The organism is Acinetobacter sp. HA (genome assembly GCF_000264725.1).
GTDB lineage: Bacteria > Pseudomonadota > Gammaproteobacteria > Pseudomonadales > Moraxellaceae > Acinetobacter > Acinetobacter schindleri.
In genome coordinates this window covers 57,672-115,342 of the sequence record NZ_AJXD01000039.1, presented here as the reverse complement: position 1 = coordinate 115,342, position 57,671 = coordinate 57,672, and the positions used below count along the sequence as shown (strand labels likewise).

The window sequence follows — 57,671 nt, the reverse complement described above, 5'->3', positions numbered from 1 at the left end:
TCCTCTACTGAAATACCGCGAGCAGCATAAGCATCGTCTGAATTATATGCCGTGGCTATACTGGTCACTCAAGCCTAAAAACCGGGGCTGGGCAGAACAGTGGCAGCGCGAATATCAGGACTATCTGCGTGAAATGGAAACAGTCGAGATTGGTGAGAACTGCTTTATTTCACCACTGGCCCATATCTTCGCTGAACCGGGCCGAAAAATCGTGATTGGTGATCATAGCTTTATCGCAGCGGACTGTACCTTGCATGGGCCACTAGAAATTGGCAATGAAGTCGCGATTAATCACCACTGTATTCTGGATGGTGGACGGGTAGGAATTAAGTTACATGATCAGGTGCGTATGGCGGCCTATTGTCACCTGTACGCTTTTGATCATGGGATGGAGCTGGAACAGCCCATTTATAAACAGCCGGTGCGTTCCAAAGGGATTGAAATTGGCCGTGATGTCTGGCTGGGTGCTCATGTCGGCATTAAAGACGGAGTGAAAATTGCGGATCAGGCCATTGTTGGTATGAACAGTATGGTGACCAAAGATTTGGATGAACGCATGATCGTTGCAGGTAACCCGGCCAAACTGATTCGCTACCGGGATTAATACGTGATTAGAGTTTCAGACGATACAAGGATGGTTCTGGTAGTTCAAAAATGTATAAGCCACTAGAACGTCACATAAAAAATAACATAATTCAAATCCTGTGCTACAGAATTCGCTGCACATTTGCCGAAGGCTATGCTAACTTAAAAATATCTAAGAACTTTTATTATAATGAGAGAGGCTAAACATGAAACGTGTCATTGCCTGCATTGATTCTTCTCCATGCATTAATGCCCTCGCAGAAGCGGCTGCATGGATTGCCAAGCAGACCCATCGCGAACTGGTGTTATTGCAAGTTTTGGATTATTACCCTGCAAGTTATCATTTGGGGGAAATTAGTGGTGTGATTGGTTTTGAAAGCAATGCCATGCTATTAAAAGAACTGGCTGAACTTGAACAGAAACAGAGTGAACTGGCTTTAGACTATAGCAATAATCTGCTGCGGCATATTTCTGACCAGATCAAAGAAAAACACAATATCAACACCATCCATATTCAGGAAAAAGGGGATTTCCTGGAACAAAGTTTTCAGTTACTCAGACCTGATGATATTGTCGTCATTGGACGTTTGGGTGAGCGCTCGGCTGAGAAAAACAAGCCGATGGGCACCAATGTGGAAAACTTTATCCGTGGTGCCAATTGTACGGTAATGACAGTGGGTGAAAACTTTAAACCGCCAACACGCTTTATCTTTGCCTATGAATATTCACCAACCTGTATCCAGATGATGAAACGTATTGCAGAAAGTGATTTACTGAAACTGCTACAGTGTCATTTGCTGTATGTCGGAGATCATGCTGAAATCCTGAATGAACCGTTAAATTATCTGAAAGAAGCTGGACTGGATGTTGTTCCTGAATACCGCTATGGTGATGTGGCAGAGAACATTCTGTCTTATCAGCAGGAGCAGGGAATTCAGCTGATTGTGCTGGGTGCATTCAGTCACAGCAAAATCCACCAGTTTTTCCTGGGTAGTATCGCGACCACCATCTTCCGCAATTCCAAAGTACCGCTTCTGGTTGCCAAGTAAAGGAAAATATTGGAAAAAGCGTTATAAAGTTAAAATAACAATTCCACGAAATTAAAAAGCTTGAAGTTGGAAATTGTTACAGTTTGATTTAAAAATAATCAGAGTTATCCTCATATATTGTGGATAACTCTGTGGTTACATTCCATAAGTTATTGTTATATATTTAAAATACTTTATTGGGTGTTTTTTGCTCTCAGACTGTTATTTGACAATAGCCAGTGCAAAACCGTCATGACCTTTGCTGCCCACGGTCTGTAGAGCGGTACTGGAAAGTAGGCGCGGGTGATTCTGCATTGCTTCAAACATGCTGCGAATACCTTCAATACTTGGCTTATTATTGTCCAAATCAATAATTGCCCCAGCACGAATAACATTGTCTAAAAAGATTACTGTACCTGAACGAGATAGTTTCAGGCTGAGCTCCAGATATTCAGGATAGCTCTGTTTATCCGCATCAATAAAGATAAAATCGAACGGTTCTGTATCTTCTGGTAGGGCTTTTAGAATATCTGCGGCACGGCCACATTTAAGTTCGACTGTCTGTTTGAGGTTGGCACGCTCGATATTTTCCTGACCCATCGCGGCATGCGTATCACGACCTTCAATAGTCAGGATATAACCATCTTCAGGCAGGGCACGTGCCAGCCACATGGTGCTATATGCAGCAAAAGTTCCGAGTTCAAGTACACGCTTGCAGCCATTCATCTGAATCAGCATCTGTAACAGCATGCCCTGATTGGCAGCTACCGCCAGATGATCAGGAAATCCATGCGCAGCTGTATTTTCAAGAGTCTGTTTCAGAATAGGATCATCTGGGATTAAATGTGAATCAATATAATTGTCGAGATCTGTCCACATTTGTTGCATAGCTTGAGCACCTTTGTTGCGATGCAGGCATTTTAAACCTTTCGCAGTGGAGCGCAATTTATTGTTTTATATTTGCTTTGAAAATGAACAATACAGAACGATTTACAGATTCTGTATTGTAGGTGGAATGACTTAGTAATTACACATTGAAGATCTACGGCTTAAATCCGGGCCCCAGGTGCGGTAACCTTGGGTATCAATATGGATCTGACCTGAAGCATATAGACCTAAGCCCATATTCAGGCTTTGACCATGCTGTATCCAGAACTGGCAAAGTTTGAACTTGGTATTCTCAATATAGGCATAATCTTCAGGCTGCGGAAATTCCGGGCCAATACGGAAATCAATCGCAGAGTTATACAAGTGACGTGAAGAGTTAGCACCACCAGCACATTTATTGAGTGGCAGATCACGATAAACTGAGGTTACTTCGAAATCATTGAGGACATTGGCTGCAACCAGATATTTAAATACACGTAACGTTGGCAACTGATTGCTCCACAGCTCACGGCTTGGCACCATATACTGCGGTCCACCACAACGCGACCAGTCACGTGCAGTACGCATCAATTCAAAACTTGGAATGATATTGCCTACCGAATTACGTTCTAAAAATACTTCATACTCGCGTACACGAGAGAGGTTATTTGCTACGGCTGCCCAGTTGGTATAGGCAAAAGGAATACTCTTAGGCAGCACCTTACGGTCAACCTTAACCTGTTCCTGAGGAATGTAAATCCGTTTTCCATCTGGCAAGGTCATTGGTTTCTTTGTCGCAGTGGTACAGCCCACCATGACAAAAGGGATCATGCTGAGACCCAATAATCCCTTGTAAAAATGCTTCATTATTAGAAATCAGGTATTTATAAAATAGCGCTATTTTAGTCCACTTTTGCGAAGGAATTCAGGATAAATTGCAATGAAATGTGTGCATCAGGTACAAAAAAAGACCAGACTATGCTGATCTTTTTTGGAGGTTTGAAAATTACTTTTCAAGATATTGCAGTTTATCTGCCTTACCGTTCCATTCTTCACGGTCAGCTGGCTGATCACCAATTTGGGTGATATTCGGCCATTTTTGAGACAGCTCAGCATTCAATTCGATGAATACCTCCTGACCCTCAGGTAACTCATCTTCAGAGAAAATTGCATTTGCAGGACATTCTGGTTCACATAACGCGCAGTCGATACATTCGTCCGGGTTAATTACAAGGAAGTTCGGACCTTCATAGAAACAATCTACAGGGCAAACTTCAACACAGTCTTGATATTTACATTTAATACAATTTTCAGTGACAACGAAGGTCATGGCGACAGCTACCTAAAAAATATGGTTCTAATAACTAATGTGTATTTTAGGCAAAAACCGCAGCAACTAACAATTCCTTTTATTGATATTTGTTATATATAGGGCTGTTATTTTTGCAAAAAAACCGATACAGATATCAAATTCAGAGATTATAGCTACCTAAAACAAAACCGCCTCATACTGAATGAAGCGGTTGAAGAGTTTAGCCTGGTAGTTTCAGTAGATCTTTCAGTGCATAAAGCTGCTGTAAGGCTTCACGCGGACTGAGGCTGTCGACATCAATGTCTTCCAGCAGTTCAAGTGCAGCTGATGGTTTTTCCACCTCAATAATCCGCTCAACGACTGTTTCGACCTGTTCAATCGCAAACAGATCAGGTTGTGGACTTTGAGGCTTGGTGTGATGCTGCTTTTCCAGAATACGCAGTCGGTTTTGTGCTTCCCGGATTACGCTTGCTGGAATACCGGCAAGTTTGGCGACCTGTAGGCCATGACTCTGGCTGGCTGGACCTTGTTGCACTTTATGCAGCAAAATCAGGTTACCATTCACTTCACGGGCAGTCACATGATAGTTATCAATACCTGATTCGCTGGCCAGTTCAGTTAACTCAAAATAATGCGTAGCAAACAGACATAAACATTGAATACGTCGGGTGAGATCAAGTACGCATGCCCAAGCTAGGGACAGACCATCATAAGTGCTGGTACCACGACCGACTTCATCCATCAGCACGAGTGATTGACTAGTCGCATGATGCAGAATCTGTGAAGTTTCGGTCATTTCTACCATGAAGGTGGATTTACCTGTAGACAGGTCATCTGCCGAACCGATCCGAGTAAAAATGCGGTCAATTGGCCCCAAGGTTACAGCCTGCGCCGGAACATAGCTACCACAATAGGCCAGCAGGGCAATCAGTGCAGTCTGACGCATAAAGGTAGATTTACCGCCCATGTTTGGACCGGTGATAATGGCCATCCGGTGCTGATAATCGAGTTGTGTATCATTTGGAGTGAAGGCAGTTTTGCTTAAAGCTTCCACAACAGGATGACGGCCTGCCTGGATTTTCAAGCCAATTTCCGGACTATATTTCGGGCGTGACCAGTTGCGTAGGCGTGCCTGATGCGCAAAGTTACACAGCAGGTCGATCTGTGCGATGGCACTGCTCATCATTTGCAGGTTGCCAATGTCCTTACGCAATTCATCCAGCAGCATTTCAAAGAGCAATTTTTCACGTGCCAGTGCACGGGATTCGCTGGAAAGGACTTTATCTTCAAAGGCTTTCAGCTCTGGCGTAATGTAACGTTCAGCATTTTTTAAGGTCTGGCGACGAATATAATGTTCTGGTGCCTGTTCAGCCTGTGCACGGGTCAATTCAATATAGTAGCCACTGACACGGTTATAGCCGATTTTCAGGGTTGGAATGCCACTCTGCTCACGTTCCTTGATTTCCAGATCAATCAGGAATTGCCCGGCATGATCGCGAATTTTGCGTAACTCATCCAGTTCTGCATCGAAACCTTCGGCAATAACATTCCCATCACGTAACAGAACTGGTGGATTTTCCACAATGGCTGACATCAAACGTTCATGCAGACCATGGAAATCACCAAGTTCTTCATTCAGTTGAATGAGTAATTTGGACTGCTGCTGGCTGACCATCGGTTGTAGTGCATGACGCAGGAACGGGATCTGAGCACAGGCCTGACGCAGCTGAACCAGATCCCGTGGACGTGCACTGCCCAATGCAATACGGCTTAATACACGTTCAATATCACTGATTTCTTTTAAGACCAGACGTATTGGCGATTCATGAAAGCCGTCTAATAATACCTGAGTAGCATCCAGACGTTCATCCAGAATGGCAGTATCGCGTAAAGGCTGCATCAGGGTGCGACTCAGCAGGCGGCCACCCATTGCTGTCTGACAATCATTGATTAACTGGAATAGCGAAGTACCATGTTCAAATAAGGGTTCAATCAGCTCTAAATTGCGACGAGTAACCGGATCTAGCGCAATAAAGTCTGAACTTTGTTCTAGCTGAATGCTACGAATATGCGGCAGTGCAGTTTTCTGGGTTTCTTTGGCATAGTGAATCAATGCAGCCGCTGCGGCTTTGGCGAGTGGCAGATGATCAATCCCAAAACCTGCCAGTGTACTTACAGCAAACTGGTCACATAAAGTCTTTTGGGCATTGTTCAGGTTAAAGTCGACATTTGGGCGTTTGCTGACCGGCACATCCAGTTGGTGTTTCAAATGTTCAACCAGATCCTGCTCTTGCAGATTTTCGTCCACGACAATTTCGCTTGGCATCAGACGTGCCAGTTCAATTGCCAGTTGGTTCAGGTCATAATCAATTTGTTGAACTTTGAAGATACCGGCGCTTAAATCCAGTAGAGCGATACCAATTTTATTTTGCTGAATGCATAGTGCAACCAGATTAGAAGTTTGATGTGCACCAAGCAGGGCATCATCGGTTAATGTGCCCGGAGTAATAATCCGAACCACACCACGTTCAACCGGACCTTTACCTGTGACCTCTCCAATCTGCTCGCAGATTACTACCGTTTCGCCTTTTTTTACCAGACGGGCCAAATATCCTTCTGCCGCATGGAAAGGCACACCTGCCATTGGAATCGGCTGACCATTGGCCTTACCGCGATGGGTTAGGGTAATGCCAAGAATTTTGGCTGCTTTATGGGCATCTTCAAAGAACAGTTCGTAGAAATCACCCATGCGATAGAACATCAATGAATGCGGATGCTGCATCTTCACAGACATATATTGCTGCATCATAGGTGTTAGGGTGGAAAGATCAGCCATGAGTTCTGAACTGGTCATTAAGAAGAAATCCTTTAAAAAATAATGGGCAGACTGGTTAAGGCTGATGAGCTGAAGGCAATATAGTCGCTATTCATTTACCAAAGCAGAAACCATCAAAACAGTCATGCAAAATGTGTATTGAGCTAAGTCTAGCAAAATTAATTTTTAGAAAGAAATGGATTCGATGACTTCTGTCGAGTCTGATGAAAGATTGCCGGTTTTAAACACGAAAAATATGGATCGGAGTCAGGTCTAAATCATATATATATTGTTTTTAGACTGACGAGGAGCGATCTTAAAACGATTACGACCCTCTGCTTTTGCAGCATATAGCGCCTCATCAGCTTGAGCAATAAAATCAGCCAGGCGATCATTTTCTTGAGGCTTGATACTGGCACAGCCAATACTCACCGTGACATGACCCGAGACCTGACTGGCAGGATGAAACAGCTGCAAAGCATTGATGCGTTGGATCAGCTCCTGGGCAATTTTCTGTATTTCTAATTCATCGATATAAGGATAAACCAGTAAAAATTCTTCTCCACCATAACGTGCTGCCAGTTCCATACTGCGGGAAGAAATGCCTTGTAACTGTTGGGCTACCAATTGTAGACATGCATCACCGGCAATGTGTCCAAAATGGTCGTTATAGTTTTTAAAATAATCGATATCCACCATCATAATACTCAAAGGCGCTTGATGTCGTAGTGCGTGGCGCCATTGTGTGTCCAGATATTCTGTCAGATAACGTCGATTGGCCAGGCCAGTGAGCGCATCAAGTTGGGTCAGCCGTTCCAGTTCTTGTGCCTGTTGGGTCAGTTCCTCTTTATGCAGTTCGATAATACAATTTTGCAAATAGTTCTCACGATGCTGACGGTCAATCGCATAGGCAATAATCATCCCAAGGAGACTGCTAAACGTATAGGTACGATGTAAGAAGGTCCAGTCAATATCGTAGTTGAGAGAAACCGTGACCAGATAACCAATCAGTCCACCGCCCCAACCCGCAATGAGTGCTGAATAAAAGCGCATACCGACAAAGCTATAGTTAATGACGACTACATACATCATGGCCACGTGCAGCAGGGCGTCACATTATCAATATCCTGGCCAATCACGGGAATAATCACAAAAGAAATCGCGACCGCACTGGTCGCACCTAACGTGGTATACAGGTCAAAAAAACGATTAAACGGCTTGCTAAACGACATTAACCAAACTGCGATGGTAATTACCCCAACCCAGGCATACAGAGAAAGCCAATGAATTAGTTTTTCATCGATTGAAATGGTCTGAAAAATTCCGTAACTGAGCACAAAATACAGAACCAGAATAATGCTGCCCCGAAAACGAAATTCATAAGCAGCTTCGTCACGGTATTGCTGGCGATAGATTGGCTCGAGTTCTTTTCTGAAATACACATAGTTCAGTCCATGTGCAATCAGCTCATTTACTTTTTCATGGCTAATCTGTTTAGAGCCAGCTAATTTCATAAGGTACCATTACTAAGCAAATAAAGTCGTTTAACTACTGATGCTGTAGATTGTATCGAATGGTTAAACTATTGATAGCACAGATAAAGTATCCTGCTCAAGAAATATCCTTTTATATATAAAAAAATTATATTTCATATAAATCATAAAAAAGTAATTTGATTACCTAACTATCTTTATCATCTCTTAGAAGTGCTTATCAATTTACATGCTCTTAAATTAAGTAACTTTAGATTTATAGCTATTTCGCAAGAGAGAAAATAAAAAACCGAGTTTTAACTTCGGTTTTTTATACTTATTTCAGTACTTTTTGCGGCTGATATAAACCGAGTTCAGTCAGGTGCAACCTCAAGATACGACGTAACTCGAGTACAGCTTCAGGCGTTTCCTGAATCGAGTGGCCACCCTTAATGACTTTGCTAGATACAGCACCTTCCAAGTAAGCACTTTCGTATGAAACGATATCATCGCTCATGAGCTTGGTATCTTGCGTATCTACGGTATTGCCGATAATAGAATGAAATTTGATATTTTTAGAAGGCTGAATATCCTTAGTTAATGCAGTAAATTTCGAATTTTCACTCAGATCGCTTGGACCATTCTGAATCAGGTCATGTCCCAGTTCTTTGACAAAGTCCTTTAATCCGATTTCGGCTTGTAAGGTATCGGCAAAGGCACCCAAAAATGCGCCTGGTATGCGGATAATTTTACGGGCCAGTTTAGTATGCCAGCGATCGGCATATTCCGTCCCACGATGCGGTGTCGCTAAGAAAATGGCCCGGGTGAAATTCGGAATAGGTTGCATTTGCAGGCGTGCTTTAAAGAGCGGGTTATCCTTAAATTGTGCAATGCGGGTATTTTGTACCAGCTTGAATGCATCTTGAGTAATATCAGCCTGACTGACCATTAAACGGGCAATCACGCCTCCCATACTATGTCCGACCAGTACCGCATCTTTTTTGGCTGGTGCATTGTTCGCAACCCGGGCAAAGCCTTGCTGAACCAGGGCATTAATTTGAAAACGGCTTTCCAGAATCGGCATATTGGTAGAATAAAATACCTGCCAGACCTGGAAATTTTCCCTTAATACCGGATCACCCATAATGTCGTTGGTCAGACGAATCCAGGCTTCAGGACTACTGGCTAGGCCATGGATCAGGACAATCACTTTTTTCTTCGGATTGTAGGGTTCAAGCATATAAAGATGCGGCATGATCAGGTTGTCATCCCGGTCAATCAGCACCAGATAGGCAGCACGTCCTAAGTTATTTTCAGCCAGCCATAGGCCATAGGGTGCCGAGAAATTTGCAGCCAGCGCATATTGTTTACCTGCAACAGTTACTTTTTCATGTTTGTAAGGATCATGCAGTTTGAGCTGGAATTCCGGACCGTTAATAATCTGATCAATACTGGTCGCAGATTTAGGAACTGCGGTAATAGTAGTGGCCAGATAACGCGCCGAATGAATATTCGGATTGCTGCCTTCTGCATATTTGAAATTCAGTGGATCGACAATATATTTTTTATTTGGTGTGATACGTTTTTCTTCGGGAAGGACCACTACAAATTCCGAACCAAAACCGTCTCGACGGGTAATTGAACGTAGACCAGAGAAATTCATGTTATAGGTCGACATGAGCTTCTCAAAAGGCTGGTCTTTGATTTCAGGATAGTTTTCAAAATCTACTGTGTAAATGCTGTTGCCGACCTGAATCTTGCGGCTGCCTTCTTTGGCCTGATGACGCTCGGAATAAACATGGATCAAATGCGAGATCGCCAGGTTATAAAAGTCACGAATCTGTACCTGACGGTTGTCAAAGATACGATCTTGTGGAGCACGCTGGGTTTTGAACAGATAGGCATAGCTATAACGAATACTTTGGTCCAGCATCGCCAGCTGCTGATCTTGGCATTTCTGGATATTCTGTTTTTGTAGCTGCTTTTTTTCTTCAGATTGGGTCTTGGTCAGAACGCTGCTTTTGCATTCTGAACCTTTACCCAATTGCAGCGATTTGGCCAGATATAACTCACTGGCAGTAGACAGAAGCTGTTCGTCCAGAATCTGCGGGATCTCCTTGAGCGCCTCTACGCATTCCTGGGGTTGTTCAGTACAGATGCGTGCTTCACGCCCAGTCATGGACAGAACATCCAGGCTGGCTTCACTCAGTTTATCTCTGGTTAAAATGCTGTCACGTTCATTACTGATGGTGACATTGAAGGCTTGTTCTTTCACACTGACCACCTGACAGCCGGTCAGAACTGTGGTGAATAAGAGTGAACAGAGGACGAATGCTTTATTCATTTTATAGTGCATATGAAATCTGAATGCTCAGTTAAATATTGAAATAATGTTTTGTATTTTACTTATTTTTATCAGAAAAAAGACTGCCGAAGCAGTCTATTTTGTAACTCAGATCACGACCATTTTCACTTTAATTTTTGGGTGTCAGCACTTGCCATACATTCCAGCGACCTTGCTTTTCAATTTCCTGAATCAGCTGGTCTGCTACTTGTGCTTCTTGTGGGTATTTCACCTTGTAATTTTTCAGCACCTGAACTGCATTCTTTTTATTTCCATGGCAATGTAGTTGTTTGCCGCAGATAAGTAGGCTTCCTGAACACCAGCTTTCATAGCTTTTTCCAGATATGGAATTGCTTCACGCTGACCGCCACCCTCAGACAGACCAAAACCGAACCAGAAGTTGGCTTCAGCATCATCCTGGTTCAATTTCAGAATACGCTGTGCATAAGCCAATGATTTAGTAGTATAGACTGAACCTAGGTCCAGGTTACGCGCCATAACGCTGGCTTTAAATGCACGCATTAAAATATCGAAAGAGGCATTATTGTTGGCAGCTAAAGTATCGAGTTCCTGAGTGACACGTTTCAGTTTCAGTTCAAAGCCTCTACGTTCCTGACGGTCGCTGAAACGTGGTGGATAGTGTCGTGCCTTACCTTCAACTAATTGCAAGAAATCATCAATCTCAGTGATATCAATTTCATTCGGCCCAGCTAAAGTCGCATAACGCATAGAACGCGTATTGCTGTTTACTGTTGGAATGATCAGACGATTCACATCAAGGGTAATTTTTTCTGATGGGTTATCAGCACGGTTCACCACCATTTTGGTGACAGGCGCAGCAGCAGCTTTCTGTAAGTGCACTTCAAATGGAGGTGGTTCGTTATAATTGAATGGATTTAATGCATAAAAGGGTGGGGTCAGTTCCGGCTCAGCGAACACCATTGCATTTTTAGGTGTGTCTTGCTTTGAAGATGGAGTTGAACATGCGGTCAATGCCAGCGCTGCGAAGCAGGCAAGTGCCAAAGGCTTAAATGTCATGGTATACATCCATTTATGTTATTTTGAAAAATTGTGAGATTGCATGTTCGTCAGTCTAAGAAAACTGTAACGAACATGCAAGTTACGGCGTGTTACCGTTTTTGATCAGGCCTTAGACTGAGAAGTCTGTGCTTCGCACTCACGGCGAGCTTCTTCCAGAATCTTTAGATCTTCCTTGCTGAGCGGATGTTCATTCAGCTGGTTTTTCTTGAAAGTAGGGTCAAGCATAGATAAACGGTTACAAAGCATATTCATGCGTTTTTCATTTTGCTGAATACGGTCAAGTAGAACCCGCATACCTTCAATAATCGGATCAGACTGATCTTGTGTCGTTGCATATGGCTGGAAACCAATACTTTCTGCATAATCGCGACGACGTGCTTCAGCTTCATCTTTCGGCTGATCTTTGGTAATAAACCGCGCAGGGTTACCGACCGCTGTGGTATTGGCCGGTACGGCTTTGGTTACAACAGCATTGGAACCGACCTTGGCATTTTTACCAACTGTAAACGGACCGAGAATTTTTGCGCCGGCACCCACAACCACACCATCTTCCAGGGTTGGATGACGTTTGCCTTTATTCCAGGTCGTACCACCCAAGGTCACACCGTGATAAAGAGTAACATCATCACCAATTTCAGCTGTCTCACCAATCACCACACCCATACCATGGTCAATAAAGAAACGGCGGCCAATCTTGGCACCCGGATGGATTTCAATTCCTGTAGCAAAACGGCTGAATGAGGATAAAGCACGTGCTGTGCCTTTACAGTCTTTGTTCCACAGTTCATGTGCCACACGATGCATCATCAGCGCATGAATACCAGGATATGTGGTCAAGACTTCCAGGGTGTTGCGTGCAGCAGGATCGCGCGCGAAGACAGCCTGTATATCCTCTTTGAGCTGTTTAAACATTAGATTTGATCCTTGTCCTGTTGGGTAGTGTGTGAAGATTTCTTCCAGGTGCCATTATTCAAGGCCTGAACCCGGCTGAAAATACCACGGAGTAAATGATATTCCATACGATCTAATTGTATACGTCCAAATAGGCGACGCAAGCGTAAAGGTAGCAATCGTGGATTTTTAGGATCCATAAACTCAATTTCTGCCAGCATTTTTTCTAAATGTGGATAGAACTGTTCCATCTGTTCATGATTCACCAGCGGTTCATCCCATTCCATTTCAATGCCATCAATGACCTGCATGGTGGCTTTAGCATCACGTGGATGTTCTACCTGATCCAATGCAGCCATACGCAGTTCATAGCAGATGACCTGAATTGCTTGTGCGACATTGAGTACGCCGTAGTCGGTATTCACTGGAATAGTGAGGTGATAATTTGCCATTGCCAGTTCTTCATTGGTCAGGCCACGGTCTTCACGACCAAACAGAATCGCAATTTCCTGTTGCTCTTGCACGACCGCAGACAGCGCTTTTTCAGCCGCAGGACGCACATCCAGAAGAGGCCAGGGAATGGTACGGCTGCGTGCGCTGGTACCGAATACAATCTGGCAGTCTTTAATGGCATCTTCAAGGGTTTCGACAATCTCGATCTGCTCGATCAGATCAGTTGCACCCGCAGCCAGCGCGTCGATATCCGGATGCGGATAGGTTTTTGGTGCCACCAGAACCAGCTTGGACAAGCCCATGGTTTTCATGGCACGTAAGGCACTGCCGATATTGGCAGGTAAAGTGGTATTGACCATGACAATACGCACATGGGAGAGATGTGCTGAAACAGCAGCATTGTCAATTTGACTCATGATGATTCCAATATAAATATTTTAAAGGTCAGAATTTATGAATATTGCGGCTGAGACTCGGCTTCATATTGCGCCAGGGCATCATCCATACTCATATCTGCAGGGGGAGGCGGCACTTCAACCGGCTTGGCCTCTTCATAAGATACCGCACGGGCAGCTTTAGATTTAACCTGATATTCAATATGCAAGGCAGCTTTACCAAAGTAGTCCCGTAATTTGACCAGCAGCTCATCCAGCGGAGCAACTTTCCAGTTCAGGCCCAGATGCAGCTCAGTCGTTGCATAGTCATAATCCAGATAAAGAATGACTGGAATATGCGTACTCATATCCACATTGGTATATGGCATGAGAATCTGTTGCAGATCACGGCTGAGGGTTTTACTGTAATGTTCCGCTTGCAGAGTAATCTTGATGCTATTGGCTCGTTTCTGGCGGATTTCGTTCAGGCTAAAGGCTTTAGTCAGACGACCCATTGGACGGTCAAAACCTTCGCGCTCATAAATTTCGCCTTCAATTACCACCACTTGATCCACCTGAACGATGTCTTTAAAGCGGTTAAAACGTTCATGATTGGTGGATACTTCAATCCGTGCCGTACCATCATCCAGCGTCACCATCATCCGGTTCGGGAAGTTGGCTACATCCACTACCAGACCTGCAAATACTGTCGTCACACCACGGCGGGTTGGGGTCAGTTCATTGATCTGACACGGTACAAAAGCTTTCAGCTCATTACGGTAAACATCAATCGGGTGACCAGTCAGATATAGACCAAGCGTATCTTTTTCGCCTTTAAGGCGGACTTCATCGGACCACGGTTTGACTGGCTTAGAAGGTTTGCGTTGAACTTCTTCAACTTCACCAAACAGATCCATAATACCAGTTTCACGGTTTTGGCGAGCCTGATCCGCAGCCTGTACCGCTTCAGGGAGTTGTGCCATCAGGTCAGCACGCTCGATGCCCAAGCAATCCAAAGCACCGGCACGAATCAAGGCTTCCAAAGTCCGTTTATTGATTTTTTTCAGGTCAATACGATGGCAGAAGTCAAACAGGTCTTTATAGGGACCTTCTTTCTGACGGGATTCAATTACCGACTGCATAGCCGCTTCACCAACGCCTTTAATCGCTCCTAGGCCATAGACAATGGTTTTTTCATCAGTAGCATGGAACTGGTAGATCGACATATTGACGGATGGTGGTAATACTTCCAGATTATTCTTGCGGCAGTCATCAATCAGGAATACCACGTTATCTGTATTCTGCATTTCCGAAGACATCACCGCTGCCAGGAACTCAGCCGGATAATGGGCTTTCAGCCACGCCGTCTGGTAAGCAACAAGAGCATAAGCTGCCGCATGCGATTTGTTAAAACCATAGCCGGCAAACTTTTCCATATAGTCGAAGATATGGTTAGCCGTGGCTTCATCAATATCTTTTTTCGCAGCACCTTCAATGAAGATTTTACGCTGCTTGACCATTTCCTCAGGCTTTTTCTTACCCATGGCACGACGCAGCAAGTCCGCGCCACCGAGGGTATAGCCGGCACAGAACTGTGCAGCCTGCATTACCTGTTCCTGATAGACCATAATCCCGTAAGTTGGCTCTAATACGCCTTCAAGCAGGGGATGCAGATATTCAAACTCACCGCCGTGCATACGATGGATAAAGTCAGGAATCAGGTCCATTGGACCCGGACGGTACAACGATACGAAAGCGATAATCTCTTCAAATTTGCTTGGGCGAGCTTCTTTCAGCATCTTTTTCATGCCCACGGATTCAAACTGGAACACTGCCGTGGTATTGGCTTCAGCAAAGACCAGATAGGCATCTTTGTCATCTAGCGGGATATAAGCGATATCCAGCGGTTTATCACTTTGGATACGCTTATTGATATTCTTAACCGCATCTTCAATAACCGTCAGGTTACGCAGCCCCAGGAAGTCGAACTTCACCAGGCCGGCTGCTTCGACATCGTCCTTATCGAACTGGGCAACACGCGCAGTACCATCAGCATCACACATCACAGCTGAGTAGTCAGTCAGCTTGGTTGGTGCAATTACTACACCACCGGCATGTTTACCGGTATTCCGGGTAATACCTTCAAGCTTGAGCGCCATTTCCCAGATTTCAGAAGCATCGTCATAATCCGGATTGGAGGGATTGGTAACGACGTCTTTCAGTTGTGGCTCGGCTTCCAGAGACTCTTCCAGGCTTAAACCCAAAGGCTTGGTGGGAATCAGTTTGGAAATGCGATCAGCCAGACCATAGGATTTACCGAGGACACGTGCCACGTCACGAATTGCCCCTTTGGCCGCCATGGTACCGAAGGTCGCAATCTGGGAAACTGCTTCTCGGCCATAAGTACGCGCTACATAATCAATTACGCGGTCACGACCAGCGATACAGAAATCGACGTCAAAGTCAGGCATCGAAACACGTTCCGGGTTTAAGAAACGTTCGAATAGCAGGTCATAACGCAGTGGATCAAGGTCAGTAATTTTTAAACTGTAGGCTACAAGAGAACCGGCACCTGAACCACGGCCCGGACCTACCGGCACACCATTCCCTTTGGACCACTGAATGAAGTCCATTACGATCAGGAAGTAACCCGGGAAGCCCATGTCCAGAATAATCTTGATTTCAAAGGCCAGACGTTCATCATAAGGCTGACGGATTTCCGGCCAGTCCTCACCACGTTGTTCAGGGGGATACAGAAAATCTAGGCGTTCTTCCAGACCGACTTCACATAAATGGGTAAAATAACTGCCTATGGTATGACCTTCCGGAATCGGATAGTCTGGCAGGTCATTAAAGCCTAAACGCAAGGTGACATTGCAGCGTCTTGCGATATGAAACGTATTTTCAATCGCGGTTGGAATATCCGAGAAAAGCTCTGACATTTCTGCTGAACTTTTAAAATACTGTTCAGGACTATAGGTTTTAGGACGGCGATTATCACCAAGTACATAACCATCGGCGATACAGACACGTGCTTCGTGTGCTTCAAAGTCTTCACGTGCAAGAAAGTGCACGTCATTATGTGCGACTACACCGATATTATATTTTTTGGCGAGTTTGACCGCCTCTTCAATGAAAAGGTCTTCATTAGGACGACTGGTACGAGTAAGCGCTAAATATACGCGATTACCAAATTTCTCTACCCATTCTTGTAGTAAAGGTTCAGCCTTATCGGGATTTGAAGTAATCAGCATTTTGCCGACATCAGATTGCATACCCAGCAATACGATCATGTCATCGTGCTGCTTTAAAATCCAATCTTTTTGTACACAAGGAATATCCAGTTGTTGGCCGCTAATAAAACCTTCAGAGACCAGTTCGGTCAGGTTGCGCCAGCCTTTATTGGTCATGGAAAGCAGGGTGACACGATGCTCGGCATCATTCAGGCGAATTTCAGAACCGAGAATTGGCTTGATGCCTTTATCTAGGCATTTTTTATAGAATTTGACCGCAGCATGGAGATTAGATAAATCGGTTAGCGCGAGTGCTGGCATCTCGTCATTTGCGGCAGCTTTGACCAGGTCCGGTATCCGTACGATGGATTCAGTAATCGAAAATTCTGTATGAATACCAAGATGAACAAAGTGCATAAATGAGTCCCTGCAAAAACCACTCGATAGTTTAGCACGGGATTTATTGTTTCAGTTTGAAATTGAGGGGAAATGCTGAACTTTTAGATTGTAATTGAGAATTGACTTAAGGCTATGTTCATCACTGTATTGGGATAGAACTATTCTCCCTAAATTGAATTTGTATTAGGCGACATGGATGTTGCCGTTGGCTTGTGATACAGGGAAGTATCATCAAGCCAACAGAAGGTTTTTTACCTTGCATAGGAGTGCTATTCATCTTTCAAAAGTAAAAGAAAAATTTCAAGTGTCAGTAAGCTTATTCCTGAAGTTATTTGAAAATTAGAACTTCATTATTTTTACTTTAATTTAAATTTTGAGTAGTTATGTCTTACTAGTGACGGGCCAAAAGTAACAAAACCCCTTTGTTGATCTGATGGCACTTCCTGATCAAGCTTTAAGCATTGCTTTAAAGCTTGTGTAAGACAGATCAACGGCAGCATCCATGTGTTCGCTTCGATGTTTAAGATGCAGATATTTTATGGGTAGAAAATAAAACCCTCAAAAAGAGGGCTTTAGTTATTCGGAGAATCAACTTAACGAAGCCGTGATAACCAGTCACCCACACTCTGTACAATCTGTACCAGAATCAATAATACAATGACAGTCATGATCACCACTGAGGTATCAAAACGCTGATAACCATAAGAAATCGCCAGATCACCAATACCGCCAGCACCGACAGCACCTGCCATCGCGGTAGCTCCAATCAGACTGATGGTGGCAGTCGTAAGATTCAGAATCAGCGAACTACGCGCTTCCGGCAGAATAAACTTGAAAATAATTTGCATTGGTGTTGCACCCATGGCTTGGGCAGATTCGATAATGCCTTCATTTACTTCAAGCAGAGAGGTTTCCACCAAGCGGCCGATATAAGGCCCCACATAAATGGTCAAAGGCACAATCGCTGCCCAAGTACCAATTGATGTTCCAACCAGAAATTTAGTCAGTGGAATAACAGCAATCAGCAAGATAATAAATGGCAGGGAACGCAGTGCATTTACAATCGGATTTAGACCATGATAAATCACACGGTTTGGCAAAATTCCATTTGGACGAGTAACTAATAGAGTAATCGCCTGAATAAAACCCCAGATACAACCAAACAGCATCGCGAAGAACACCATATGGAAAGTTTCTTGCAGTGCAGTCACGAACTGGTCCATCGACAGCGAGCTTTTCCAGAAAGGCGCAGTGATCGTAGTAAGCCACTGTACAATTAAGTCTCTCATTCCTGTACTCCTGCCTGATCTACCTGTACGCCGTTATCTCGGAGATATTGTATTGCAGCTGTAATTTGCGCGGGATCACCGAGAAGCTGGATAAACATCTGTCCAATCACCGAACCATTAATTTCAGTCATATTGGCAAACAGGATATTCAAACTGATATCAAACTGTTTGATAACGCCCTGAATCACAGTTTCCTGCGCTGAGCTACCCAGGAACTTTAAACAATAAATACTGTGATGATTCTGATTTTCCAGATTCGTCAGAATATTTACGGGCAGGTTTTGCTGGAGCACCGTCTGGATAAAGTTTTTCGTGGTCGGATGCTGAGGCTGACTGAAAATCTGTAAGGTAGAGCCAGTTTCAATCACGTCACCTTTTTCCATCACGGCAACATAATCACACACAGTTTCAATTACATCCATTTCATGGGTGACCATCACAATCGTAATGCCTTGTTCTTCGTTAATTTTTTTAAGTAGCTGTAGAACAGATTTGGTGGTTTGTGGATCAAGTGCAGAAGTCGCTTCATCACAGAGTAAAATTTTTGGATGATTGGCAAGGGCACGGGCAATACCGACACGCTGCTTTTGACCGCCAGACAATTCATCTGGAAACGCATGGCGTTTATGTTTCAGGTCAATAAAGTCTAATAATTCTTCGAGGCGCTTTTCCCGTTCTGCCTTGCTCCAGCCGAGGAGTTTCATTGGCATTTCGATATTGGCCGCCACAGTTTTAGCTTGCATTAAATTGAAATGCTGAAAAATCATGCCGATGCTGGCACGTTCTTGACGCAATGCTTTGGCATCGAGTGCGGTAAAGTCTGTTCCGTTAATGATAATCCGGCCTGAGCTTGGGCGCTCAAGCAGGTTGATCAGACGGATGAGGGTGCTTTTACCGGCACCACTATAACCGATGATGCCAAAAATACTGCCGGTTGGAATCTGAAGATTAATCTGATTCAAGGCATGCAAGGTTTGACCCTTAAGCTCATACTGTTTTGAAATATCTTTAAATTCAATCATAGTGTCAAAAACTGCATCACGGATAAAAAAACAGGCAAGAAATCGTCCTTGCCTGTTCTAAAAGTCTATTATAGTACTATTTTGATTCAGTTAAATACGTCACAGGTTTGTTTACCGCAACCTTTGTACCGCCAAAGTGTTCATCAACATAGGCTTTCACAGCAGGAGTATGATACAACTGGCCAACTTTTTGAAGTACAGGATCATTTTGACGATCGGCTGCAACGGCTAAAACGTTCACGTTCATTTTAGTGCTTTGATCGATGGCCTCATAGTAGATCGCATCTTTCAATACGTTCAGACCACCTTCCATTGCCAGGGTATTACCTAAAACAATCGCATCGACTTCGTCTTTCACACGTACCGCTGTTGCCATTTGAATCGGCTTGATCACGATCTGTTTCGCATTTTCAGTGATGTCAGCAGGCGTACCTTTAACCAGATCAAAGTTTGGTTTAAGTTTTACCAGACCCGCAGATTGCAATAATAACAGTGCACGTGATTCATTTGCGCCGTCATTTGGAATGGCAATCGTAGCGCCAGTTTTAAAGTTTTCTACTTTTTTTACTTTGCTTGAGTAAATCCCCATTGGCTCAAGATAAGTCGTAGAAAGTGGAGCAATCTTTTGTGTATTAGCGTCGTTATAAGCCACCATATAGGCATAAGACTGGAATGCGTTAACATCAATTTCTTTATTGGCAACAGCAGTGTTCATCGACACATAGTCAGTGAAGTTTTTTACATCCAGCTTAATGCCAGCTTGCTCAGTTTCAGGTAAAGTGGCAATGTAGCGCCAGATATCAGCATCTGAACCTGTAGAAGCCATAGTCACTGTTTGCAGTTCACCTGAATCTTTGTTTTGTGCTGCATCCGTTGCAGGGGCTTCTTGTTTTCCGCATGCAGTTAAAGTCAATACAGATGCACTGAGTAAAACGCCAAGTAGCTTTTTCATAAAGATATCCTAATTCTCGTGTTGCCTAAAGTATATGCATTTTAAGGTCATGTTAAAGTGGAGTTTTATTACACTTTCATCTGACTCTAGATCGATGTCGCATGTGGCTCCGGCAGGGAAAATGCAAATGTACTGCAATAGTTCACGTTAGTTTGATCGGTTTAGAGTTCACCAAACGCTATATACTTTTTCTATTTGGAGAAAGTAAATAGAGATTATTTAAAGATATAGTCGTAAATGATGCTCTGGATCGGCGCAATCATACCAATCATTGTTTATTCAATATAGTGAATAAACAATGATTGCTTATCTGATTAAGTGAATAGCTAATTCATAAAAATATTAGTAATTACAATATATTATTTTTACTTTAAATAAGTTGAATATTCATTTCGATGAAAAGATGATCTTTATAATATTTTTGCCGATATTAAGCATAAAAATGCATATAGATAAATATAAGAAAAATATCTGATTTTTGGAAAATTAAGAAAACTCTATCTTAACGACATAAATCTTTCCTTCATGTCAATCAAGCGAGGCAGAATCTGATCTTGGTTTTCTTAGTTCATGATACTGCAAGCATGTTTTAACAGAAGGGGATATGCAGATAATCCGAACGCTGTTTTTCATAGAGTACGTGTCTACACAAGATATGATCGGAAGATACAAGCGGATGGTCAAATTCTCCTACTTTTTCTAAGCCAATATTTTGCATGACACGTTCTGATGGTGTGTTGATGCGAGCAGTAAAAGAAATGACTTTCTCTAGACGCAGGGTTCTAAAGGCATATTTCAGTACAGCTTTTGCACCTTCAGTTGCATAGCCTTGATTCCAGTATTGCGGTAACAAGCGCCAGCCAATTTCAGGGGCATCGGCAATTTCCAATTCAGGTGGATGAACATTCAGACCAATAAATCCAATGAATTCGCCAGAGCTTTTAAGCTCTACTGCATATAAACTCCAACCACGTGTTTCGATGGCATCTTTTAAGCGTTGCATAAATGCAGTGGCTTCGGAAGCATCGAATTTTTTAAGAAAATAACGCATGACTTCATCGTCTGTGCACATCTGGATAAATGGGGCAGTGTCGGAGTCTGCCATTGGCGGAGGATCAGGCGAGGGGTCGATATTTTACACATATTACTTTTAAAGTTGTGGTTTCTCTATTTAAGTAATTGATTTAAAATTAATTCAATTCCTAATTATAACAATTGTACGAATGAAGACTAAGATCATAAAAGACTTAACCATAGGTTATCTAGTTATTATTGTTATCATGACACTTATAACCTATTTTTTAATCTATCCATTAGCAGTTGATAAGGGTACAGCAATAGCTACCATGTTTGGTTGGTCGGCAGGAATTTTTGCACCGTTATCAGCTTTTGTTTTACTTAATGCATGGAAAGAACAAAACAATTTCATTGTTAAAAGAGATTTAATGATTGATGCATTGGAATATCTAGATGAGGCATTTAGGGCAATAGGTCAAATATATTGGTTAATTTACATAAATGAAACTAAGAGCTATTTTTATCCATATAATGAAAAAAATATACCTGTGGATTTATATAAATTTATTATGGATGAGCATACGATTTTTGTGAAAACTTTAGGGAAGTTTCATAAGGTTGCGCTGAGGGTATTAGAGGAAGAGAAATCGAAAGAATTTAATGATTTGTATAAAATTTTGAATAAACTGCACGATGAAATTATCTATGTTTTAGATATGAAAAATAAAAAAATTCAAGTCGATATTAGGGCTTATAACGAGAAATTTCCATATCTGTATGATTACTACCATGAACTTCTTAAAAAGAAAGAAAACTATGAACAGTTAGCTAAAGATTATCTAATTGCAAAATAAAAAAACCCGCACTCAGCGGGGTTTTTTTAATGCTTAAATGAATTAAGCATTTTCACGTGCAATTGCGCGGTAACCAATATCTTTACGGTATTGAACGCCGTCAAACGTTACTTTTTGGCACAGCTCTAATGCTTTGGCTTGAGCTTCACCAATGGTATTACCTAATGCAGTCACACAAAGAACACGACCACCAGCAGTGACGATGTCACCATTCTCAAGCGCTTTTGTACCTGCATGGAAGACTTTCGCATCTGCCATTTCAGTGTCTAAACCTGAAATCACATCGCCATTACTAGACGTTTCAGGGTAGCCACGAGATGCAAGCACGATACCGACAGTTTTACGTTCATCCCATTCAGCTTCCGTAGGAAGATTACCTTCGATACCTGCTTGAACCAAATCAACTAATGATGATTTTAAACGCATCATGATTGGCTGAGTTTCAGGGTCACCAAAACGACAGTTAAACTCGATCACTTTAGGTTGACCTTGTTCATCAATCATCAAACCAGCGTATAAGAAACCTGTATATACATGACCGTCTTTCTTCATGCCTTCAACAGTTGGACGCATCACTTCATTCATTGCTTTTTCAAAAACGTCTGAAGTTACAACAGGAGCAGGAGAGTAAGCACCCATACCGCCAGTGTTTGGACCTTGGTCGCCTTCAAAAATACGCTTGTGGTCTTGTGAAGTGGCCATCGGCAAGATGTTGTCACCATCAATCATACAAATGAAAGATGCTTCTTCACCTGCAAGGAATTCCTCAATCACAACACGAGAACCTGCATCACCAAATTTGTTGCCAGCCAACATGTCATCAATGGCATCGAATGCTTCTTGATTGGTCATTGCAACGATCACGCCTTTACCTGCAGCAAGCCCATCCGCCTTGATCACGATTGGCGCACCATTTTTCTCAACAAATGCTTTCGCTGCATCAACTTCCGTGAACACGTCATAGAAAGCCGTTGGAATGTTATGGCGTTTTAAGAAGTGCTTCGCAAATGCTTTAGAGCCTTCCAGTTGTGCAGCAAATTGCGTTGGACCCCAAATTTTTACACCCGCTTCACGACAAGCATCAACCACACCATTTACAAGCGGTGCTTCAGGGCCGACAATAATCAGTTCAACTGCATTGTTTTTGGCAAAATCAATAATCGCAGGGTTGTCGAGAATGTCTAAAGCGACATTTTCACATTTATTTTCAGTTGCAGTACCTGCATTACCTGGCGCTACAAAAACTTTTGTAACTTGATCGTCTTGTGCGATTTTCCACGCTAATGCATGCTCACGACCGCCACTACCCAAAACTAAAATGTTCATCTTTAGAATAATCCTCGAAAATGAAATTCCCAAAGCCTAATTCGGCTTAAAAATCATTAACATCTTAACGCAAGATGCAAATCAATACAGACATAATAAACCCCCCTTATAGAAAGGAGGGCTTATTTTTAAATTTTACAACTTAGTGGCGGAAATGACGCATGCCAGTGAACACCATTGCAATACCAGCTTCGTCAGCTGCTGCAATCGTTTCTTCGTCACGCATAGAACCACCCGGCTGAATAATGCATTTGATACCTGCTTTTGCAGCGTTATCAATACCATCGCGGAATGGGAAGAATGCATCAGATGCCATTACTGCACCTTCAACCACTAAACCTGCATGTTCTGCTTTAATTGCTGCAATACGAGCCGAGTTCACGCGGCTCATTTGACCTGCCCCCACACCGATGGTTTGACGGTTTTTCGCATAAACAATTGCATTAGACTTCACGTATTTCGCTACTTTCCAGGCAAAGATCATGTCGTCAATTTCTTGTTCAGTTGGTGCGCGTTTAGTCACAACTTTAAGATCATCTTTCGTAATCATGCCTAAGTCTTGATCTTGAACTAACAAACCGCCGTTTACGCGTTTGTAGTCAAGTTGTGCAGCACGTTCGTCAATCTTCGGAAGTTCGCCACATACGAGTACGCGTACATTCTTCTTCGCACCAGTGACTTCAAGCACGCCTTCAGCAACGCTAGGAGCGATGATTACTTCAACAAATTGACGGTCAACAATTGCTTGCGCAGTTTCAACATCTAATTCACGGTTGAATGCAATAATGCCACCGAATGCAGATTCAGGGTCAGTTGCATAAGCCAAGTCATAAGCAGTTTTGATACCGTCTAAAGATACTGCAACGCCACATGGGTTGGCATGTTTAACGATCACACAAGCAGGCTTCGCAAATGATTTAACACATTCAAGTGCAGCGTCTGTGTCCGCAATGTTGTTATAAGAGAGTTCTTTACCTTGTAACTGTTTTGCAGTTGAAACAGAAGCTTCAGTTGCAGCTGGATCTACATAGAATGCAGCAGACTGATGCGGATTTTCACCGTAACGTAAGTCTTGAGCTTTGTTCAATTGTGTATTGAAAGTACGCGCGAATTTGTCAGCCTGACCTTCCTCGACACCTACGCGAGCGCCTAAGTAAGATGCGATCATACCATCGTATTGCGCAGTATGTTCAAATGCTTTCACTGCCAGGTCAAAACGGGTTGCATATGATAAAGCACCCTCAGCTTTAAGCTCAGCAATTACCGTTGCGTAATCAGATGCATTCACTACGATACCGACAGAAGCATGGTTTTTTGCAGCAGCACGAACCATAGTTGGACCACCGATGTCGATATTTTCGATCGCATCGGCCAGTGAACAGTTTGGTTTTGCTACAGTCGCAGCAAATGGATACAGGTTAACAACAACAAGATCGATCGCATCGATGTTGTGTTCAGCCATCACTGCTTCGTCTAGACCACGACGGGCCAGAATGCCGCCATGAATTTTTGGATGTAGTGTTTTAACACGGCCGTCCATCATCTCTGGGAAACCAGTGTGCTCTGAAACTTCAACTACAGCGATATTATTGTCTTTCAACAATTTATATGTACCGCCAGTAGATAAAATTTCTACCCCTAGAGCAGCAAGGTTTTGTGCAAATTCGACAATACCGGTTTTGTCGGAAACAGAGATTAAAGCGCGTTTAATAGTCATGATCTTCGTCACAGTTACCAAGGAACAGATTAAATCTAAATAGCTAATTTACAGTCAAAAAAAATGCCTGCGATTAACGCAAGCATTTTATCATTTATTCACTCATTAAACCGTGTGCTTTTAACTTTTTACGCAAAGTACCGCGGTTTAAGCCGAGAATTTCAGCAGCGCGGGTCTGGTTACCACGCGTATATTCTAGAACTACAGATAGAAGAGGCTTCTCCATTTCTGCCAGCACCATGTCATACACCTGAGAAGGTTGCTCGCCTTGCAGTTGTGCAAAATAGTGGCGAACTGCGCGATCTACGTGAATACGAAGAGCGACATCAGATTGTGCAGTAAAAATAGGAGATTTGCTATTCATGCGAATTAATCCGAAAAATCAAATACCACTTGGGTAAAGTGATATATAAAAGTGGTCTATAAATTAAATGAGCTTCTGTTTTAGATCCTAAAACAGAAGCTCTAAAACATGGTCATTACATTGAGCATGTAGCTTGACACATCTCAGCCAGTTGGTCGAAATATAAGCGTAACAATTGTTAAATTTTTGTTACCGACCAAAAATCAAACAAAAAAATACTGCATGATACGCAATAAGTGTTAGAGCGCATTAGCAAGACTGTATTTGTTGTGAAAAATTAGCGAAGAGTTGGCAGCACATAGCTTTCGTGGCGCGTATAATACCATTGTCTACAAAAAAGTGAGCAAGAAAACTGCATTTTTTTTTAGTTTTTTATCTTTTTTGATAGTTTTTTTCAATATCAAGGACGAATTATTTCTAAACTATAGCTATCGAAACTTTTTCGCTTGACTGGAACCTGAAAGTCGAATTTAAAAGGACTATTTTTTGGAATACGCTGGATGCTCACTAAACTTTCAATCAGGTATTCTGAAGGTGAAAGCGTATAGGAAGCAGTAATCACCCCATTATCTTTTAAGTCGAGACGCAAAACTGGCATGGCCAGGCTGCGATCATGATAATTGATCAGTTCACCTGTAAACCGGGTTTGCTTCGAATCTGATGCCGTGACTTTAACATTCCTGGTATTAATCAGGTCGTAATGTTCTTCCATATTAGAACAATTGAATACATCACAAACAGCATTAAACGCTGTACCCATCACATGACTATTCTTTAAGTACTGTGGATTAAACCAGAAGAACTGAAAAACCAATATGCCGAGTAATAATACATTTATTGCTGTCCAGCCAATATATTGCAAGATAGAGCGCTGACTTCTGTCATCTGTATCTTCTTCCCAGTTCATGGCTGGAAGGGCACTGATGGGCTCGGTACTAAAATAGTTTAGATTATTCAAATAGGTTTTGAGATCAATATTCGAGTTTTCAACTTTTTCATCAAAAATATGTAAAAGATTGTTGAGGCGAGAAGAAATCTTGCTGTTATATAAGTCTGCATCAAATTGTGATGTAGGTTGAGCTGGACTAAGAGACTCAACATTAGCTTCAGGGGGGGTGCCAGTGGCCGAAGGCTGAGGTTCGGTCACCAGATGAGAAAGTGCATTAAATGAGGTGGTGCATTTGGGACAACAAACCATACCCTGAGCAATGGTTAACTGAGCAACCGTTACTTTGTAGATTGTGGAACAAGTCGGGCAGAGGGTTCGTTTATCACTCATACATTCACGCTTATTTAATTCTTATGGCGTTTACCAGAAATTCGACACCAGTATTCATCACGCTTCGCTACTTCTAATATATCAAAATGATTAGAGTAAATACTAGTAACATCAGTAACTTGTTCTTCAATAACACCCGCAAGTGCGAATTCACCCTCAGCTTTCACCAATTCTGCAAAGTGCGGTTCAAGCATCATCAGTGGACCTGCCAAGATATTGGCAACGAAAACATCTGCCTTTATTGCACCAAGCTCTTCGTTAAATTCTTCCGGTAAGCCTACATAAAGCCGATCAAGTACACCATTGAGTTCAGCATTTTGTTGGGTGGCCAAGACTGCTTGTGGATCAATATCGGTTGCATATGCTTTTTTCGCGCCAAGTAGCAGGGCAGCAACCGCTAAAATGCCTGAACCACAGCCATAGTCGATGACGATTTTGTCTTTGAGATCTGTTTTTCCCAGCCATTGCAGGCAAAGGAAAGTAGAAGCATGGTTACCTGTACCAAAAGCCAGACCTGGATCGAGCTTGATATTTACTGCATTTGCTTCCGGTGGTTCCATCCATTCTGGCACAATCCAGAACTTGTCAGAAATCTGAATTGGCTCATAAGCATCCATCCAGGTGCGTTCCCAAGCTTGATCTTCCAGAAATTCATGACGGATAGGCGCTTCAGGCATTTGTGCACGAATAAAGGTTTCGAGTGCATCGACATCGATTTCTTCGCCTTCTTCTTGTGCATAAATACCGGTAACAATCACTTTATTCCACAACGGTGTTTCACCTGGAAGTGGTTCAAGTAAATCCTGATTTTCAGCATCATCCAGCGTCACGCTCACCGCACCCAGCGAGCTGAGTAATGTTTCAGTGAAATCAACCTGAGCCTGATCAACCGTAATATGAATTTGTAACCACTTCACAGAAATAACCTTATGTATATCTTTTCAAAAAGCTATTGTAACGGAAGTTCCGGTTTTTGTGCGGCTAGATTGCTGTGCAGGTGTAAATAAAAAAAGGATGCCTGAGGCATCCTTTTAAAGGTTTTAGACTTTATCTAATCTAGATTTGTCAGGGGTTTTTGTACCTGAAGCGGTGCAAGTCGATTCAGTAAAGTGCCAAAAATTGCAGCAAATATATACATAAAAATAGAATAAACTGCCGCTGGCATTGCTACTGCTGAGCTGCCAATCACGGTCAGGGCAATGGTCATCGCAAGGGTACTGTTATGAATGCCGATTTCAAAAGCACTGGCGCGGGCTTGAGCGCTATTAATGTTAAGGAGTCGTGGAACCAGATAGCCGATGCCAAGGCTGAGGATACAGAATAAGGCAGTTGCCAGTCCGACTTGAGTCAGATATTCACTGATATTGGCACGTTCCTTCACAATGGTTGCGACAATAATAAGAACCAGAAAAGTAATAGCAAAAATCCGCAGTGGTCGATTCAATTTTGCTGTCACACCTGGTGCATAATGACGAATCAGCATGCCAATCCCAACTGGAATCAGAATAATCGCAAAGACCTGCAAAATTTTGCCAAATTGCAGGCCAACTTGCTGACCATCCTGCATGAAGTGCAAGATCGAGAAGTTAATAATTAAAGGCAGGGTAATTGCAGCAATGACTGAGTTGATTGCTGTCAAAGTAATATTCAGTGCTAGATCACCTTTGAATAGGTAGCTAAACAGGTTGGCTGTGGCACCGCCTGGAGAAGCAGCCAAGAGCATCAAACCGACTGATAACAGTGGTGGTAAAGCTAGTAGTTTACATAGTGCAAAGGCGATTCCCACTAGGATAATCAGCTGACAGAAAAGTGCGATGAGTACAGCTTTGGGATGGCGGGTCACTCGGCTAAAGTCACGTGGGGTAAGTTCAAGTCCAAGCCCCATCATAATGATCGCTAAAGCCAGTGGTAACAATATGGTAATAAAGCCAGAATCCATCTGTATGCTCCTTATTTAAATGTCTTTTTTATCTATTTTTAAGTCCAGCATACAGAGGAAATTATGGTTTATATAGTGTGTTTACAAATCTGATAAACGATGCTTGGATTTCTGATAAATGATGCGTTGACGGCTCAAGATAATGCCAAAAAAAGGTGGCAAGAGTGTACATGACAATAGTATAGATACCCGCAGGGATGGCAATAGTATTATTGCCTAATACGGTAATAGCGATAGTCATGGCAACAGCGGTATTGTGAATGCCCACCTCAAAGGTACAAGCACGTGCCTGACGGTCTGGAATACCAAGCAGTAAAGGTAGGCAATAACCAATAAACAGGCTGGAAAAGCCGAAGATTACGGTCGCAATTCCGATGCTATTGAAATATTCCATCAGATTATGGCGTTCGCGTACGACTGCAAATACAAATAATGCAATGAGGAAGCCAATTGCGAAAATACGCATTGAGCGATTGACAGTGATTGTGAGCCTTGGGAATTTAGCCCGTAATACCATACCGAAGATAACAGGAAGTAATATGATAAAAAATACCTGAACCATCTTCATGGCTGGCATGGTAATGGTATCGTCACTGCCCAAGAAAAAATGTAAGGATAAATTAATAATAAAAGGCAGGGTGAAAATCGATATAAAAGTATTAATTGTAGTCAGGGTGAAGTTAAGTGCCAAATCACCTTTATATAGGTAACTGAAAAGATTGGCCGTTGGTCCACCCGGAGAGGCTGCCAGCAGCATTAAACCCACAGCCAGTAGCGGCGGCAAATCCAATATGATACAGATCAGAAAAGCCAGACTGGTCAACAGGATCAGCTGGATAAATAAGGCAATAAAAATGACCTTAGGATAGTTGAGTACACGAATAAAATCCTTGACGCGTAATTCAAGTCCTAACCCCATCATCAAAATTGCCAGCAGCACCGGCAATAAAAAAACGAAAAATACCGAATCCATAGAATGTCCTTTTTATTATTGGATCTTCAGTTTTAAATTCAGTTTAACGTAAATTATTAAATAATCAATAGAAAATGGGCAAAACCTCAATTTTGCCCATTTATTCTTTTATAACTTTAAAGAGCTTTATTTAGGTCGAGGAGGAGTGAAGCCCAAGGCACATTTACCACTAATTTCCTGACCATTAACAGTGGTTGTGGTGTTTCCAGAAGCGTCCTGGCAAGCACTATAAATTTCAGCTTCATCACCCATTAAGGCTGTTTTGGAGTTGGAAAAAAACTGTGGTTCACAGGTTCCGTTCCAGATAATGCCACGATGAGCAAAAGTTACGGCATCACCAGCTGATTTGCCTTTACAGACTTTCTGATACAAATCTGGATTGTAAACTTTGGCAACCTTATCATTTGCAGTTGCCATACCTGTTACTGATAGTGCACCGAGCATTATTGAAAATAATATTTTCTTATCCATTTATTTCACCTTTTTTCTTCGTGTGGCGTCAAATTTACATCTTAGAAAATACTCAGCTGCACACAATTGCGATCAGGTAACAAATACAAGCTCTATGTATTGATTTATCGGTGTTTTGCTAAAAAATGAAAGATTAAGTGACAATTAGGAAGGTTTATAAAAATACGATAGGGTGACCTTGAATTAATTCCACTGAATTTGTCAACTATTCTGCAATTTTTGCTATAATCTTCGGCTATCCTTTTTTAATCTCTCAAATACCACTATGCACTATCCTAAAGTATACGATGTCATTGTGATCGGTGGCGGTCACGCAGGTACGGAAGCAGCATTGGCTGCGGCGCGTATGGGTCGACAGACTTTACTCTTAACTCACAATATTGAGACTTTAGGGCAGATGAGCTGTAACCCAGCCATCGGTGGTATTGGTAAATCGCACTTGGTGCGTGAAATTGATGCCTTGGGCGGTGCAATGGCACTTGCTGCTGACAAAGGCGGTATCCAATTCCGAATTTTAAACTCACGTAAAGGTGCTGCGGTTCGTGCGACGCGCGCGCAGGCTGACCGTGTACGTTATAAAGCTGCGATTCGTGAAACATTAGAAAACCAAGCGAATCTTGATATTTTTCAACAAGCAGCGGATGACCTGATTGTTGAAGGCGATACCGTTAAAGGTGTAGTAACCCAAATGGGTATTCGCTTTGATGCGAAAACTGTGGTGTTAACTGCAGGTACATTCTTAGGTGGTGTGATTCACGTCGGTCTTGAAAAATCAAGCGGTGGTCGTGCAGGCGATCCACCATCAATTTCATTGGCGCATCGTTTACGTGAACTTCAACTTCCAGTCGGTCGTTTAAAAACAGGCACGCCCCCACGTATTGATGCACGTTCAGTTGATTTCTCTGTAATGACACCACAGCCGGGTGATTTCCCATCTCCGACCATGTCATTCATGGGTGATGCTTCAATGCACCCTGAACAAGTGAACTGCTGGATTACACATACCAATGAAAAAACTCATGACATTATCCGTGGCGGTTTAGACCGTTCACCAATGTATACTGGTGTAATCGAAGGTGTGGGTCCACGTTATTGCCCATCGATTGAAGACAAGATTCATCGTTTTGCCGATAAAGACTCTCACCAAGTATTCCTTGAGCCTGAAGGTTTAGATACGCACGAGTTGTATCCAAATGGTATTTCAACATCATTGCCATTTGATGTGCAGTTTGAATTGGTGCGCTCAATCCGTGGTATGGAGAATGCACACATTCTTCGTCCAGGGTATGCGATTGAATACGATTACTTCAACCCGCAAGCGTTGAAATTCACTTTGGAAACCAAAGCGATTAATAACTTGTACTTTGCAGGTCAAATCAACGGTACAACAGGTTATGAAGAAGCAGGTGCGCAAGGTTTACTTGCAGGCTTGAACGCAGCACGTCGTGCGTGGGATCAAGAGCAATGGACACCAAAACGTGATGAAGCATACATGGGCGTACTAGTTGATGACCTAATTACTTTAGGTACTAAAGAACCGTATCGTATGTTCACTTCACGTGCGGAATACCGTTTGATGTTACGTGAAGACAATGCGGATCAACGTTTAACACCAATCGGTCGTGAAATGGGTCTGGTGGATGATGAGCGTTGGGCGGCTTACTGCGAGAAAATGGAAGCGGTTGAGCGTGAGACAGGTCGTTTGCAACATCTTTGGGCAGCGCCAAACAATCCAATGGGTAAAAAATTCGTTGAGATGACAGGTGCAGATCTTTCTAAAGAATGTTCTGCAATTGATTTATTAAAACGTCCTAATATTAGCTTTGCTCAAATTGCAGAACTTACTGGTTCTGACGTGTCAGCTCAAGTAGGCGACCAAATTGAGATTGCGGTGAAATACGAAGGTTATATTAACCGTCAGCACCAAGATGTAGCGCAAATGAAGCGTTTGGAAGAAACCAAGATTCCTACTGATTTTAACTATGACATCGTTTCAGGTCTTTCTCGTGAAATTACCTTGAAGTTAAAAGATGTTCGTCCTGAAACGCTTGCACAAGCAAGCCGTATTCCGGGTGTAACCCCTGCTGCAGTTCAACTGGTGATGATTACGATTCGCAAGAATGCACAAACAAAAAAATCTGCTTAAGATTTTGAATTAAAGAAGCCCGTGTAATGCGGGTTTTTTTATAAATAAAAGTTAATAATCACCGAGATGAATGATTCCATAGTTAAAAGCTACCAATAAAATAAATCATTGAAAAATAATAATATTGATAATTTTTCATCTAAAAATAGAATCACTGTCATTGTTTTTAAGTCTTATTTGGAGGTGAAAAAGCAAATCCTTACATTTCAAATCCTACCATTGTAGTGCTATTTATTCGAAAGGATTAGATTAACAATTAGGCAGTGGGCTAGGCCAAAAAAAGCCTGGAATTGAGGAAGATGAATCATGATGTTGACACAAAAGGAAAAAATACAAAAATTTCTGGTGATATTTTTGTGTTTCTAGGTCGCATTTTTTGAAGGCTTTGATTTACAAGCCCCTGGAATTGCAGCCAAAGGTATTGCAGAAACGTTTGCACTTGATCAGGTGCAAATGGGCTATGTATTTAGTCTCGGCGTTTTTGGTATGTTGTTCGGCGCTTTCTTTGGTGGGCGAATCGCGGACTATTTAGGTCAGAAACGAGTCTTAATGCTGTCAGTGGCTATTTTCGGGGTGTTCTTTGCACTTACAGCGATCGCACCAAGTATTGAAATTTTATATGCGGCACGTTTCCTGACGGGGTTGGGCTTAGGGGCTGCGATGCCCACCATGATTTCAGTAGTGGGGGATGAGGCGACTGAACTTAACCGGGGTAAGCTGAATAGCTTAATGTATTGTGGTTTGCCTGTAGGTGCGATTTTTGTTGCCGGGCTGGCAATCTATTTTAAGGACATTAGCTGGCAAACACTATTCCTGATCGGTGGTTTGACACCATTGGTCCTGCTGCCTTTCATAGCTTTGATTTTAATAGATAAACCGAGTGCTGTTAAAGCCTAAACGACTGAGCAACAGATCGCAGTACCCAATATGGCTGAAGTACTGTTTAAACAGGAACAATATAAACGTACTGTGCCATTGTGGTTCGGCTTTTTCTTTACCTTAATGATTAACTATATCCTGATCAGCTGGTTACCAAATTTACTGATGGAACAGGGGCTTTCCAAGCAGGAAGCTTTTAGTATCATGCTGATCTTCCAGGTTGGTGCTGTAATTGGTACTTTAGGGCTAGGTTATTTATTAGATCGCCTGAAACTCTGGCAAGTGGCTGCTATCATTTATGTAGGCCTGGCAATTGTATTGATTCTGCTCTTTACCAGTAAAGTGATTCCATTGCTGATCCTGGCCGGTTTAATGGGTGGAATTTTCTCTACCGGTGGCCAATCTATCCTGTATGGTATTTCTCCAATCTTCTACTCAGGGGCAGGTAAAGTTACGGGAGTGGGAAGTGCGATTTCACTCGGGCGTTTGGGTGCCATGACTGGTCCACTTTTATCTGGCAAGATTCTGGCATTGGGCTTGGGAACAACAGGTATTCTGTGGGCCAGCTTGCCGGCTGTGGTGATTTCTGCTGTGGCAGTCACTGCTCTGTCCCGTTATAAGACAAAAAACAAGCATTAATTTAAGTGATCTATCTATGAAAAAAGTTGGTCTGATGGCTGGCTTTTTTTATTTGAAGATATTTAGACAGATTATTTAACAGGTAGTTTTTGTTAATATAAGTTGAACTAAAAAACGAAATTGAGATATGAGCTATCAGTTAATTGAGCTGGATATAGACGCGACCGACAATATTACCTGCCTACATTGCCAGCAACAGATTATTAACTGGCAAGAAGAGCAATATGTCCAGCCTTGTGAACATACCCTGTTTATTGCCATGGATATTGGTTTTGAATACATCACTGATGAGTTTGAACAGACCATGCAACATACTGTGGATGATTTACATGCCAATGATGATCAGGTCAATATGTTCGCAGAGTTGACTGCAAGTACTTATCCGGAATTTATAATTTTAAAATCGGATCTGGGTGTGGAAGGTTATTCACGTTATATTGGCCTTACTGCTTAAATCTCAGAATGAAAAAAGCGCCAAATCAATTGGCGCTTTTTTGTGGCTAACTTTAAAAATTAACCTTCAACTTCTTCTTCAACATCATCATCTGCACTGTCCATACCCAGCTCTTTAAGTTTGCGCGTCAATGTATTTCGACCCCAACCTAAAAGCTCAGCAGCATGGCGTTTACGGCCACGAGTTTGCTGAAGGGCTGCATTAATCAGAGTGCGTTCAAACATTGGTGTTGCGATGTCGAGAATCTTCATCTCACCATTTTTTAGCTTTTGAATTGCCCATTGGTTCAGTAATTCATCCCAATGATGCGGAGCAACCTGATTCAGATTTGGAATTGGTGCACCATTGTCCTGCTGGATAGGAATCTGTTTCAGTTCAGGTGGCAAGTCTTCTGGATAAACTTCACGACCTGTGATCATAACCGTTAACCAGCGACAGGTATTTTCCAGCTGACGCACGTTTCCTTGCCAAGGCAGCTTTTGCATATATTCCTGAGTTTCAGGACGCAGAATCTTCGGATTGACACCAAGCTCTTTGCCTGCACGTGCCAGGAAATGCTGTGCCAGCATTGGAATATCTTCAGAACGGTGTGCCAGTTTAGGAATATGAATACGAATTACATTCAGGCGGTGATACAAGTCTTCACGGAAGCGGCCATCGTGTACCAGTTTTTCCAGATCCTGGTGAGTTGCTGCCACGATACGCACATCAACCTTGACTGGAATATGACCACCTACACGGTAAAATTCACCATCAGCTAGGACACGTAACAAACGAGTTTGTGTTTCAAATGGCATGTCACCAATTTCATCCAGGAACAGCGTACCGCCGTTGGCCTGTTCAAAACGGCCCTGACGTTGCGTATTTGCACCGGTAAAAGCGCCTTTTTCATGACCAAACAATTCAGTCTCAATCAGGTCTTTCGGAATCGCGGCCATGTTCAGGGCAATAAATGGCTTATTGCTACGTGGTGAATGGCGGTGCAAAGCATGTGCCACCAATTCTTTACCTGTACCTGATTCACCATTAATCAAAACAGTAATATGCGACTGAGATAGACGGCCGATAGCGCGGAATACTTCCTGCATTGCAGGAGATTCACCGATAATTTCAGTCGATTGAATTGTTGGAGTCGCTTTTGCAGATTCCTGTTGCTGTAACTTGGTGATGTGCAGGATGGCACGATTCACCAATGCTAGCGCTTCATCAATATCAAATGGCTTTGGCAGATACTCGAAGGCACCGGTCTGATAACTGGATACCGCTGATTCCAGATCCGAGTGCGCCGTCATAATTATGACAGGCAGATCAGGATTAGTATTCTTGACCTTACCTAAAAAGGTTAAGCCATCAATACCCGGCATTCGGATATCGGTCAGGATCACATCTGGTGCATCCACACTCAGCTGATCAAGTGCTGACTGGGCTTCTTCAAAACTGGTAACGTCGAAACCTTCTTCTTTGAATGTTTTTTCGAGTACCCAACGCATGGCACGATCGTCATCAATCACCCATATTTTATTTCGCGACATGATCTGACTCCCAAGGTAAAAATAAGCTAAATACGGTTTTTCCTGGAACTGACTGGCATTCAATCATTCCGTTATGTTGGTGCATTATATTTTGAGCAATACTGAGGCCCAGGCCGGTTCCTTTGGCACGGCTGGTCACAAGCGGGTAGAAAACGGCTTCAATAATATCGTCTGGTACACCCGGACCATTATCTTCAATGTCGATGCGTACCACTGAACGATGAATCACACCATTAATAGTATATAGACGCTGAATACGGGTTCTTAAAATCAGTTCAGGCTGATGCTCGACAAAGAAGTCTTTGTTTTCAGTCATCGCCTGAACCGCATTCACACAGATATTCAGCATGACCTGAATCAGCTGATCGCGGTCTGCTAAAACTTCTGGCAGGGACAGGTCGTAGTCCCTAGTGATTTTTAATTTTCTTTTTGGTCTGATTTACAATTAGTGAGCGGACACGTTCTAAAGGCTCATGGACGTTGACCATTTCATAGCTTGGTAACTGACGTGAACCCAGCATACTATCCGCCAGATTTCTCAGGCGATCCACTTCACTGATAATAATATCTGTAAATTCTTTGTATTTCGGATCATCCAGGCTACGTGCGAGAAGCTGTGTTGCACCACGAATACCACCAAGCGGGTTCTTGATTTCATGTGCTACACCACGGATCAACTGGCGCGCCACCTGATGTTGCTGAATATAGTTTTCTTCACGTGAGATTTTCAACATACGGTCACGCTGATTCAGCTCAATCAGCAATAAGGGGTGATGTGGTTTGCCTGCATTCAGTAGCGAAACCGTGTAATCCACATGAATGTCTTTAAAATTGACAATAATGGTCGCTTCACGGCGGGTATAAGGTTGTCCAGTATGCAGGGTGTTATACAGCGACTCTTCAGTATTGAACTCATCTGTAGGGGCTTGCAGGATATTTAATACCGGTGTGCCAAATGCGCGTAACAAGCTGATATCGAACATGGCCTCGCATGCAGTATTCAAGTAATAGATATTCAGGTTGCTATCAATCAGCATGACAGCAGTGGTCAGGTTGTCCACCAAAAGGCGATAGTCGATGGAAAGGGGCTGATCCATTAGCGATGGTTTTCCTGTATTAAAATAGCGCAATGGCATCTTCATAAAGCAAAATTTAAAGTCTTAAGTTCTCATTTGATGCACATTAAGCAAAATGCACGCCAACTTTTTAAATAATCCCTAAATTATTGCAATGAAATGGAAGTGGGGTCATGAAGATGCATGATTTGTTAATGGTATAGCTGATAAAAATCAGCATGTAAATCATAAATGTTCAATTTTGGTGCATGTATAATTATATTGAATATTTTATGGCTTTATTTTGGTGCTTGATGTAATCAGTCTCCATTTCAACTGTTTTTATGTTTCGAAAAGACATACAATACGCGCATTCTAGTGGAGCGCAGATTCATGAAGTCCCCCAAAGTCGGTTTTGTTTCTTTAGGTTGTCCTAAGGCATTGGTAGATTCTGAACGAATTTTAACTCAGTTGAAGACTGAAGGTTATGATGTCGCATCGGATTATGACGGTGCTGATTTAGTAGTGGTAAACACCTGTGGTTTTATTGAATCTGCAGTACAAGAGTCTCTAGACGCCATCGGTGAAGCGATGAGCGCGAATGGTCGCGTGATTGTGACGGGCTGTCTAGGTAAAGACGAAGACAAGATTCGCCAAATGCATCCGAATGTCCTGAAAGTGACTGGTGCTGCGGCTTATGAAGAAGTAATGGATGCGGTTCATCAATATGTCCCTGAACCGCCAAAACATAATCCATTTATTGATCTGGTTCCTGAGCAAGGCATTCGCCTTACTCCAAAACACTATGCGTACTTGAAAATTTCAGAAGGCTGTAACCACCGTTGTACTTTCTGCATTATCCCAAGCATGCGTGGTGATCTGGTATCGCGTCCAGTCGGTTCTGTGCTTGAAGAAGCTGCAGCGCTAAAACGTTCAGGTGTCAAAGAAGTACTCGTCATCTCCCAGGATACTTCTGCTTACGGCGTGGATACCAAGTACAAACTTGACTTCTGGAATGGTCAGCCAGTTAAGACCAAATTCTATGATATGTGTGAAGCGCTGGGTCAGTTAGGCATCTGGGTGCGTCTGCACTATGTCTACCCATATCCACATGTGGATGCGGTGATTGATCTGATGGCACAAGGCAAAATTCTGCCATACCTGGATATTCCATTCCAGCATGCAAGTCCTAAAGTATTAAAGCTGATGAAGCGTCCTGCGCACAGTGAAAATACATTAGAACGTTTGAAAGTATGGCGTGAAAAATGTCCTGAATTGGTGCTGCGTTCGACATTTGTAGTGGGCTTCCCGGGTGAAACCGAAGAAGACTTCCAAATGTTGTTGGACTGGTTGCAGGAAGCTCAGCTGGATCGTGTGGGTTGTTTCACTTATTCAGCAGTTGAAGGTGCAGCAGCGAATGATCTGCCAGATCATGTGCCGGAAGAAATCAAGCAAGAACGTTATGAACGTTTCATGCAGGTGCAGCAAGCGATCTCAGCAGCCAAGCTGCAAAAGCGTATCGGTCAGAAAATGACAGTGCTAGTCGATGATCTGGAAGAGGAATTCCCGGTTGCTGTAGCACGTTCTTATGCCGATGCACCAGAGATTGATGGGAATGTATTTGTTGAAGATATCGACAAGAGCCTGATTAAGACAGGTGCTTTGCTTGAAGTCGAAATTACCGATGCAGACGAATATGACCTGTTTGCAAAACTGATTTCGATTAAATCAGCCTAATACCTAGATAAAATTAAATGAAATAATTTGGAGTTTGATGATGTTGGATTCTAAAAAGCCGCGTTTTGGCCGTATTTTGCTGAAACTTTCAGGTGAAGCGCTTGCCGGCAATAAGGATATGGGTATTGATGCACCAATCCTTGACCAGATGTCTTTAGCGATTGCACACCTGGTTGGATTGGGTGTACAGGTCGGTATTGTTGTCGGTGGTGGTAACTTGTACCGTGGTAGCCAGTTGCAGAAAGATGGTCTGGTTGGTCGTGTAACCGGTGACCAGATGGGTATGCTGGCAACCGTGATGAACGGTCTGGCATTACGTGATGCGCTGGTACGCCGTAACATCAAGACACGTTTACTTTCAGCATTGCCAATTGGCACCGTTGTAGAATCTTACTCAAGCCGTGATGCGATTCGTCACCTGACGCGTGGTGAAGTCTGCGTATTTGTTGCAGGTACAGGTAACCCGTTCTTTACCACTGATACAGCAGCTTGCTTGCGTGGTATTGAAATTGAAGCGGACCTGATTCTGAAAGCAACCAAAGTTGATGGTGTCTATAATAAAGATCCAAGCAAATTTGAAGATGCTGTTAAATACGAAACCTTAACCTTTGACCAAGTGCTTGATGAAAAACTGGGTGTGATGGATTTAACGGCGATTTGCCTATGCCGTGATCATAACGTACCGCTACAAGTTTTCGACATGAACAAGTCTGGTGCTTTATTGTCCGTTGTGATGGGTGAAAAAGAGGGTACTCACGTTACCAATTGATGACGTGAACCTTGAAGCACTTTATACTAGTCAAAATTTAGCTTTTACATTTTTTAGAATTAAGTAAGGAAGATCATATGATTAACGATCTTAAAAAAGACGCAGAAGACCGTATGAACAAGTCACTTGACTCGTTGGAGCATGGTTTTGCCAAAGTTCGTACTGGACGTGCACATCCATCGATTCTGAACGGTGTTATGGTTCCTTACTATGGCTCTGACGTGCCATTGAACCAGGTTGCAAACGTAGGTGTTGAAGATTCACGTACCTTGCTGGTTCAACCATTTGAGCGTTCAATGGTTGCTGCAATTGATAAAGCCATTCGTGAATCAGATTTAGGGCTTAACCCAATTACTGCTGACGCAATTCGTGTACCAATGGCTGCGTTAACTGAAGAAACTCGCCGTGACATGCAGAAAGTTGCGCGTAACGAAGCTGAAAACGCTAAAGTTGCGATCCGTAACATTCGTCGTGATGTTTTAGGCGATATCAAAGCTTTATTGAAAGAAAAAGAAATTTCTGAAGATGAAGAGCGTCGTGCTTCTGACGAAATCCAGAAAATTACCGATAAATATGTTGCTGAAGTTGACAAACGTTTGGCTGCAAAAGAAGCTGAATTGATGAAGGTCTAATTCATCAATGACCGTTTCTGAAGAGAGTTCCCGTCTTCCAAAACATGTTGCCATCATCATGGATGGCAACAATCGTTTTGCCAAAAAAAATCAGATGCAAAAAGGTGAAGGACACCGTGAAGGTAAAAGCGTTCTTGACCCGATTGTAGAACACTGTAGAAAAAGAAAAATCCAGGCTTTAACTGTATTTGCGTTTTCGAGTGAAAACTGGAATCGTCCGCAGTATGAAGTGGATCTGCTCATGCGATTGCTCGAAGACACCATCCATGAACAGTTACCGCGCATGGAAAAATTCAATATTGCCTTACGCTTTATCGGTGATTGCAACCGTTTATCTTCAGAGCTGCAAGCTTTAATGTTGCATGCTGAGGAAAGGACTGCTAAGTTCGATAGCATGACGCTCACTATTGCCATTAGTTATGGTGGTATGTGGGATATGGCGCAGGCTGCGAAGCGAATTGCTGCGGATGTTTTAACAAATAAATTAGAACTTGATGCAATTAATGCTGATGTTTTTGGTCAATATGTAAGTCTTAGTGATTTACCACCTGTGGATCTGTTAATCCGTACCGGTGGGGATTTTCGCTTGTCAAACTTCCTGCTCTGGCAGGCAGCTTATGCGGAATTGTATTTTACTGAAACCTTATGGCCAGAATTTACCACGGAAGAATTAGATGACGCGTTTGCCGTATTTGGTGGACGTGAACGTCGGTTTGGTAAGACATCAGAACAGATTCAGCAAGAGAAACTTGAGAATTAATACATGTTAGAGCGGATTATAACCGCATTGGTTTTGGTGGCTGTTGTACTCAGTTGTATGTTTGCCACTACTGCATATTACCCAATGTTTGTGTTGATGGTCGTTGCTGCAGGCGTGGCAGGTTATGAGTGGTTTAAACTCATGCCACGTCAGGGGAAAAAAGTAATTAAGCCGTTTGCTTGGGGTTATGGCTTACTCACAGCAGTTCTTTCAGCACTTGCACTCTATTTTTCAGACATCTCCATGCTGCTTTGGGCGGCATCGATTTTGACCTGGATCCTCAGCATCTATTGGGTTAAATCCTATCCTGAATATGATGGCTGGTACAATGTTACTTTAAATGGCATTGGCGTGATCCTGATCTCGGCGGCGGTCACTGCAATCTATTCAGTCTGGCAGCATTCACCTTGGTGGTTAATGTATCTGTTTTTGCTGGTTTGGGGGGCAGACAGTGGTGCCTATTTTATTGGACGCAAGTTCGGCAATAAAAAGCTCGCACCGAAAGTTAGTCCAAACAAATCGGTTGAAGGGTTGTATGGTGGAATCGTCACATCCATGTTGATTGTCATTACAGTCACATTACTTTATCTCGATATCAGTATTCCCGAACTGCTTTTATTCCTGATTTTATCAGTATTAACAGTCTTTAGTTCTGTGCTTGGCGACCTGTTTGAATCGATGATCAAACGTCGTGCTGGTATTAAAGATTCGGGACGTATTCTGCCAGGACATGGTGGTGTATTGGACCGTATTGATTCTCTCCTTGCTGCAGCACCGATTTTTGCTGCAGGCATGTATGTCTTAAAACTAATTGGCGTAGATTTATAAATGTCACAAGCTGTTTGTATACTGGGTGCTACAGGTTCTATTGGGCAAAGTACTTTAAAAATCCTGCAGCGACATCCTGAAGCTTACAGCGTATATGCTGTGACTGCACAAAGCCGTATTGCTGAACTGGTCGAGATCTGTAAGCAGTTTCGACCAAAAATCGCTGTGGTGCCAGCCTTTAAAGTAGATGAACTGGCACAATTGCTGAAACAGCAACAGTTATTCGAAATAGAAATTTTACCAGATGAAGCAGGCTTGATTGCAGTTGCTGAACATCCAGAAGTAGATGTAGTCATGGCGGCGATTGTTGGTGCAGCTGGCCTTTTACCGACATTGGCTGCGGTCAAAGCGGGAAAACGCGTCCTGCTGGCTAATAAAGAAGCTTTGGTGATGTCTGGTGATATTATGATGCAGGCTGCTCGTGATCATGGGGCTTTATTGCTACCTGTGGACTCAGAGCACAATGCAATTTTCCAGTGTTTGCCGGCGAATTACTTCGATGCTGAGCGTAACGGTCAGCCAAAACTGGGTGTACAGCAGATTCTGTTAACTGCCTCTGGTGGTCCATTTTTAAATCATACTTTCGAGCAGCTGCAGACGGTCACACCAGCACAAGCCTGCAAGCATCCGAACTGGTCGATGGGTCAGAAAATTTCAGTAGATTCTGCAACCTTGATGAATAAAGGTTTGGAACTGATTGAAGCCTGTCATTTATTTGCAGTAAAAGAACAATTTGTTACAGTTGTCGTGCATCCACAGAGTATTATTCACTCCATGGTTCAATATGTAGATGGTTCAACTTTGGCGCAAATGGGTAATCCAGATATGTGTACCCCGATTGCACATGCCTTGGCATGGCCAGAGCGGATCAGTACGCATGTCGCGCCATTAGATTTATTTGTACATTCACAACTGAATTTCCAGCAACCGGATACCCAGCGTTTTCCTGCATTAAAACTGGCACGCCAGGCAATGCAGCAAGGCGGGATTGCGCCTGCTATTCTGAATGCAGCCAATGAAATTGCCGTGGCAGCATTTTTGCATGAAAAAATTACTTTCACTCAAATACCTCAGATAGTTGAACATACGCTGAATTCGATGGACAATCAGACAGCAGGTCAGCTGGAAGTGATTCTTCAGGCTGATCGGCAGGCGCGTGATATCGCCCGTCAATTCGTTGTGAATAAAGGAAGTTAAGCCATGAACGCCTTGTTTATTATCGCAGCTGCAATTCTGTTATTAGGTCCCCTGATTGCGATCCATGAATTTGGACATTACTTTGTAGCTCGAAAACTTGGCGTAAAGGTTTTAGTTTATTCGATTGGATTTGGTCCAACGCTAATCAAATGGACTTCAAAAAAATCTGGTATCCAGTATCAGCTTTCTGCTTTGCCATTTGGCGGCTATGTCAAAATGCTCGATGAACGTGAAGGTAATGTACCTGAAGAGGATCTGCCGAAAGCATTTAACCGTCAACATCCATGGAAGCGTATCGCGATTGTTGCGGCTGGTCCTTTAATTAATCTTTTCTTTGCAGTGATTCTATTCTGGATTTTATTTTTACCTGCACAAGAGCAGTTAAATACCCGTGTAGGTCAAGTTCTGCCTAATACACCTGCCGCTGCTGTACAAATGCAGCAAGGCGACAAAATTACCGCAGTGGATGGCACCGAAGTCGCAACCTGGGAAAAGCTGAATTATGCCTTGGTTGATCGTGTTGGTGAAACCGGGCTGATTACGATTCAGGCTGAACGTGATGGACAGATAAAAAGTTTCCAATTGCCGATTCAGAGTTTTCTGAAAGATCAGTCACAGTCTCCACTGGATACTTTAGGTTTTATACCGTATCGTCCAGAAATTCCCGCAGTGGTATCTAAGCTCAGTGACGATGGCGCTGCAATCCGCCAAGGCATGAAGGAAGGTGACAAGATCATTGCCATTGATGGTGTGGCGATGAAAAACTGGTTTGATGTGGTACAGGTTGTCCAGGCATCACCAGAAAAATTATTAAAAATAGTTGTGTTACGTAATAACCAGGTGGTGCATTTACAGGTGATGCCACAGGCGAAACGTGACAATATGGGTAAAGTGACGGGTATGCTGGGTGTACAAAGTGACCCAGGCAAAATCACCATCCCGGCAGAATATAAACAGACAATTCAATATAGTCCGACTGAAGCACTGGTCATGGCTTTTGACAAAACGACACAACTGTCTTCGATGATTCTGAACTCGATTGTGAAGATGGTTCGTGGTCTGATTGGTCTGGATAATTTATCTGGTCCAATTACGATTGCCAAAGTGGCAGGTCAAAGTGCGGAAATGGGATGGCAAACTTTTATTTCCTTTATGGCGCTAATGAGTGTAAGTTTAGGGATATTAAATTTACTGCCAATTCCAATGCTTGATGGCGGACATCTGGTTTACTATTTTATTGAATTATTACGTGGTAAACCTGTTTCTGAACAAATACAATTGGTTGGCTTAAAAATTGGTATGGTATTGCTGGGTAGTATGATGCTACTTGCACTATTTAATGATTTTATGCGTTTATAACAACGTAGATGGAATAAATTAACAAGCGGAAAAGACTGGCATGCAGCACACACATTTATTTATGCCTTTGGCACTCGTTAGTGCTATGGCAGTTGCACAACAAGTATATGCAGCAGATGAATTCGTAGTACAAGATATAAAATTTGACGGACTGGTTCGTCTCACTCCCGAAAATGTGTATGGCCTGGTGCCAATCAATAGTGGTGATCGTGTCAATGATCCGATTATTGCCAATGCGATCCGGAGTCTGTATGCCTCAGGCTTGTTTGATGATATCAAGGCAATTCAAGCTGAAAATACGCTAGTATTCCAGGTAGTTGAACGCCCGGTTATTTCCAAGATCGAACTAAAAGGCAACAAGCTGATTCCGAAGGAAGCTTTGGAAGAAGGTTTGAAAAAAATGGGTCTTGCTGAAGGTGAGGTTCTAAAAAAATCTGCTTTGCAAACTGTAGAAACTGAGCTTGAACAGCAATATATGCAGCAAGGTCGTTATGATGCAGACATTACAGTAAAGACTACGCCGAAGCCAAATAACCGTGTCGATCTTCTGATTGAATTTGTGGAAGGTAAGGCTGCAAAAGTTTTTGACATTAATATTATTGGGAATACGGTCTTTAAAGAAGATGAGATCAAGCAGGCTTTTGCTATCAAGGAAAGCTCTTGGAATTCGATTATTTCCCGTAATGACCGTTATGCACGTGAGAAAATGGCAGCAAGCCTTGAAGCTTTGCGTGCCATGTACCTGAACCGTGGTTATATTAACTTCAATATCAATAACTCAAGTCTGAACCTGAGTGAAGATAAGAAAAATGTCTTTATTGAAGTATCGGTAGATGAAGGTGAGCAATTCAAATTTGGTGAGACCAAATTCCTGGGTGATGCGCTTTATTCAGCAGATGAACTCAAAGTTTTACAACTATACAAAGACGGTGAAATTTATTCACAGGAAAAAGTGAATGCGGTTAAACAGTTATTACTGCGTAAATATGGTAATGCTGGCTATTATTTCGCTGAAGTAAATGTTGTTCCAGAAATTAATAAAGATACTAAACTGGTTGACTTAAATTATTACATCAACCCAGGTCAGCAGGTGACTGTACGTCGCATTAATTTTACTGGTAATAACAAAACTGCGGATGAAGTATTACGTCGTGAAATGCGTCAGATGGAAAGCGCACTGGCTAGTAACGAAAAAATTGATCTGTCTAAGGTCCGTCTGGAACGTACTGGTTTCTTTAAATCGGTTGATATTAAACCGGCGCGTATTCCTGGTTCGCCGGATCAGATCGATTTAAATGTTGCAGTTGAAGAGCAGCATTCCGGGACAAGTACCTTGGCAGTTGGTTTCTCGCAAAGTGGTGGTGTAACCTTCCAGGCAGGTTTAAGTCAAACTAACTTCCTGGGTACAGGGAATAGTGTATCGGTTGATCTATCTCGTTCTGAAACTCAAGATTACTATAACCTGAGTGTAACCGATCCATACTTTACTATTGATGGGGTACGTCGTGGTTATAACCTGTACTACCGTAAAACCAAGCTGGATGATGACTATAACGTAAACAACTATGTTACAGACAGCTTGGGTGGTGGTATTAACTTCGGTTATCCAATTGATGAGAACCAAAGTGTAAGCCTGGGTCTGAATATAGACCAGACTGAAGTGACCACAGGGCCATACGTATCTACATATGTACGTGATTATTTGCTAGCAAATGGCGGTAAGGAAACAGGAAGTCCAGGTAGATACTGTCCAGAAGGTTTGCTGAATAGCGAAGATGGCACCTGTGGTCCTAATAATGAAGGATGGATCTCTTTTCCTGATGAGTTTAAAGGTGATTTCTTAACCTATAACCTGAATCTAGGTTGGTCTTATAATACCTTGAACCGTCCAATGTTCCCGACCACAGGTATGTCACATCGTGTTAATGCAGAAATTGCCTTGCCAGGAAGTGATGTGGAATATCAAAAGCTCACCTATGATGCTCAGGCTTTCTTCCCATTAGGCAAAGACTTTGTTCTGCGTGGTTATGGTCGTTTAGGTTATGGTAATGACCTGCCTTTCTATAAGAACTTCTATGCCGGTGGTTATGGTTCAGTACGTGGTTATGAAAATAGTACCTTAGGCCCTAAGTATCCAGGTGTAACATACAATGAATCACGACAACAAGACTATGGTCCAGAAGAAGTGGGCGGTAATGCTTTAGTTCAGTTTGGTACTGAGTTAGTGCTGCCTGTTCCATTTAAGGGAGATTGGGCACGTCAGGTTCGTCCAGTACTCTTTGCAGAGGGAGCACAAGTTTTTGATACTCAGTGTGATGTACCTCGTGGAAATTTATATCTTGATTCACAAAATACTGATGTAGATGCAAAGCAATACTGTAAGGATAACTTTGGTTTCGATGCAGGCAATATGCGTTATAGCGTAGGTGCTGGTTTCACCTGGATTACCATGATTGGCCCATTATCACTGAGCTATGCATACCCGTTGAATGATAAAGACGGTGATGAAACTCAAAATGTTCAGTTTGAAATTGGACGTACTTTCTAAGAAGACTTTGATCTTAAATACAAATTTTGCTCATGAAGCCATCAGGTTTTGTGAGCAAAATTTTTTGAATGGGTAAAAACATGAAAAAAATGATGATGGCAATGGGTATTGCTTTAGCGGGATTAACTTCATTGTCACATGCGGATGATTACGGAATTGTTGATCTGGAAAAAGTAGTACAAAACAGTATCTATTTAAAGCAGCAAAATGCCACTCTAGAAAATGAAATCAAGCCGCAAACCGCACAGATTGCACAGTTTCAAAAAGACCTTGCTGCAATCAAGCAAAAAGGCCAGGCTGCAAAAACACCAGCAGAACGTGAAAAAATAGCCAAAGAATTTGAAGGTAAAGCGACTCAACTGGCAGGGGTGCAGCAACAGGTACAGGCAACCGTGCAAACGCGTATGCAAAGTGTAAATAAAGCTTTTGAAGGAAATTTGAAGCGTGCTGCTGAACAATTACGCCAAGAAAACAAGCTAGATGTGGTTTTAAATAAAAATTCCGTACTTGCTTATGACGCGAAGTATGATTTAACTGATAAAATGATTCAAAAGGTTAATGCAATTAAATAATCGATGAATCATCAAAAACTTCAGTTAGCTGACCTCGCTCGTCTTGTCCAAGGTGAGTATGTAGGTCAGGCAGATTTATGTTTGAGAGGTTTGGCAAGTCTTGAAAATGCAACCTCTCATGACCTTGCATTTGTCAATGCAGATAAATATCTGGAACAGGCAGCTCAGAGTAAGGCAGGCGCTTTAATTGTGACTGCTGAATTAAAAGAGCAGCTAACTTCCCAGCAGAACTTCATTGTCGTGGCCAATCCTTATCTGGCTTTTGCAATTCTGACTCACGTTTTTGAGAAAAAGCATACGACTCAGGGAATTGAAAGTACCGCACAAATTCATCCATCTGCCATCATTGCTGACAGTGCCTATATTGGTCACTATGCCGTCATTGGTGAGAATTGTGTAGTGGGTGAAAATACGATTATCCAGTCCCACGTTCAGATCGACGACCAGGTTGAAATTGGCCGTGACTGTTTTATTGATGCACATGTGACTTTAACAGGTGCTACAAAAATCGGTAATCGTGTTCGGATCCATGCCAATACCGTAATTGGTAGTGAAGGTTTTGGTTTTGCACCTTATCAAGGGAAATGGCATCGAATTGCCCAGTTGGGTTCAGTCCGTATTGCAGATGATGTCCGGATCGGCTCAAACTGTAGTATTGACCGAGGTGCACTGGATGACACAATTCTGGAACAAGGTGTCATTATTGATAATCTTGTGCAAATCGCCCATAACGTCAAGATTGGTGAAAATACTGCGATTGCAGCCAAATGCGGGATTGCCGGTAGTACCACGATTGGCAAAAACTGTATTCTTGCGGGGGCCTGTGGGGTAGCAGGACACCTACATATTACCGATAATGTGACCTTGACAGGAATGTCAATGGTGACAAATAACATTACTGAAGAAGGCACTTATTCTTCAGGCATGGGATTGTTACCAAATCAGCAATGGAAACGCACAGTGGTTCGCTTAAGACAATTAGCAGATGTGCCATTGACCCAGTTGGTGAAACGATTGGATCATATGCAATCTCAAATTGAGTCCATTGAATCAACATTTAAGTTGCGTAAATAATTATGATGACAGAGTCGAATTTGCCTACATTCACGAAGCCTGAATTGCCAATGAATATTCAAAAGATTCGTGAATATTTGCCCCATCGCTATCCATTCTTACTGGTTGATCGCGTTGTCGATATTACCGAAAATGGCATTGTTGGTTATAAAAACGTCTCAATTAATGAAGAGTTTCTGCAAGGCCATTTTCCGAACTATCCAATCATGCCAGGTGTATTGATTGTAGAGGCATTAGCACAGATCTCAGGTATCCTTGGTTTTGTCATGAATAATGAAACTCCAAAAGAAGGTTCATTATTTCTTTTTGCTGGCGCTGAGAAGGTTCGATTTAAAAAACAAGTGGTTGCTGGCGACCAATTAGTACTTAAATCTGAATTAGTGATGCAAAAACGTGGCATTTACAAATATAATTGTATAGCCACAGTAGATGGCGTAGTCGCAACAACCGCGGAAATTATGGTTTCGCATCAGAAAGTCGAGCAGGCATGAGCAATAACTCCCTTATTCATCCAACTGCCATTATTGACTCATCTGCAGTAATTGCTTCAGATGTTCAAATTGGTCCTTACTGTATTATTGGGCCAAATGTCACTATTGGTACAGGTACCAAACTTCATTCACACGTCGTTGTGGGTGGGTACACACGCATTGGCGAACACAATGAGATTTTCCAGTTTGCGAGTGTGGGAGAAGTTTGTCAGGACCTGAAATATGCAGGTGAAGAAACCTGGCTTGAGATTGGTGATCATAACAAGATTCGCGAACATTGCAGTCTGCACCGTGGTACTGTTCAGGACAATAGCATTACCAAAATCGGCAGTCATAACCTGCTGATGGTAAATACGCATATTGCACATGACTGTATGGTGGGCGATTACAATATCTTTGCAAATAATGTGGGTGTAGCTGGTCACGTCCATGTGGGTGATTATGTGGTAATTGGGGGTAACTCAGGTATCCATCAGTTCTGTAAGATCGACTCTTATAGCATGATCGGTGGTGCATCACTGATTCTTAAAGATGTGCCTGCTTATGTAATGGTTTCCGGCAATCCTGCGCATGCATTTGCAATGAATGTAGAAGGGATGCGTCGTAAGGGTTGGTCGAAAAATGTAATCAATGGCCTACGTGAGGCATTTAAACTGATCTATAAATCAGGTTTAACCACACAAGAAGCAATTGAAAAAATTCGTGCAGAGATTCTGCCAGAAGTGGCTGAAGCACAGCGCTTGCTTGATTCTTTGGAGCAGTCTAAACGTGGTATTGTGCGTTAATAGACTATTCATAAAAAAGACACCTTTTCAGGTGTCTTTTTTATTTCTGAATCTTTTTATTTAAAGAATTTAGCTTCTTCAGACTGCGGATAATTTTTCAACAAGCGAGATTTATATTGTGCAGCCAAGGTCTTGTTTTTCTCTACCTCACTGCTGACATTATACAATTGATACAAAGCACGAGCAGCTTTTGCCGAATTTGGATAGCGGTCTGCCACAATGGCATAATTTCGCTTCGCTTCAGTAAAATTCGGTGGATCAATCGACAGATTAAACTCTGCTAACCAGAAATAGGCATTGCTGATATAGACGCTATTCGGATTATTCTTAATGAAATTCTGCATTGGTGCAATCGCTTTTGCGGCACCGCCATTCTTGTAGGCATCCAGGGCTACTGTATATGCAGCTTTTTCTAACTCGGAGGGTTGGGCAGAAGAGCTCGAAGCTGTTGATGTCTGAGCTTGGCTTAACTTGCTGTTGCCTGCTCCTGAACTGGGTGCAGTATCCTGTTGATTATCCTCCTCAGTGCCTTGTTCAGGATCAATCTTTTGCTGTAGTAACTCAAGACGTTGATCGAGATCGGCATAACGGTTAGCCAGTTCACTTTTTAGTGACTGGATCTCGTTGTCCTGTTCTTCAATCTTGCCGCGCAAGCCACGAATATCACTTTCCAGTTGCTGATTTTTTTGCAGCAATTGCCAGCTCATATTGGTCTGTACCGGGGTATCTACTCCTGAGGAAATCGCAGGCAGGGTGCTGGTAGGTGCTGTACTGTTACCACCTTGGCTTAAGCCTCGAGATTCAATTGGAACTGCAGCAAAGAGTGAAGTAGTACAGAGCATGCTGAACGCGCATAAGACATGTTTTTTAAACATCATCTATTTTATCCATGTTGTTTTTGAATGGACCAACGTTCAAGGTGGTCAATCAAATAAATTATTCAATGTATATGCCACACATTTAAAACGGCATTGCCGGGAATTGCAACATGCTTTTACAAAGTTGAAGGGGTTTTCCGGGCAGGAATTTGTATCTCGGATTTACAGAAAATCCTGAATTAATCCTACATTGTTTTTAAAATAATCAAACGGATAGCTTGTGCCAGATTTTTTAGTATTCTCACTTGCAAGTTCATTAAAAATCTCTATACTCTGTTCTTGCAATGGTAGCCCTGCCGGTTACTTCGCAATTGCACTCTGCGAACCCCGCCAGGACCGGAAGGTAGCAACGGTAGTAGAACTGCGATGTGCCGAAGCTTTGCTGGTAGGGTTGCCACCATATTTTTTATATAATAAAAACAATACCAATTTGAATTTTCTATTCTCAAAGCTAATCTTTTATTCATAAGCTCAAGCTGTATATCTTATTATTTTAATGCTTAGTTCATGGTTGTTTTATTTTCGATTTAAGCTTGTTTCCCAAACTATATGAAATTCAATATTCAAGACTTTTAGTTATTCAGGTTTTTAGAAAAGTAATCAATCTTCTGCTTTACGGTTAATCGCTTTCATAATGGCATCCATTTCAAAACCCCGGTACATGAGAAAACGAATCTGCTTGGCTTTGACTTTGGGATCTTTTGTAACTTCAGGGCCGTATTTCTTGAGCTTCAGTTCATAAGCTTGCTGAACCCAATCGGTTTCTTTCAGTTCATCTATAATTAAAGCTGTATCAATCTTTTTGCTTTTCAGCTTCATTTTAATCTGATTCGGGCCTTTACCTTTGCGCTTTTGGCTGGAAAGTAAAGTTTCTGCAACACGCTGATCACTTTGGTAATTCTCACGGGAAAGCTCATCAACAAGCTCTAGTACTTCATCACGATTTTCTGCATATAAGCACAGTTTTTCGATCAGTTCCGCTTTGGCGTATTCCTTACGAGTCAGTACTGCAAAGGCGTAAGAGCGCAAACGGGAGCCGGTTAAGCCCGGTTTCTTTTTATCTTCCTGCTTGTTATCAAATAAGCTTTCTTCAGGATCAAACTCGGGCAGGGTATCAGCTTGGGATAGAGTTGCCGGCTTGGACGAATCATGAGCATCGCCAAACTGTTGCTTGATGGTTTCATAATCCAGGAGCTTAGTGAACTTTGCATCAGACATAGTGAATCCCATTCATTTTATTACCTTTCCATAATAACAAAAACGCCCCGTAGGGCGCTTTGTAAGACGTTTAAGGATTATGCATCCAGAAAGTCTGCTGGTTCTTCTTCGTCTTTATCTTCAACCACATTGCCTGTCGTCAAAAGCTGCTCACGAATCAGTTTTTCAATGGTATCTGCAAGTGCTTTGTTCTCTTCCAGATAACGAATAGTGTTGTTCTTGCCTTGGCCAATCTTGTCACCTTGATAAGAGTACCAGGCACCGGCTTTCTGTACGATTTCCTGCTGTACTGCAAGGTCAATCAATTCACCGAGATGGTTTACACCTTTACCATACAGAATTTGGAATAGAGCTTCCTTAAATGGAGGCGCCATTTTGTTCTTCACAACTTTAACTTTAGTTTCAGAACCAACGATTTCGTCGCCTTCTTTTACCTGACCAATACGTCGGATATCCAGACGTACAGAAGCATAGAATTTCAGTGCATTACCACCAGTAGTAGTTTCCGGACTACCAAACATAACACCAATTTTCATACGGATCTGGTTAATGAAGATCACCATACAGTTTGAACGCTTGGCATTACCAGTGATTTTACGCAGTGCCTGGCTCATCAAACGTGCTTGCAGACCCATGTGTGAGTCACCCATTTCGCCTTCAATTTCAGCACGAGGGGTTAAGGCAGCTACGGAGTCGACAACGATCAGGTCAATCGCGCCTGAACGTACAAGCATGTCGGCAATTTCAAGTGCCTGTTCACCGTGGTCGGGTTGAGATACCAGCAGGTTGTCGATATCTACACCCAATTTACGTGCATATTGAGGATCAAGCGCGTGTTCCGCATCGATGAATGCACAAGTACCACCAGCTTTTTGACATTCTGCAATCGCTTGTAATGTCATTGTGGTTTTACCTGAAGATTCAGGACCATAGATCTCGATAATACGGCCTTTTGGTAAACCACCAATACCGAGCGCGATATCAAGCGTTAAAGAACCTGTAGATACAGCTTCAACTGCTTGAACGGTATTATCACCAAGACGCATTACTGTGTTTTTGCCAAACTGTTTTTCAATCTGGCTTAAGGCAGCATTCAGCGCCTTGTTTTTATTCTCATCCATCTTACAACCTCAATACGATGTCACTAAATTAGTACTCAAGTGGATGTCTTAAATTAGAGCTTTGTTCCACAGGTATAATAGTGACAGAAAGTTCCCTGATATTCTATAAAATTCAGCGCATGTACGACATACGCTGACGCTTGAATTTAATCATCATTATATGACCAATGCTGGTCAAATAGCTGACTATTTTCGTCTCTAAATTTACTGATGTCACGACGATCTTTTTTACTTGGTCGGTGATCCGGACGAGCAAGATTATGCAACTTTCTTTGTGATGCAATCAATTCCCGTCGGGCAATACTGACTTCAGTTTCTTCATAAAGTGTTTGCGCAACTGGAGCAGGGCCACGGACATCAGATAGTTCTTTGACAACAACAGTTTTCTTGTCAATCCCTTGTTGGACCGTGATTTCCATGCCGATCCGGACTTCACGGGAGACTTTGACACGTTCGCCGCCAATATGCACCTTGCCGCCTTCAATGGCATTCTTGGCAATGGAGCGCGTTTTGAAAAAACGTGCCGCCCACAGCCATTTATCTATACGCATGCCTACCGCATCTTCGGGTAAAGACGATTTACGCATATTGCTTGTTAACCTCAGCCTGATTTAAATATGTGATTAAATCTGTTAATTGGTGCAGCATCGGGTAATTGCAAGTCTCGCGAGCAACTTTGCTGGAGGAGGGCTGTTTAATACTGAACAGATTCTGAATGCCATAGGCTTTGGCACAATTCAGGACTTTTTCTGTGTCATCAATAAAATAGACTTGTTCAGGATCAAAAGGATGCAGGGCGTTTAGACCTTGCCAGAATTCAACAAACTCCTTGGCATGCCCGATGGTTTCAGAGCTGACAATCACATCAAAATAATCTTTGAGTTGCAGATGTTCCAATTTGAAGCTGAGTCCGGCACAGTCGGCATTGGTGGCCAGCCAGATCGGGTAGCCATTTGCCTTTAGATAATCCAGTAACTCCAGTGCCTGTGGTCTTAATGCGACTTTGGATTTATGCTCGATTTGCATTGCCAGAACATCTACTTCGACTTTAGCTGTCCAGAAGCGCGATGAGTACCAGTTTAGGGTATGATTATGTTCTTGATAGAATGCATAAAGCGTTGTTCGACTTTGCTCCAGGCTGCAATGGTGCGTTTCAGCATAGCGGACAGGAAGCAGGTCATTCCAGATGAAATCGTCATAGGCAAGATCAAGTAGGGTCCCGTCCATATCAAAAATAATGGGCGGTTTTTCTGAGCAATTCGGCATATAAGGTTTTCTATGTTTAAAGCAACAACAGCACCACAAGATCCGATGATTTTGCAGTTTGTGCCCATTTTGACACAGGCTTGTGAAATTTTGCGAGAAGAATATCAGCAATATTGTTCCGGTGCTGCTTTTGACATTGAAAGGAAAAAGGATGATTCGCCTGTGACGCAAGCCGATTATCGGGTCAATACTTTTTTAACTCAGGTCCTCGCTGAAATTTCTGATTTACCGTTACTTTCTGAAGAAGGTAAACAGGAGGACCGTCAGGCATGGTCCGCATTCTGGCTGCTCGATCCTCTGGACGGTACCAAGGAATTTCTGTATCAACGACCCGAATTCACCATTAATCTGAGCCTGGTCAAAGACAATCTGACGACTTTTGCCATTCTTGCAATTCCGGCACAACAGCTTATCTATTTCTGTCCAGAACAAGGTATGCCGCTGAAATATGACATTCAGCAAGATTGCTGGCATGAATATTTTTCAGCATCTCAACAAGATACTGTGCATATTGGTCTAAGTCAGAGTAGCCAAAAAAAGCCTAAATATGCGGCTTATCTGGAAAGTCTGGCTAAATTTACTGAGTTTGAGGAGTTTAAAGCTGGCAGTGCTTATAAATTTTGCATGATTCTGGAAGATCAGGTGGATATTTATCCGCGCTTTCATCCGACCTGTGAATGGGATACCAGTGCCGGGCAATGTCTGCTGGAACGTATTGGCGGCGGTTTGGTAGATTTTAAGGGGCGGCCATTTAGCTATAACCAGCGCGAGACCTTATTAAATAGTGGTTTTATTGCTTATAAGACCAAAGAGATGAAGATATTGGCCTTTAAAGCGCTGGCTGATATGCAAGGCTGTGATTGAGCTGTGTAACGTTCATGTTATAGTGAAGCTGATTCCGTTGATAGACCAGTTGGCAAGATTGTGGCATTAAAACTGCTTCCACCGAGTATGCTCAGCGCAATAGATTTATTGCCTGATACGAAGACACCTGTGACTCTGTTTACGCGTCATTCCTTGCGTGAAGAAGTTGCTGGTCAAGGCCTGGCAGGCTACGACTTGCAATTAACATCACAGGGGCGTGATCTGGCGCAGGAGTGGGGGGCTTATCTGGTCAATCAAACTGATCGTCATATTCAGCATTGTATCTCTAGTCCTATTCAGCGTTGTGTCGATACTGCCGCCCTTATGATTGAGGGTGCAGATGCAACCAATAAGGCATCGCATACCCATAACATTGAAATTATCGAACAAGGCTTACTGGTCGAGCCTGGCAGTTTTGTGCTGGATATTCAGAAGGCTGGGCCATATTTCAAGAAACAGGGTGCATTAGGTTTTATTAATAGTTTTGTGAATAACGCCTTGCCGGGCATGAAGCATCCAATTCATGGTGTGGTCGATGTCCTGGAGTTAATCTATAACACGCATCCAAAAACGCCGTATGGACTCAGTCTGGCAGTAAGTCATGATACGATTCTGGCAGCCATGATTGCAGTCATGTCAGGTCATCAGGAGGTTAGCCGGGAAGACTGGCCAAAAATGATGGAAGGTTTGTTTGTTTGGTTTGAAGGTGATGTGTTTGAGGAGTCTAAACTGAAATGGATCTGGCGCGGTAAGGTGTATGAACTGGATATTTCCCAGTTTCAGAATGCGGAATTACACACCAGGAAATAAGTTAAAAGCTCAATCATGAGGGGTGAGCTTTTTACATTTGTCTTATGAAAGTGAAATAGAATAATCATCAAAAATCACTATGCTGATATTTAAACAGATATTCAAGTATGGGAAAAACAATGAAAACCATCACAATTTTAAGTTTGGTTATTATGGTGGGTCTAACCGCCTGTCAGAAACGTGATACGGATTCACCAGAGCAGGACAAGACCACAACGCCACATTCTATGGATAAGGATCAATAATTCAAATATTAAACTGGCTGATATTTCCGTTCTTATTTTTATCAATCCTATTTTGGGCAGGAAATAGGATTCCATAAGTTTTAAAGAATATTTTAAAAATATTGGGAAATAAGGAAGAAGAATTGAGTGGAAATAATCTTGTAAAGTTTATTTATTCAAAAATTGTCTTTTTATTGAATAGATCATTTTGTTGATTTACTAAATTTTGGGCACAAAAAAAGCCCTAAAAGGGCTTTTTTCATTTGCGATTAGTTAGAAGCTAATGCTTTAACTTGCGCGTTCAAACGGCTCTTATGACGAGCTGCTTTGTTTTTATGGATGATACCTTTGTCAGCCATACGGTCGATTACTGGAACAGCTTTTTTGTAAGCTTCAGTAGCAACAGCATAGTCGCCAGCAGCAATAGCAGCTACTGTACGTTTAAGATAGGTACGAACCATAGAACGCAAGCTTGCGTTGTGTTTGCGTGCTTTAACGTTTTGACGAGCACGTTTTTTAGCTTGAGCAGAGTTTGCCACTCGTGCACTCCTTGAAATAGATTGGTCTGGGCGGGCTGAAACTCAACTGAAAACCAACATCAGAAGAACTATCACCAGCCCGTAAACAAGTGCCATATTTTGAGGAAACTGAGGGCTTAAGTCAAGTCTTGACATGCTTTGACAACATTTTAGTTGCAGAAAAATTCTAAAGAAAACGTTAGATTAGTATTCAGGCAGGGAGATCGTACAAAAAATGACTAAAACCATAACATATCCAATCATCATTGGTGCCACAGGTCTTGTGGGTAAGAGCTTGGTACAACAGCTGGTTAATGAGCCGAGCTGCAAGCGTATCAGTGTCGTGGTACGCAAGCACCAGCCAGAGTTTGAGCAATGGCCCAAAGTCAAACAACTGGTCTTTGAGGATTTTCTGATGTTGAATGATCAGGATGTCAGCGGACATACCCATGCTTTCAGCTGTCTAGGTACAACTTTAAAGCAGGCAGGTTCCAAAGATGCTTTTTATAATGTGGACTATACCATCAATGCCCATTTTGCTGAGCTGGTTCAACAGACGGATGCGCATTATCTGCTGATTAGTGCCATGGGGGCGAATGCTGAATCCTGGTTTTTCTATAATCGGGTCAAAGGCGAGCTGGAAGATTATATCCAGACCTTAACGCTGGAACGAATCAGTCTGATCCGGCCATCTTTATTAATGGGTGAACGTGGTCATCAACGTTTACTGGAAGATGCTGCACAGAACCTGTTTGGCAAGTTTTCGCATTTGGTACCGGATTCTTTTAAATACAAGCCAGTGACAGCCGAGCAGGTGGCTCATACTATGGTATATGCAGCCCTGAATCAGACTGTGAAATTTGAAATTTATGATAATTTAGCCATACAAAAAATGAAATGAGGGTAAAAATCGTGTCCAGCGTACCATTTGTAACTTGTGACCTGCTTGATGATAATCCAGATAAAGACCTGCAATTCGTAACACCATGCCTGGATGGCAAGTTTTTTAAAAGCTATGGGGCACGTAAAAGCTTTGGTGGCCAGATTGTCACAGTAAAGTGCTTTGAAGATAATTCTCGTGTCAAAGAATTATTAGCAACCGATGGTACAGGCAAAGTCCTGGTGGTGGATGGTGGTGCTTCGATGCGCTGTGCACTGATGGGTGACCTGATTGCTGAATCAGCAGTAAAGAATCACTGGAATGGTGTAATTATTTACGGTTGTGTACGTGATGTGGATGCGATTGCCGAACTGGATCTTGGTGTGCATGCCTTAGCTTCGATTCCTCAAAAGAGCAA

The 57,671-nt window shown here is 42.5% G+C and carries 48 protein-coding genes, 1 other RNA gene and 5 pseudogenes (2 of these 54 cut by a window edge); 24 read left to right on the top strand and 30 right to left on the bottom strand.

Translation table 11 applies throughout. From position 1 onward, the window contains the following. Positions 1-604, top strand: partial view of an acyltransferase gene (locus HADU_RS08580; protein WP_004894343.1) — the 3' portion only. The gene continues 17 nt to the left of window position 1, outside the view; the window shows 604 of its 621 coding nt (coding positions 18-621); its start codon lies beyond the left edge, outside the window; its stop codon occupies positions 602-604. A gap of 187 nt (positions 605-791) precedes the next feature. Next, a complete protein-coding gene (locus tag HADU_RS08575; RefSeq protein ID WP_004812590.1) occupies positions 792-1,634 on the top strand; it encodes a universal stress protein in 843 nt (280 codons plus the stop codon). A gap of 201 nt (positions 1,635-1,835) precedes the next feature. On the opposite strand, the gene HADU_RS08570 is transcribed toward HADU_RS08575, so the two are convergent. The 14 genes and pseudogenes from HADU_RS08570 to HADU_RS08500 form a co-directional block, all read right to left on the bottom strand. After that, positions 1,836-2,501 carry an O-methyltransferase gene (locus HADU_RS08570; RefSeq protein ID WP_004812592.1) on the bottom strand — a complete coding sequence of 222 codons (666 nt, stop codon included), beginning with the start codon at positions 2,499-2,501 and terminating at the stop codon, positions 1,836-1,838. Positions 2,502-2,633: 132 nt separating this feature from the next. Next, a complete protein-coding gene (locus HADU_RS08565; RefSeq protein ID WP_004812593.1) occupies positions 2,634-3,347 on the bottom strand; it encodes a D-Ala-D-Ala carboxypeptidase family metallohydrolase in 714 nt (237 codons plus the stop codon). 139 nt (positions 3,348-3,486) lie between these two features. Further along, on the bottom strand, positions 3,487-3,810 hold the full coding sequence (gene fdxA / locus HADU_RS08560; protein WP_004812595.1) for a ferredoxin FdxA: 324 nt from the start codon (positions 3,808-3,810) through the stop codon (positions 3,487-3,489). Between the two features lie 202 nt (positions 3,811-4,012). Beyond that, entirely contained in the window at positions 4,013-6,646 is a 2,634-nt protein-coding gene (mutS, locus tag HADU_RS08555; RefSeq protein ID WP_008305398.1) for a DNA mismatch repair protein MutS, read from the bottom strand. A gap of 234 nt (positions 6,647-6,880) precedes the next feature. Next, positions 6,881-8,121 (bottom strand): annotated as a pseudogene (locus HADU_RS08550) (GGDEF domain-containing protein). A 295-nt stretch (positions 8,122-8,416) separates the two neighbouring features. After that, positions 8,417-10,435: an esterase/lipase family protein gene (locus HADU_RS08540; RefSeq protein ID WP_008305397.1), complete on the bottom strand. Its 2,019-nt coding sequence runs from the start codon at positions 10,433-10,435 to the stop codon at positions 8,417-8,419. A 118-nt stretch (positions 10,436-10,553) separates the two neighbouring features. After that, a pseudogene (locus HADU_RS08535) lies at positions 10,554-11,461 on the bottom strand (ABUW_2363 family tetratricopeptide repeat lipoprotein). A 105-nt stretch (positions 11,462-11,566) separates the two neighbouring features. Next, positions 11,567-12,376, bottom strand: a complete 810-nt coding sequence (gene cysE / locus HADU_RS08530; RefSeq protein WP_004894357.1) for a serine O-acetyltransferase — start codon at positions 12,374-12,376, stop codon at positions 11,567-11,569. Continuing rightward, positions 12,376-13,224, bottom strand: coding sequence for an RNA methyltransferase (locus HADU_RS08525; protein WP_004812609.1), 849 nt, complete (start codon positions 13,222-13,224; stop codon positions 12,376-12,378). The genes cysE and HADU_RS08525 overlap by 1 nt, the downstream gene beginning before the upstream one ends. A 35-nt stretch (positions 13,225-13,259) precedes the next feature. Continuing rightward, on the bottom strand, positions 13,260-16,832 hold the full coding sequence (gene dnaE / locus HADU_RS08520) for a DNA polymerase III subunit alpha (protein ID WP_004812611.1): 3,573 nt from the start codon (positions 16,830-16,832) through the stop codon (positions 13,260-13,262). Between the two features lie 575 nt (positions 16,833-17,407). Then, complete coding sequence (locus tag HADU_RS08515) at positions 17,408-18,103, bottom strand: methionine ABC transporter permease (RefSeq protein ID WP_004812614.1); 696 nt, start codon at positions 18,101-18,103, stop codon at positions 17,408-17,410. Further along, complete coding sequence (locus HADU_RS08510; protein WP_004812616.1) at positions 18,100-19,125, bottom strand: methionine ABC transporter ATP-binding protein; 1,026 nt, start codon at positions 19,123-19,125, stop codon at positions 18,100-18,102. The genes HADU_RS08515 and HADU_RS08510 overlap by 4 nt, the downstream gene beginning before the upstream one ends. 76 nt (positions 19,126-19,201) lie before the next feature. Next, positions 19,202-20,077, bottom strand: a complete 876-nt coding sequence (locus HADU_RS08505) for a MetQ/NlpA family ABC transporter substrate-binding protein (RefSeq protein WP_004812617.1) — start codon at positions 20,075-20,077, stop codon at positions 19,202-19,204. 589 nt (positions 20,078-20,666) lie between these two features. Further along, a pseudogene (locus HADU_RS08500) lies at positions 20,667-21,220 on the bottom strand (GNAT family N-acetyltransferase). Positions 21,221-21,300: 80 nt separating this feature from the next. Between HADU_RS08500 and HADU_RS08495 the strand changes: the two are divergent. Then, positions 21,301-21,948, top strand: a complete 648-nt coding sequence (locus HADU_RS08495; protein ID WP_004812621.1) for a hypothetical protein — start codon at positions 21,301-21,303, stop codon at positions 21,946-21,948. A gap of 42 nt (positions 21,949-21,990) precedes the next feature. Here the strand turns inward: HADU_RS08495 and purD are convergent, their stop codons facing one another. From purD to HADU_RS08455, 8 genes are all read right to left on the bottom strand, one after another. After that, complete coding sequence (gene purD / locus HADU_RS08490) at positions 21,991-23,274, bottom strand: phosphoribosylamine--glycine ligase (RefSeq protein WP_004812622.1); 1,284 nt, start codon at positions 23,272-23,274, stop codon at positions 21,991-21,993. A gap of 142 nt (positions 23,275-23,416) precedes the next feature. Next, a complete protein-coding gene (purH, locus tag HADU_RS08485) occupies positions 23,417-24,991 on the bottom strand; it encodes a bifunctional phosphoribosylaminoimidazolecarboxamide formyltransferase/IMP cyclohydrolase (protein WP_004812624.1) in 1,575 nt (524 codons plus the stop codon). Between the two features lie 94 nt (positions 24,992-25,085). Then, positions 25,086-25,355, bottom strand: coding sequence for a DNA-binding transcriptional regulator Fis (gene fis, locus HADU_RS08480; RefSeq protein WP_001086304.1), 270 nt, complete (start codon positions 25,353-25,355; stop codon positions 25,086-25,088). Positions 25,356-25,755: 400 nt separating this feature from the next. Continuing rightward, positions 25,756-26,634 (bottom strand): DUF3426 domain-containing protein, encoded by an 879-nt coding sequence (locus tag HADU_RS08475; protein ID WP_008305298.1) that lies wholly within the window; start codon positions 26,632-26,634, stop codon positions 25,756-25,758. Between the two features lie 14 nt (positions 26,635-26,648). Further along, positions 26,649-27,551 carry a 50S ribosomal protein L11 methyltransferase gene (gene prmA, locus HADU_RS08470; RefSeq protein ID WP_008305296.1) on the bottom strand — a complete coding sequence of 301 codons (903 nt, stop codon included), beginning with the start codon at positions 27,549-27,551 and terminating at the stop codon, positions 26,649-26,651. 134 nt (positions 27,552-27,685) lie between these two features. Then, entirely contained in the window at positions 27,686-28,573 is an 888-nt protein-coding gene (locus HADU_RS08465) for a bile acid:sodium symporter family protein (protein ID WP_004812629.1), read from the bottom strand. Positions 28,574-28,634: 61 nt separating this feature from the next. Further along, positions 28,635-29,546: a bile acid:sodium symporter family protein gene (locus HADU_RS08460; protein ID WP_008305293.1), complete on the bottom strand. Its 912-nt coding sequence runs from the start codon at positions 29,544-29,546 to the stop codon at positions 28,635-28,637. Between the two features lie 126 nt (positions 29,547-29,672). Then, positions 29,673-30,017: a hypothetical protein gene (locus HADU_RS08455; RefSeq protein ID WP_004894381.1), complete on the bottom strand. Its 345-nt coding sequence runs from the start codon at positions 30,015-30,017 to the stop codon at positions 29,673-29,675. 265 nt (positions 30,018-30,282) lie between these two features. Between HADU_RS08455 and mnmG the strand changes: the two genes are divergently transcribed. The 3 genes and pseudogenes from mnmG (at position 30,283) to HADU_RS08435 (ending at position 34,135) form a co-directional block, all read left to right on the top strand. Next, entirely contained in the window at positions 30,283-32,163 is a 1,881-nt protein-coding gene (gene mnmG / locus HADU_RS08450; RefSeq protein WP_004812636.1) for a tRNA uridine-5-carboxymethylaminomethyl(34) synthesis enzyme MnmG, read from the top strand. 306 nt (positions 32,164-32,469) lie between these two features. Continuing rightward, positions 32,470-33,681, top strand: a pseudogene (gene mhpT / locus HADU_RS16070) (3-(3-hydroxy-phenyl)propionate transporter MhpT). Between the two features lie 127 nt (positions 33,682-33,808). Next, a complete protein-coding gene (locus HADU_RS08435; protein ID WP_004812643.1) occupies positions 33,809-34,135 on the top strand; it encodes a hypothetical protein in 327 nt (108 codons plus the stop codon). A 59-nt stretch (positions 34,136-34,194) separates the two neighbouring features. On the opposite strand, the gene glnG is transcribed toward HADU_RS08435, so the two are convergent. Beyond that, positions 34,195-35,667 carry a nitrogen regulation protein NR(I) gene (gene glnG / locus HADU_RS08430; protein ID WP_004812644.1) on the bottom strand — a complete coding sequence of 491 codons (1,473 nt, stop codon included), beginning with the start codon at positions 35,665-35,667 and terminating at the stop codon, positions 34,195-34,197. Continuing rightward, positions 35,654-36,764: pseudogene (gene glnL, locus HADU_RS08425) on the bottom strand (nitrogen regulation protein NR(II)). The gene glnG and the pseudogene glnL overlap by 14 nt, the downstream one beginning before the upstream one ends. 351 nt (positions 36,765-37,115) lie before the next feature. On the opposite strand from glnL, the gene rimO reads away from it, so the two are divergent. The 12 genes from rimO to lpxA all read left to right on the top strand — a co-directional run bounded on the left by rimO (position 37,116) and on the right by lpxA (position 49,474). Next, positions 37,116-38,459, top strand: a complete 1,344-nt coding sequence (gene rimO / locus HADU_RS08420) for a 30S ribosomal protein S12 methylthiotransferase RimO (protein WP_004812646.1) — start codon at positions 37,116-37,118, stop codon at positions 38,457-38,459. Positions 38,460-38,499: 40 nt separating this feature from the next. Next, on the top strand, positions 38,500-39,228 hold the full coding sequence (gene pyrH, locus HADU_RS08415) for a UMP kinase (protein WP_004812647.1): 729 nt from the start codon (positions 38,500-38,502) through the stop codon (positions 39,226-39,228). 77 nt (positions 39,229-39,305) lie between these two features. After that, the gene (gene frr / locus HADU_RS08410; protein WP_004812648.1) at positions 39,306-39,860 is read left to right on the top strand and encodes a ribosome recycling factor; all 555 of its coding nucleotides are present in this window, start codon (positions 39,306-39,308) and stop codon (positions 39,858-39,860) included. A 7-nt stretch (positions 39,861-39,867) separates the two neighbouring features. After that, positions 39,868-40,620: a polyprenyl diphosphate synthase gene (gene uppS / locus HADU_RS08405; protein WP_008305282.1), complete on the top strand. Its 753-nt coding sequence runs from the start codon at positions 39,868-39,870 to the stop codon at positions 40,618-40,620. A gap of 3 nt (positions 40,621-40,623) precedes the next feature. Next, entirely contained in the window at positions 40,624-41,448 is an 825-nt protein-coding gene (locus tag HADU_RS08400) for a phosphatidate cytidylyltransferase (protein ID WP_004894403.1), read from the top strand. Beyond that, positions 41,449-42,645 (top strand): 1-deoxy-D-xylulose-5-phosphate reductoisomerase, encoded by a 1,197-nt coding sequence (gene ispC / locus HADU_RS08395; protein ID WP_008305281.1) that lies wholly within the window; start codon positions 41,449-41,451, stop codon positions 42,643-42,645. 3 nt (positions 42,646-42,648) lie between these two features. Continuing rightward, the gene (gene rseP, locus HADU_RS08390) at positions 42,649-44,004 is read left to right on the top strand and encodes an RIP metalloprotease RseP (RefSeq protein ID WP_008305280.1); all 1,356 of its coding nucleotides are present in this window, start codon (positions 42,649-42,651) and stop codon (positions 44,002-44,004) included. A gap of 40 nt (positions 44,005-44,044) precedes the next feature. Next, a complete protein-coding gene (bamA, locus tag HADU_RS08385; protein ID WP_034592579.1) occupies positions 44,045-46,552 on the top strand; it encodes an outer membrane protein assembly factor BamA in 2,508 nt (835 codons plus the stop codon). Between the two features lie 80 nt (positions 46,553-46,632). Then, positions 46,633-47,124 (top strand): OmpH family outer membrane protein, encoded by a 492-nt coding sequence (locus HADU_RS08380; protein WP_034592588.1) that lies wholly within the window; start codon positions 46,633-46,635, stop codon positions 47,122-47,124. A 3-nt stretch (positions 47,125-47,127) separates the two neighbouring features. Further along, positions 47,128-48,198 carry a UDP-3-O-(3-hydroxymyristoyl)glucosamine N-acyltransferase gene (lpxD, locus tag HADU_RS08375; RefSeq protein WP_008305277.1) on the top strand — a complete coding sequence of 357 codons (1,071 nt, stop codon included), beginning with the start codon at positions 47,128-47,130 and terminating at the stop codon, positions 48,196-48,198. 5 nt (positions 48,199-48,203) lie between these two features. Further along, the gene (gene fabZ / locus HADU_RS08370) at positions 48,204-48,689 is read left to right on the top strand and encodes a 3-hydroxyacyl-ACP dehydratase FabZ (RefSeq protein ID WP_008305276.1); all 486 of its coding nucleotides are present in this window, start codon (positions 48,204-48,206) and stop codon (positions 48,687-48,689) included. Continuing rightward, positions 48,686-49,474 (top strand): acyl-ACP--UDP-N-acetylglucosamine O-acyltransferase, encoded by a 789-nt coding sequence (gene lpxA / locus HADU_RS08365; RefSeq protein WP_004812664.1) that lies wholly within the window; start codon positions 48,686-48,688, stop codon positions 49,472-49,474. Before fabZ ends, lpxA begins: the two co-directional genes overlap by 4 nt. Positions 49,475-49,530: 56 nt before the next feature. Here the strand turns inward: lpxA and HADU_RS08360 are convergent, their stop codons facing one another. Then, positions 49,531-50,352 carry a YbgF trimerization domain-containing protein gene (locus tag HADU_RS08360; protein WP_004812666.1) on the bottom strand — a complete coding sequence of 274 codons (822 nt, stop codon included), beginning with the start codon at positions 50,350-50,352 and terminating at the stop codon, positions 49,531-49,533. A 294-nt stretch (positions 50,353-50,646) separates the two neighbouring features. Here HADU_RS08360 and ffs point away from each other — a divergent pair. Beyond that, positions 50,647-50,743, top strand: an RNA gene (ffs, locus tag HADU_RS15285) — signal recognition particle sRNA small type. Positions 50,744-50,952: 209 nt separating this feature from the next. Here ffs and HADU_RS08355 read toward each other — a convergent pair. The 4 genes from HADU_RS08355 to HADU_RS08340 all read right to left on the bottom strand — a co-directional run bounded on the left by HADU_RS08355 (position 50,953) and on the right by HADU_RS08340 (position 53,957). After that, positions 50,953-51,570 (bottom strand): regulatory protein RecX, encoded by a 618-nt coding sequence (locus HADU_RS08355; RefSeq protein WP_004812668.1) that lies wholly within the window; start codon positions 51,568-51,570, stop codon positions 50,953-50,955. 77 nt (positions 51,571-51,647) lie between these two features. Further along, a complete protein-coding gene (recA, locus tag HADU_RS08350; protein ID WP_004812670.1) occupies positions 51,648-52,691 on the bottom strand; it encodes a recombinase RecA in 1,044 nt (347 codons plus the stop codon). Positions 52,692-52,837: 146 nt separating this feature from the next. Beyond that, complete coding sequence (locus tag HADU_RS08345; RefSeq protein ID WP_004812671.1) at positions 52,838-53,278, bottom strand: RNA-binding S4 domain-containing protein; 441 nt, start codon at positions 53,276-53,278, stop codon at positions 52,838-52,840. Then, positions 53,271-53,957, bottom strand: a complete 687-nt coding sequence (locus HADU_RS08340) for an HAD-IA family hydrolase (RefSeq protein ID WP_008305275.1) — start codon at positions 53,955-53,957, stop codon at positions 53,271-53,273. Before HADU_RS08340 ends, HADU_RS08345 begins: the two co-directional genes overlap by 8 nt. A gap of 12 nt (positions 53,958-53,969) precedes the next feature. On the opposite strand from HADU_RS08340, the gene HADU_RS08335 reads away from it, so the two are divergent. The 3 genes from HADU_RS08335 (at position 53,970) to HADU_RS16000 (ending at position 55,876) form a co-directional block, all read left to right on the top strand. Beyond that, on the top strand, positions 53,970-54,821 hold the full coding sequence (locus tag HADU_RS08335) for a 3'(2'),5'-bisphosphate nucleotidase CysQ (protein WP_004812673.1): 852 nt from the start codon (positions 53,970-53,972) through the stop codon (positions 54,819-54,821). A 60-nt stretch (positions 54,822-54,881) separates the two neighbouring features. After that, positions 54,882-55,631, top strand: coding sequence for a histidine phosphatase family protein (locus HADU_RS08330; RefSeq protein WP_008305272.1), 750 nt, complete (start codon positions 54,882-54,884; stop codon positions 55,629-55,631). Between the two features lie 119 nt (positions 55,632-55,750). Beyond that, positions 55,751-55,876: a hypothetical protein gene (locus tag HADU_RS16000; RefSeq protein ID WP_004812675.1), complete on the top strand. Its 126-nt coding sequence runs from the start codon at positions 55,751-55,753 to the stop codon at positions 55,874-55,876. A 248-nt stretch (positions 55,877-56,124) separates the two neighbouring features. On the opposite strand, the gene rpsT is transcribed toward HADU_RS16000, so the two are convergent. Continuing rightward, positions 56,125-56,394, bottom strand: a complete 270-nt coding sequence (rpsT, locus tag HADU_RS08325) for a 30S ribosomal protein S20 (protein ID WP_004786139.1) — start codon at positions 56,392-56,394, stop codon at positions 56,125-56,127. A gap of 214 nt (positions 56,395-56,608) precedes the next feature. On the opposite strand from rpsT, the gene HADU_RS08320 reads away from it, so the two are divergent. After that, a complete protein-coding gene (locus HADU_RS08320) occupies positions 56,609-57,274 on the top strand; it encodes a nucleoside-diphosphate sugar epimerase (RefSeq protein ID WP_005221762.1) in 666 nt (221 codons plus the stop codon). An 11-nt stretch (positions 57,275-57,285) separates the two neighbouring features. Next, on the top strand, positions 57,286-57,671 hold the 5' portion of the coding sequence (gene rraA / locus HADU_RS08315; protein ID WP_005221764.1) for a ribonuclease E activity regulator RraA. 124 nt of this gene lie beyond the right edge of the window; only the first 386 of its 510 coding nucleotides appear in the window; it begins with the start codon at positions 57,286-57,288; its stop codon lies beyond the right edge, outside the window.

Excerpts from the sequence above, each read along its gene's own strand:
- HADU_RS08575 (WP_004812590.1), top strand. The coding sequence starts at position 792 with ATGAAACGTGTCATTGCCTGCATTGATTCTTCTCCATGCATTAATGCC.
- HADU_RS08570 (WP_004812592.1), bottom strand. The coding sequence starts at position 2,501 with ATGCAACAAATGTGGACAGATCTCGACAATTATATTGATTCACATTTA.
- HADU_RS08565 (WP_004812593.1), bottom strand. The coding sequence starts at position 3,347 with ATGAAGCATTTTTACAAGGGATTATTGGGTCTCAGCATGATCCCTTTT.
- fdxA (WP_004812595.1), bottom strand. The coding sequence starts at position 3,810 with ATGACCTTCGTTGTCACTGAAAATTGTATTAAATGTAAATATCAAGAC.
- mutS (WP_008305398.1), bottom strand. The coding sequence starts at position 6,646 with ATGACCAGTTCAGAACTCATGGCTGATCTTTCCACCCTAACACCTATG.
- HADU_RS08540 (WP_008305397.1), bottom strand. The coding sequence starts at position 10,435 with ATGCACTATAAAATGAATAAAGCATTCGTCCTCTGTTCACTCTTATTC.
- cysE (WP_004894357.1), bottom strand. The coding sequence starts at position 12,376 with ATGTTTAAACAGCTCAAAGAGGATATACAGGCTGTCTTCGCGCGCGAT.
- HADU_RS08525 (WP_004812609.1), bottom strand. The coding sequence starts at position 13,224 with ATGAGTCAAATTGACAATGCTGCTGTTTCAGCACATCTCTCCCATGTG.
- dnaE (WP_004812611.1), bottom strand. The coding sequence starts at position 16,832 with ATGCACTTTGTTCATCTTGGTATTCATACAGAATTTTCGATTACTGAA.
- HADU_RS08515 (WP_004812614.1), bottom strand. The coding sequence starts at position 18,103 with ATGAGAGACTTAATTGTACAGTGGCTTACTACGATCACTGCGCCTTTC.
- HADU_RS08510 (WP_004812616.1), bottom strand. The coding sequence starts at position 19,125 with ATGATTGAATTTAAAGATATTTCAAAACAGTATGAGCTTAAGGGTCAA.
- HADU_RS08505 (WP_004812617.1), bottom strand. The coding sequence starts at position 20,077 with ATGAAAAAGCTACTTGGCGTTTTACTCAGTGCATCTGTATTGACTTTA.
- HADU_RS08495 (WP_004812621.1), top strand. The coding sequence starts at position 21,301 with ATGAAGACTAAGATCATAAAAGACTTAACCATAGGTTATCTAGTTATT.
- purD (WP_004812622.1), bottom strand. The coding sequence starts at position 23,274 with ATGAACATTTTAGTTTTGGGTAGTGGCGGTCGTGAGCATGCATTAGCG.
- purH (WP_004812624.1), bottom strand. The coding sequence starts at position 24,991 with ATGACTATTAAACGCGCTTTAATCTCTGTTTCCGACAAAACCGGTATT.
- fis (WP_001086304.1), bottom strand. The coding sequence starts at position 25,355 with ATGAATAGCAAATCTCCTATTTTTACTGCACAATCTGATGTCGCTCTT.
- HADU_RS08475 (WP_008305298.1), bottom strand. The coding sequence starts at position 26,634 with ATGAGTGATAAACGAACCCTCTGCCCGACTTGTTCCACAATCTACAAA.
- HADU_RS08465 (WP_004812629.1), bottom strand. The coding sequence starts at position 28,573 with ATGGATTCTGGCTTTATTACCATATTGTTACCACTGGCTTTAGCGATC.
- HADU_RS08460 (WP_008305293.1), bottom strand. The coding sequence starts at position 29,546 with ATGGATTCGGTATTTTTCGTTTTTTTATTGCCGGTGCTGCTGGCAATT.
- HADU_RS08455 (WP_004894381.1), bottom strand. The coding sequence starts at position 30,017 with ATGGATAAGAAAATATTATTTTCAATAATGCTCGGTGCACTATCAGTA.
- mnmG (WP_004812636.1), top strand. The coding sequence starts at position 30,283 with ATGCACTATCCTAAAGTATACGATGTCATTGTGATCGGTGGCGGTCAC.
- HADU_RS08435 (WP_004812643.1), top strand. The coding sequence starts at position 33,809 with ATGAGCTATCAGTTAATTGAGCTGGATATAGACGCGACCGACAATATT.
- glnG (WP_004812644.1), bottom strand. The coding sequence starts at position 35,667 with ATGTCGCGAAATAAAATATGGGTGATTGATGACGATCGTGCCATGCGT.
- rimO (WP_004812646.1), top strand. The coding sequence starts at position 37,116 with ATGAAGTCCCCCAAAGTCGGTTTTGTTTCTTTAGGTTGTCCTAAGGCA.
- pyrH (WP_004812647.1), top strand. The coding sequence starts at position 38,500 with ATGTTGGATTCTAAAAAGCCGCGTTTTGGCCGTATTTTGCTGAAACTT.
- frr (WP_004812648.1), top strand. The coding sequence starts at position 39,306 with ATGATTAACGATCTTAAAAAAGACGCAGAAGACCGTATGAACAAGTCA.
- uppS (WP_008305282.1), top strand. The coding sequence starts at position 39,868 with ATGACCGTTTCTGAAGAGAGTTCCCGTCTTCCAAAACATGTTGCCATC.
- HADU_RS08400 (WP_004894403.1), top strand. The coding sequence starts at position 40,624 with ATGTTAGAGCGGATTATAACCGCATTGGTTTTGGTGGCTGTTGTACTC.
- ispC (WP_008305281.1), top strand. The coding sequence starts at position 41,449 with ATGTCACAAGCTGTTTGTATACTGGGTGCTACAGGTTCTATTGGGCAA.
- rseP (WP_008305280.1), top strand. The coding sequence starts at position 42,649 with ATGAACGCCTTGTTTATTATCGCAGCTGCAATTCTGTTATTAGGTCCC.
- bamA (WP_034592579.1), top strand. The coding sequence starts at position 44,045 with ATGCAGCACACACATTTATTTATGCCTTTGGCACTCGTTAGTGCTATG.
- HADU_RS08380 (WP_034592588.1), top strand. The coding sequence starts at position 46,633 with ATGAAAAAAATGATGATGGCAATGGGTATTGCTTTAGCGGGATTAACT.
- lpxD (WP_008305277.1), top strand. The coding sequence starts at position 47,128 with ATGAATCATCAAAAACTTCAGTTAGCTGACCTCGCTCGTCTTGTCCAA.
- fabZ (WP_008305276.1), top strand. The coding sequence starts at position 48,204 with ATGACAGAGTCGAATTTGCCTACATTCACGAAGCCTGAATTGCCAATG.
- lpxA (WP_004812664.1), top strand. The coding sequence starts at position 48,686 with ATGAGCAATAACTCCCTTATTCATCCAACTGCCATTATTGACTCATCT.
- HADU_RS08360 (WP_004812666.1), bottom strand. The coding sequence starts at position 50,352 with ATGATGTTTAAAAAACATGTCTTATGCGCGTTCAGCATGCTCTGTACT.
- HADU_RS08355 (WP_004812668.1), bottom strand. The coding sequence starts at position 51,570 with ATGTCTGATGCAAAGTTCACTAAGCTCCTGGATTATGAAACCATCAAG.
- recA (WP_004812670.1), bottom strand. The coding sequence starts at position 52,691 with ATGGATGAGAATAAAAACAAGGCGCTGAATGCTGCCTTAAGCCAGATT.
- HADU_RS08345 (WP_004812671.1), bottom strand. The coding sequence starts at position 53,278 with ATGCGTAAATCGTCTTTACCCGAAGATGCGGTAGGCATGCGTATAGAT.
- HADU_RS08340 (WP_008305275.1), bottom strand. The coding sequence starts at position 53,957 with ATGCCGAATTGCTCAGAAAAACCGCCCATTATTTTTGATATGGACGGG.
- HADU_RS08335 (WP_004812673.1), top strand. The coding sequence starts at position 53,970 with ATGTTTAAAGCAACAACAGCACCACAAGATCCGATGATTTTGCAGTTT.
- HADU_RS16000 (WP_004812675.1), top strand. The coding sequence starts at position 55,751 with ATGAAAACCATCACAATTTTAAGTTTGGTTATTATGGTGGGTCTAACC.
- HADU_RS08320 (WP_005221762.1), top strand. The coding sequence starts at position 56,609 with ATGACTAAAACCATAACATATCCAATCATCATTGGTGCCACAGGTCTT.